Annotated in this window: 52 protein-coding genes, 1 pseudogene and 1 CRISPR repeat array (1 of these 54 only partly in view); of the genes and pseudogenes, 6 read left to right on the forward strand and 47 right to left on the reverse strand. The window is 49.1% G+C overall.

Going from position 1 to position 57,671, the window contains the following annotated elements:
* The 5 genes from BQ2657_RS09540 to BQ2657_RS09560 form a co-directional block, all read left to right on the forward strand.
* Nucleotides 1-605: tripartite tricarboxylate transporter permease (locus BQ2657_RS09540; protein WP_187119194.1), on the forward strand; the 605-nt coding region annotated here is incomplete at its 5' end.
* Between the two features lie 196 nt (nucleotides 606-801).
* On the forward strand, nucleotides 802-1,077 hold the full coding sequence (locus BQ2657_RS09545; protein ID WP_075580392.1) for a TM1266 family iron-only hydrogenase system putative regulator: 276 nt from the start codon (nucleotides 802-804) through the stop codon (nucleotides 1,075-1,077).
* The gene (locus BQ2657_RS09550) at nucleotides 1,067-1,810 is read left to right on the forward strand and encodes an ABC transporter permease (protein ID WP_075580393.1); all 744 of its coding nucleotides are present in this window, start codon (nucleotides 1,067-1,069) and stop codon (nucleotides 1,808-1,810) included. Before BQ2657_RS09545 ends, BQ2657_RS09550 begins: the two co-directional genes overlap by 11 nt.
* Nucleotides 1,798-2,484, forward strand: a complete 687-nt coding sequence (locus BQ2657_RS09555) for an ABC transporter ATP-binding protein (RefSeq protein ID WP_075580394.1) — start codon at nucleotides 1,798-1,800, stop codon at nucleotides 2,482-2,484. The genes BQ2657_RS09550 and BQ2657_RS09555 overlap by 13 nt, the downstream gene beginning before the upstream one ends.
* Before the next feature lie 116 nt (nucleotides 2,485-2,600).
* A complete protein-coding gene (locus BQ2657_RS09560) occupies nucleotides 2,601-3,593 on the forward strand; it encodes an ABC transporter substrate-binding protein (protein WP_232709066.1) in 993 nt (330 codons plus the stop codon).
* A gap of 44 nt (nucleotides 3,594-3,637) precedes the next feature.
* Here the strand turns inward: BQ2657_RS09560 and BQ2657_RS09565 are convergent, their stop codons facing one another.
* The 12 genes from BQ2657_RS09565 to BQ2657_RS09620 all read right to left on the reverse strand — a co-directional run bounded on the left by BQ2657_RS09565 (nucleotide 3,638) and on the right by BQ2657_RS09620 (nucleotide 13,716).
* A complete protein-coding gene (locus BQ2657_RS09565) occupies nucleotides 3,638-4,312 on the reverse strand; it encodes a 3'-5' exonuclease (protein WP_075580395.1) in 675 nt (224 codons plus the stop codon).
* Between the two features lie 17 nt (nucleotides 4,313-4,329).
* Nucleotides 4,330-4,590, reverse strand: a complete 261-nt coding sequence (locus BQ2657_RS09570) for a heavy-metal-associated domain-containing protein (RefSeq protein ID WP_075580396.1) — start codon at nucleotides 4,588-4,590, stop codon at nucleotides 4,330-4,332.
* Nucleotides 4,591-4,689: 99 nt separating this feature from the next.
* On the reverse strand, nucleotides 4,690-5,685 hold the full coding sequence (locus BQ2657_RS09575; RefSeq protein ID WP_075580397.1) for an electron transfer flavoprotein subunit alpha/FixB family protein: 996 nt from the start codon (nucleotides 5,683-5,685) through the stop codon (nucleotides 4,690-4,692).
* Between the two features lie 13 nt (nucleotides 5,686-5,698).
* Entirely contained in the window at nucleotides 5,699-6,481 is a 783-nt protein-coding gene (locus BQ2657_RS09580) for an electron transfer flavoprotein subunit beta/FixA family protein (protein ID WP_075580398.1), read from the reverse strand.
* A gap of 147 nt (nucleotides 6,482-6,628) precedes the next feature.
* Nucleotides 6,629-7,288 (reverse strand): histidine phosphatase family protein, encoded by a 660-nt coding sequence (locus BQ2657_RS09585; protein ID WP_075580399.1) that lies wholly within the window; start codon nucleotides 7,286-7,288, stop codon nucleotides 6,629-6,631.
* Nucleotides 7,289-7,303: 15 nt separating this feature from the next.
* Nucleotides 7,304-8,101 (reverse strand): YlmH family RNA-binding protein, encoded by a 798-nt coding sequence (locus BQ2657_RS09590; protein ID WP_075580400.1) that lies wholly within the window; start codon nucleotides 8,099-8,101, stop codon nucleotides 7,304-7,306.
* Nucleotide 8,102: 1 nt separating this feature from the next.
* Nucleotides 8,103-8,924 (reverse strand): pyrroline-5-carboxylate reductase, encoded by an 822-nt coding sequence (gene proC, locus BQ2657_RS09595; RefSeq protein ID WP_075580401.1) that lies wholly within the window; start codon nucleotides 8,922-8,924, stop codon nucleotides 8,103-8,105.
* Nucleotides 8,912-9,511, reverse strand: coding sequence for a cell division protein SepF (locus tag BQ2657_RS09600; protein WP_075580402.1), 600 nt, complete (start codon nucleotides 9,509-9,511; stop codon nucleotides 8,912-8,914). The genes proC and BQ2657_RS09600 overlap by 13 nt, the downstream gene beginning before the upstream one ends.
* 18 nt (nucleotides 9,512-9,529) lie before the next feature.
* Nucleotides 9,530-10,234 (reverse strand): YggS family pyridoxal phosphate-dependent enzyme, encoded by a 705-nt coding sequence (locus tag BQ2657_RS09605; RefSeq protein WP_075580403.1) that lies wholly within the window; start codon nucleotides 10,232-10,234, stop codon nucleotides 9,530-9,532.
* An 18-nt stretch (nucleotides 10,235-10,252) separates the two neighbouring features.
* The gene (pgeF, locus tag BQ2657_RS09610) at nucleotides 10,253-11,056 is read right to left on the reverse strand and encodes a peptidoglycan editing factor PgeF (protein ID WP_075580404.1); all 804 of its coding nucleotides are present in this window, start codon (nucleotides 11,054-11,056) and stop codon (nucleotides 10,253-10,255) included.
* A 99-nt stretch (nucleotides 11,057-11,155) separates the two neighbouring features.
* Nucleotides 11,156-12,628, reverse strand: a complete 1,473-nt coding sequence (gene pap, locus BQ2657_RS09615) for a polyphosphate:AMP phosphotransferase (protein ID WP_075580405.1) — start codon at nucleotides 12,626-12,628, stop codon at nucleotides 11,156-11,158.
* A 92-nt stretch (nucleotides 12,629-12,720) separates the two neighbouring features.
* Nucleotides 12,721-13,716 (reverse strand): 2-hydroxyacid dehydrogenase, encoded by a 996-nt coding sequence (locus tag BQ2657_RS09620; RefSeq protein WP_075580406.1) that lies wholly within the window; start codon nucleotides 13,714-13,716, stop codon nucleotides 12,721-12,723.
* Between the two features lie 458 nt (nucleotides 13,717-14,174).
* Between BQ2657_RS09620 and BQ2657_RS09625 the strand changes: the two genes are divergently transcribed.
* Nucleotides 14,175-15,344: an IS110 family RNA-guided transposase gene (locus BQ2657_RS09625; RefSeq protein ID WP_075580407.1), complete on the forward strand. Its 1,170-nt coding sequence runs from the start codon at nucleotides 14,175-14,177 to the stop codon at nucleotides 15,342-15,344.
* A 249-nt stretch (nucleotides 15,345-15,593) separates the two neighbouring features.
* On the opposite strand, the gene BQ2657_RS09630 is transcribed toward BQ2657_RS09625, so the two are convergent.
* The 35 genes and pseudogenes from BQ2657_RS09630 to cas5c all read right to left on the reverse strand — a co-directional run.
* A complete protein-coding gene (locus BQ2657_RS09630) occupies nucleotides 15,594-15,974 on the reverse strand; it encodes an autotransporter domain-containing protein (RefSeq protein ID WP_075580408.1) in 381 nt (126 codons plus the stop codon).
* Nucleotides 15,893-18,736, reverse strand: coding sequence for an autotransporter outer membrane beta-barrel domain-containing protein (locus BQ2657_RS13145; protein WP_187119195.1), 2,844 nt, complete (start codon nucleotides 18,734-18,736; stop codon nucleotides 15,893-15,895). The genes BQ2657_RS09630 and BQ2657_RS13145 overlap by 82 nt, the downstream gene beginning before the upstream one ends.
* A 60-nt stretch (nucleotides 18,737-18,796) precedes the next feature.
* Nucleotides 18,797-21,874 carry an autotransporter outer membrane beta-barrel domain-containing protein gene (locus tag BQ2657_RS09645; RefSeq protein WP_222704326.1) on the reverse strand — a complete coding sequence of 1,026 codons (3,078 nt, stop codon included), beginning with the start codon at nucleotides 21,872-21,874 and terminating at the stop codon, nucleotides 18,797-18,799.
* A 562-nt stretch (nucleotides 21,875-22,436) separates the two neighbouring features.
* Nucleotides 22,437-22,811 (reverse strand): desulfoferrodoxin family protein, encoded by a 375-nt coding sequence (locus BQ2657_RS09650; protein ID WP_075580412.1) that lies wholly within the window; start codon nucleotides 22,809-22,811, stop codon nucleotides 22,437-22,439.
* Between the two features lie 494 nt (nucleotides 22,812-23,305).
* A complete protein-coding gene (locus BQ2657_RS09655) occupies nucleotides 23,306-24,358 on the reverse strand; it encodes a helix-turn-helix domain-containing protein (protein ID WP_075580413.1) in 1,053 nt (350 codons plus the stop codon).
* 15 nt (nucleotides 24,359-24,373) lie between these two features.
* Nucleotides 24,374-24,646 (reverse strand): annotated as a pseudogene (locus tag BQ2657_RS09660) (type II toxin-antitoxin system RelE/ParE family toxin); the annotation flags it as partial.
* Nucleotides 24,647-24,782: 136 nt separating this feature from the next.
* Nucleotides 24,783-25,658 (reverse strand): UTP--glucose-1-phosphate uridylyltransferase GalU, encoded by an 876-nt coding sequence (gene galU, locus BQ2657_RS09665; RefSeq protein ID WP_075580415.1) that lies wholly within the window; start codon nucleotides 25,656-25,658, stop codon nucleotides 24,783-24,785.
* A 320-nt stretch (nucleotides 25,659-25,978) separates the two neighbouring features.
* Nucleotides 25,979-26,401, reverse strand: a complete 423-nt coding sequence (locus BQ2657_RS09670; protein WP_075580416.1) for a hypothetical protein — start codon at nucleotides 26,399-26,401, stop codon at nucleotides 25,979-25,981.
* A complete protein-coding gene (locus BQ2657_RS09675) occupies nucleotides 26,398-27,069 on the reverse strand; it encodes an acyltransferase family protein (protein ID WP_075580417.1) in 672 nt (223 codons plus the stop codon). Before BQ2657_RS09675 ends, BQ2657_RS09670 begins: the two co-directional genes overlap by 4 nt.
* Nucleotides 27,059-27,688, reverse strand: coding sequence for a hypothetical protein (locus tag BQ2657_RS09680; RefSeq protein WP_075580418.1), 630 nt, complete (start codon nucleotides 27,686-27,688; stop codon nucleotides 27,059-27,061). Before BQ2657_RS09680 ends, BQ2657_RS09675 begins: the two co-directional genes overlap by 11 nt.
* 138 nt (nucleotides 27,689-27,826) lie before the next feature.
* Entirely contained in the window at nucleotides 27,827-28,093 is a 267-nt protein-coding gene (locus BQ2657_RS13730; protein WP_075580419.1) for an acyltransferase family protein, read from the reverse strand.
* 23 nt (nucleotides 28,094-28,116) lie between these two features.
* Nucleotides 28,117-28,551 carry a hypothetical protein gene (locus BQ2657_RS09690; protein WP_143224870.1) on the reverse strand — a complete coding sequence of 145 codons (435 nt, stop codon included), beginning with the start codon at nucleotides 28,549-28,551 and terminating at the stop codon, nucleotides 28,117-28,119.
* Between the two features lie 146 nt (nucleotides 28,552-28,697).
* Nucleotides 28,698-29,654 carry a Kiwa anti-phage protein KwaB-like domain-containing protein gene (locus BQ2657_RS09695; protein WP_075580421.1) on the reverse strand — a complete coding sequence of 319 codons (957 nt, stop codon included), beginning with the start codon at nucleotides 29,652-29,654 and terminating at the stop codon, nucleotides 28,698-28,700.
* Between the two features lie 353 nt (nucleotides 29,655-30,007).
* Nucleotides 30,008-31,312 carry an ISLre2 family transposase gene (locus BQ2657_RS09700; protein WP_075580422.1) on the reverse strand — a complete coding sequence of 435 codons (1,305 nt, stop codon included), beginning with the start codon at nucleotides 31,310-31,312 and terminating at the stop codon, nucleotides 30,008-30,010.
* 200 nt (nucleotides 31,313-31,512) lie between these two features.
* Nucleotides 31,513-33,015: an oligosaccharide flippase family protein gene (locus BQ2657_RS09705; RefSeq protein ID WP_075580423.1), complete on the reverse strand. Its 1,503-nt coding sequence runs from the start codon at nucleotides 33,013-33,015 to the stop codon at nucleotides 31,513-31,515.
* Nucleotides 33,002-34,588 (reverse strand): O-antigen ligase family protein, encoded by a 1,587-nt coding sequence (locus BQ2657_RS09710; RefSeq protein WP_075580424.1) that lies wholly within the window; start codon nucleotides 34,586-34,588, stop codon nucleotides 33,002-33,004. The genes BQ2657_RS09705 and BQ2657_RS09710 overlap by 14 nt, the downstream gene beginning before the upstream one ends.
* A gap of 136 nt (nucleotides 34,589-34,724) precedes the next feature.
* The gene (locus tag BQ2657_RS09715; RefSeq protein WP_075580425.1) at nucleotides 34,725-35,708 is read right to left on the reverse strand and encodes a glycosyltransferase family 2 protein; all 984 of its coding nucleotides are present in this window, start codon (nucleotides 35,706-35,708) and stop codon (nucleotides 34,725-34,727) included.
* Nucleotides 35,709-35,872: 164 nt separating this feature from the next.
* A complete protein-coding gene (locus tag BQ2657_RS09720; RefSeq protein ID WP_075580426.1) occupies nucleotides 35,873-36,925 on the reverse strand; it encodes a glycosyltransferase family 8 protein in 1,053 nt (350 codons plus the stop codon).
* 23 nt (nucleotides 36,926-36,948) lie between these two features.
* Nucleotides 36,949-37,503: a D-sedoheptulose 7-phosphate isomerase gene (gene gmhA, locus BQ2657_RS09725; RefSeq protein WP_143224871.1), complete on the reverse strand. Its 555-nt coding sequence runs from the start codon at nucleotides 37,501-37,503 to the stop codon at nucleotides 36,949-36,951.
* Nucleotides 37,484-38,551 (reverse strand): glycosyltransferase family 9 protein, encoded by a 1,068-nt coding sequence (locus BQ2657_RS09730; RefSeq protein ID WP_075580428.1) that lies wholly within the window; start codon nucleotides 38,549-38,551, stop codon nucleotides 37,484-37,486. Before BQ2657_RS09730 ends, gmhA begins: the two co-directional genes overlap by 20 nt.
* The gene (locus BQ2657_RS09735) at nucleotides 38,548-39,717 is read right to left on the reverse strand and encodes a glycosyltransferase (RefSeq protein ID WP_075580429.1); all 1,170 of its coding nucleotides are present in this window, start codon (nucleotides 39,715-39,717) and stop codon (nucleotides 38,548-38,550) included. Before BQ2657_RS09735 ends, BQ2657_RS09730 begins: the two co-directional genes overlap by 4 nt.
* A gap of 199 nt (nucleotides 39,718-39,916) precedes the next feature.
* Nucleotides 39,917-41,020, reverse strand: coding sequence for an HAD family hydrolase (locus tag BQ2657_RS09740; protein WP_075580430.1), 1,104 nt, complete (start codon nucleotides 41,018-41,020; stop codon nucleotides 39,917-39,919).
* 421 nt (nucleotides 41,021-41,441) lie between these two features.
* Complete coding sequence (locus tag BQ2657_RS09745; protein WP_075580431.1) at nucleotides 41,442-42,284, reverse strand: nucleotidyl transferase AbiEii/AbiGii toxin family protein; 843 nt, start codon at nucleotides 42,282-42,284, stop codon at nucleotides 41,442-41,444.
* Nucleotides 42,281-42,874 carry a type IV toxin-antitoxin system AbiEi family antitoxin domain-containing protein gene (locus BQ2657_RS09750; RefSeq protein WP_075580432.1) on the reverse strand — a complete coding sequence of 198 codons (594 nt, stop codon included), beginning with the start codon at nucleotides 42,872-42,874 and terminating at the stop codon, nucleotides 42,281-42,283. The genes BQ2657_RS09745 and BQ2657_RS09750 overlap by 4 nt, the downstream gene beginning before the upstream one ends.
* Nucleotides 42,875-42,903: 29 nt before the next feature.
* Nucleotides 42,904-43,125 carry a hypothetical protein gene (locus tag BQ2657_RS09755; protein ID WP_075580433.1) on the reverse strand — a complete coding sequence of 74 codons (222 nt, stop codon included), beginning with the start codon at nucleotides 43,123-43,125 and terminating at the stop codon, nucleotides 42,904-42,906.
* Complete coding sequence (locus tag BQ2657_RS09760) at nucleotides 43,122-43,895, reverse strand: DUF4422 domain-containing protein (RefSeq protein ID WP_075580434.1); 774 nt, start codon at nucleotides 43,893-43,895, stop codon at nucleotides 43,122-43,124. The genes BQ2657_RS09755 and BQ2657_RS09760 overlap by 4 nt, the downstream gene beginning before the upstream one ends.
* Before the next feature lie 292 nt (nucleotides 43,896-44,187).
* Complete coding sequence (locus BQ2657_RS09765) at nucleotides 44,188-44,547, reverse strand: four helix bundle protein (RefSeq protein WP_075580435.1); 360 nt, start codon at nucleotides 44,545-44,547, stop codon at nucleotides 44,188-44,190.
* Nucleotides 44,548-44,725: 178 nt separating this feature from the next.
* Nucleotides 44,726-45,847, reverse strand: coding sequence for a UDP-galactopyranose mutase (gene glf / locus BQ2657_RS09770; protein WP_075580436.1), 1,122 nt, complete (start codon nucleotides 45,845-45,847; stop codon nucleotides 44,726-44,728).
* Between the two features lie 230 nt (nucleotides 45,848-46,077).
* Nucleotides 46,078-47,529, reverse strand: a complete 1,452-nt coding sequence (gene wbaP / locus BQ2657_RS09775) for an undecaprenyl-phosphate galactose phosphotransferase WbaP (RefSeq protein ID WP_075580437.1) — start codon at nucleotides 47,527-47,529, stop codon at nucleotides 46,078-46,080.
* A 641-nt stretch (nucleotides 47,530-48,170) separates the two neighbouring features.
* Nucleotides 48,171-52,373: a CRISPR direct-repeat array (repeat unit 31 nt; unit sequence ATTTCAATCCACGCCCCCTCGCGGGGGCGAC).
* Nucleotides 52,374-52,495: 122 nt separating this feature from the next.
* Nucleotides 52,496-52,786, reverse strand: a complete 291-nt coding sequence (gene cas2, locus BQ2657_RS09780) for a CRISPR-associated endonuclease Cas2 (protein ID WP_012938139.1) — start codon at nucleotides 52,784-52,786, stop codon at nucleotides 52,496-52,498.
* 4 nt (nucleotides 52,787-52,790) lie between these two features.
* Nucleotides 52,791-53,822, reverse strand: coding sequence for a type I-C CRISPR-associated endonuclease Cas1c (gene cas1c / locus BQ2657_RS09785; protein WP_075580438.1), 1,032 nt, complete (start codon nucleotides 53,820-53,822; stop codon nucleotides 52,791-52,793).
* Nucleotides 53,819-54,493: a CRISPR-associated protein Cas4 gene (cas4, locus tag BQ2657_RS09790; protein WP_075580439.1), complete on the reverse strand. Its 675-nt coding sequence runs from the start codon at nucleotides 54,491-54,493 to the stop codon at nucleotides 53,819-53,821. The genes cas1c and cas4 overlap by 4 nt, the downstream gene beginning before the upstream one ends.
* Nucleotides 54,490-55,386 (reverse strand): type I-C CRISPR-associated protein Cas7/Csd2, encoded by an 897-nt coding sequence (cas7c, locus tag BQ2657_RS09795; RefSeq protein WP_075580440.1) that lies wholly within the window; start codon nucleotides 55,384-55,386, stop codon nucleotides 54,490-54,492. The genes cas4 and cas7c overlap by 4 nt, the downstream gene beginning before the upstream one ends.
* Nucleotides 55,386-57,167: a type I-C CRISPR-associated protein Cas8c/Csd1 gene (gene cas8c / locus BQ2657_RS09800; RefSeq protein ID WP_075580441.1), complete on the reverse strand. Its 1,782-nt coding sequence runs from the start codon at nucleotides 57,165-57,167 to the stop codon at nucleotides 55,386-55,388. Before cas8c ends, cas7c begins: the two co-directional genes overlap by 1 nt.
* Nucleotides 57,164-57,671, reverse strand: the 3' portion of a protein-coding gene (gene cas5c, locus BQ2657_RS09805; protein ID WP_075580442.1) for a type I-C CRISPR-associated protein Cas5c. 146 nt of this gene lie beyond the right edge of the window; only the last 508 of its 654 coding nucleotides appear in the window; its start codon lies off the right edge, out of view; the stop codon is at nucleotides 57,164-57,166. The genes cas8c and cas5c overlap by 4 nt, the downstream gene beginning before the upstream one ends.

Below are 57,671 nucleotides of genomic sequence, written 5' to 3' on the forward strand. Positions count from 1 at the left end.
CCCTGACCTTGGGGATCCCTGGGGAAAGCGTCACCGCCGTGCTCATGGGTGGCCTGATCATCCACGGGCTCCAGCCGGGACCGGAACTCTTTACAAAGTATGCTCCCATGACGTATACTTTCTTTGGCGGGTTCGTGGTGATCCAGTTCTTCATGCTGATCATCGGTCTCATCGGCTGCCGGCTGTTTGCCAAGATTGCCAGGGTGTCCGATGCCATCCTGATCCCCAGCATCTTCGTATTGTGCGTGGTGGGCTCTTTTGCCATCAACAACAGTGCCTTTGATGTGAAGGTGATGTTCGTGTTCGGGATTATCGGGTATCTCATGCGGAAATGCAATATGAACACCGCTGCCGTGGTCCTGGCCCTGATCCTGGGACCTCTGGGAGAAAAAGGACTGCGCAGGAGCCTGAGCCTTTCCGGCGGGGATACCAGCATCCTCCTTTCCACCAACATCTGCAAGATCCTGCTGGCCCTGTGCCTCCTGTCTCTGCTTTCTCCTTTTGTGATGAAGTTCTTCAAGAAGGAAAAGAAAGCGGATGAAGCAGTTTTGGCGGAAGAAGACAAAGAAATCGACGAAGCCAGTAAGAAAAACGAAATGAAATAATAAGCGCCTTCTCACATCAAAAGACCCCTTGCGATGGAAGACGGACGGAGATTTGAAGGGGGTGCTGCCGCTGCAGCACCCCCTGTCAATTGTCAATGGAAACGCCGCTGATGCGGCTAACCCACCACCAGCCTTACGGCTGGTCCCCCACCCTTGTCCACGGGACTAAGGCGGATATATGCGAGGAGGTTATTTGATGGAAGAAACACGTGTGGCGATCCTGGGCATCATCGTGGAGGACCCGGATGCTGTGGAAGAACTGAATGCCATCCTCCACGATTTCGGGCCCTATGTGATCGGCCGGATGGGCATCCCCTACCATGCCCGGAACATCCACATCATCAGCGTGGTGGTGGATGCACCCCAGGATATCATCAGCAATCTTTCCGGAAAGATCGGCAAACTAAAAGGGGTCTCTTCCAAGACGGCCTATGCCAAGGTCACCCCGGGCCATGAGAACCATGAAGGGTAAACTGCATTTTTGCCTGCCCTTCCTGGCGGTCTTTCTCCTGTGGGACTATGCCGCTTCCCAGGGCTTCTGGAGCAGCTACATCCTGCCCTCTCCGGCTCGGGTCTGGGGCACCCTGCTCCACATGCTGGAGAACGGGGAACTGTTCCGCCATATCCGGATCAGCCTCCAGCGGATCTTGTGGGGATTTTCCTGGGCCCTTTTGGCCAGCTGCCTGCTCAGCAGCCTGAACCTGCTCTTTCCCCGGCTCCGGAACTGCTACAGCGGCCTGTTGGAAGTGTTCCGCCACGTACCTCCCCTTTCCCTGATTCCCCTGCTGATCCTCTGGTTCGGTATCGGGGAACTGCCCAAGACCATCATCATCGTGCTGGCTTCCTTTTTCCCCATGTATCTCAATATGGATGACGGGTTCCGCCGCTGCGACCGGAAGCTGCTGGAAGTGGGCCAGATGCTGGGTTTTTCCCCTTGGAAATCCTTGTGGAAGATCCGTCTGCCTGCGGCTCTGCCAGGGATCCTCACGGGGCTCCGGATCGGTATGGGCTACAGTCTCCGGGCCATCATCGGAGCGGAAATGATTGCCGCCGACAGCGGACTGGGGTTCCTGATCTTGGACGCCCAGGCCATGAGCCGCAGCGATAAGGTCATCATCGGAATCCTGGCCATCGGTGCCCTGGGGCTGGTGCTGGACGGGATCTTCGCCCTTTTGGAAAGGAAGGTACTCTGTTGGATGCGCTGAAACTGGACCACATCACCAAAACCTACGGCCCCCGAGTGGTGCTCCGGGACCTTTCCCTTACCCTCTCTCCCCAGGAATGTACGGTGATCCTGGGGAAAAGCGGCTGCGGGAAGACCACCCTGCTCCGGCTCCTGGCCGGCCTGGAACAGCCGGATACGGGAACCATCAGCCGTCCCGCCGGACTGAAGCTGGGCATGATGTTCCAGGAAGCCCGGCTCTTTCCCTGGCTCACCTGCCGGGAAAACATCGCCCTGGGCCTCCCCCAAGGCAGCATCCCCCAGGAAGTGGACCACTGGCTCAGCCTGGTGCAGCTGACGGAAGCCGCGGATCAGTACCCAGCCCAGCTGTCCGGCGGGATGCAGCAGCGGGCGTCCCTGGCCCGGACCCTAGCCATGCACAGCGGACTGATCCTGATGGATGAGCCCTTTGCAGCCTTGGACTACTTCACCCGGGCCCAGCTCCAGCAGGAACTCCGGACCATGGTGGAACAGATGTCCATGGGGGTGGTGCTGGTGACCCACAATGTGGATGAAGCCCTGACCCTAGGGGACCGGCTGCTGATCCTAAGGAAAGGGACCATGGTCTGGGAAGAACGGCTTCCCCCAGGGAAACGGGACCTGCTCTCCCCCAGCCTGATTGCCGTCAAAAAGCGGCTGCTGGAGGAATTGGCATAAGGGCTGCTGCCTAGCAGCCCGGTCAACGATTAGCAGTCGACGGCGTTTCCCTTCAAAAAATTTGCCTGCAAAGTTGATCAATCAGCAATTGCCTGCTGACAATCAATTTCTATCACATGAAAGGATCTGTTACCATGTCTTTGAAGAAAAAACTTTCTGTACTCCTGGCCTGCTGCCTGGTGGCGGCAGGGACTCTGGCTGCTGGGTGCGGCAGTGACAAATCTGCCCAGAAGGCAGCTGCCCCCAAAGTGGACAAAGTGAGCATCACCTATGTCCAGGCACCTCTCAACGTCCCCTCCATCGTGGAAAAAGCCAATCAGAGCTTTGAAAAGAAATTCAAAGAAAAGAACATCACGGCTTCTTATTCCACCATCACTTCCGGAGCTGACCAGACCGCAGCCCTGGCCAGCGGGGATATCCAGTTCCTGAACTGCGTAGGCGGCTCTTCCGTGCTCCTGAGTGCAGCCAACGGCAACGACATCAAGATCATCAGCCTCTATTCCCAGGCTCCCAAGGCCTTCAAGCTGTTTTCCAAAGACGGCAGCATCCAAAGTGCCGCTGATCTGAAGGGCAAGACCATTGCCGGACCCAAAGGCACCATCCTCCACGAACTGCTGGCTGCCTACCTCCAGAAGGCCGGTCTTTCCATGAAGGATGTGAAATTCGTTTCCATGGGTCTGCCGGCTGCAGCCTCCGCCCTGGAAAACGGCAGCGCCGACTGTGCCCTCCTGGCCGGGCCCCTGGCTTACAACGTGGAAAAGAAGGGTATGCATGTGGTCACCACCGGGGACGGCCTGGTTTCTGGCTTGACCGTCACCGCCGTCAGCGGCAAGTTCTATAAGGAACACAAAGACCTGGTGGATACCTTCCTGGCCGTCCAGAAAGAAACCTTGGACTTCATGAAGAAGAATCCGGACAAGGCCCTGGAAATGACTGCCAAGGCCACGGAACTGAAACCGGAAGCCGTCAAAGAAATGTATCCGCTCTACGATTTCAGCATGACCATCACCCCGGAAGCCATCGCTTCCTTGAAGAAGACCCAGGATTTCCTGGTCGCCTCGGGCATGATGGAAAAGAAAGTAGATGTGGATGGATTGTTTGTGAAGTAAAAAAGTAGGGGTGTTGCACGTTGCGTGCAACACCCCTACTTTTTTTACCATAAACTCAACTGTTCTTCTTCTCCCTTTCCTTGGACCTTCTTCCGCACCTCTTCCAAAAAGGCCTGGGCGGAGGGATACTGGCGCAGCACATCCTGTTTCAGCTTTTGGAAACAGGCTTCTGTGGTCTCCACATCGCTGAGGGCCCGATGGGCATCTTGGTTCACCACATGGTACCAGGCGGCCAGATTGTTCAGCCGATGATGGGGCCACAGGGGAAACAAGGTCTGGGCCATGGGCAGCAGATCCACCCAATCATTGGCCAGGGGCCGGAACAGCTGTTCCTGGAACTGCTGCTGGAGGAACCCCATGTCAAAGCCTACATTGTAGCCCACCGCAACCCGGCTGCCCAGGAACTTCCCGAAGGCTTCCAGGGCTTGCCGGGGCTGGGGAGCAGCGGCCAGCATCTCATCGGTGATGCCGGTGAGCTGGGTGATGAAAGGAGAAACATAATGGCCGGACAAGGGAGTCCGGGGTTGGATCAGGGTAGAAAAAGTCCTCCCCCGCTTCCCCTGGACCACTTCCAGGGCCCCGATCTCGATGATCTGGTCCCGTTCCGGATCGAGCCCGGTGGTTTCCAGATCCACCACCACATAGGTTTCCGGGAAGGCCAGCTGACTCCTGCCAGTACCCGGCAGGGTACCGGCAAAAGATTTTTCCTGTTTTTTCATATGATATCCTGCTGCTTTCAGCCAAACAAACGGGCAAAGAAGCCTTTCTTCTTTTCGTAAGGTTCCACTTTAAAACTGACTACCTGATAGCCCGTCTGATCGATGACTTTCCGGATTTTTTCCTCTTCGATGGGTTTTTCCGCAATGATGTCCGTTTCCTTTTTGGAACGGGAAGAAGAAACCGAATCTACGGAAAACGCATTCCGGATCGCATCGTTGATATGGGATTCACACATGCCGCAGGCCATGCCTTCGACACCAACAATCATTTTGACCATAGTCCATCCTCCTTGCTGGAATACCCTATACCTCGTATGGGTATTTCCGTGCCCTTTATTATAGAAGAATCCTAGGATTTGTCAAGGAGGAATCCTGTCTCACTCTTTTTTCAACAATTTTTCCAGTTCCGGCATCACATCGAACATATCCCCTACGATGCCGTAATGGGCGAATTGGAAAATGGGTGCCTCAGGGCTCTTGTTCACCGCCACGATGAGCCCGGCCTCCTGGATTCCCAGTTTGTGCTGGATGGCACCGGAAATCCCCAGGGCAATGTAGATTTTGGGAGCGATTTTCTTGCCGGTGACGCCCACCTGCCATTCATAAGGGGCCCAGCCTGCATCCACCAACGGTTTGGAAACTCCGAAGGCCGCTCCGATCCGTTTGGCAAAGGATTGGACTTCCCGCATGCCCTCTTCGTTCTGGACGCCCCGCCCGGCGCCCACCACGATTTCCGCCGTATCCAGATCCAGCACCTCTTTGATCTGCTCCAGGGGCGTGAAATCCAGCACCTTTACAGCCGGTTTTGCTTCTGCCGTTTCCAATGGCACCGGGAAGATTTCCCCTTTTCGGGAAGCATCTTTGGGATTGCCGTGGAAGATCTTGTCGCTGACCGTGCCCAGCTGAGGCCGGGTAGTGGTCTGGATCTTTACGAACAGCTTACCGGTGTAGGCAGGACGGATCCAAGTGAGGGTATCGTCCTCCCCTTCGTACCGCACATCGATGCAGTCCGCCACCAGGCCCGCATCCAGGCGGGCGGACAGCCGGCCGCCCAGATCCCGGCCGTTGGGAGAAGCGCCGATGAAGAGGACGCTGGGAGTATACAGGCTCAGGGCTTTGGCCACGGCTTCCGTATAGGGCCCGGCGTCAAAAGATGCCAAACTGGGTGCCTGGAGCAGGGCCACCCCATCGGCTCCGTAAGCAATGGCTTCTTGGGCAGCCCCTTCCAGATTTTCCCCGGCCAGGATGCCCAGCACCTGGTTGGGACGGGCAGCAGCCAGCTGACGGGCCTTGCCCAAAAGTTCCACACTGAGGGAAGTGAGCCTGCCGTCAGAGGTTTCCAGATAGACTCCGATATTGTTTTTCCATTCCATGATTGCTTCCTCCTTACAGCAGGTTTTTCTTCCGCAGTTCATCCACCAAGTTGGCGGCAGCTTCCGCCGGAGTGGACCCTTGGATCAGGGTGCCCACCGGCTGGGGTTCCGGTGCGAACAGTTCCGTTACCCGGGTGGCAGAACCGGCCTTCCCCGCTTTTTCCGGGGCCAGATCGATGTCCTCCAGACGCCACACAGGGAATACGGCCTTTTTGGCAGCCATTTTTCCCCGGATCCCGGGCGTCCGAGGATTCCCGCATTTTTCCGTGACTGAGATCACCGCTGGGAGGGCAGCCTGGAGGGTCTCTACGCCGCCCCGATTGAGCCGGCGGATGGTGGCCTGCCCCTCCTTTACTTCCAGTTCATCTGCATAAGAAAGCAGGGTCATGCCCAGCCGCTGGGCCAGGGCCGGAGGGATCTGACCAGTGTCCCCATCGGTGGACCGTTTGCCCGCCAGCACCAGATCCAGAGGCCCCAGTTTGGCCAGTGCCGCCGCCAGGATCTGTCCCGTAGCTAAAGTATCGGAGCCGGCCATCCGTTCATCGGAGAGCAGGATGCCCTTGTCCGCTCCCAGGGCGATCCCTTCCCGAAGGATATCGCTGGCCAGGGCAGTGCCCATGGTCAGGAGGGTCACCGTGCCCCCTTCCTGATCTTTCAGGGCCAGGGCTGCCTCCAGAGCATGGAGATCCACTGGGTTCAGCATGGAAGGCGCCCCCACCCGGACCAAGTTATTGTCCCCGGACAATTGGATATCGGAAACGGCCGGTACCTGTTTCACCAATACAGCAATATTCATGATTGCAGCCTCCTTTATGGTAAAATACTGTTTTTTCTGTCTATAAAGATTATACTATGGATTTGAAGTTTTCGCAACTGATAATTATTATTGATTTTTTATCCTGTCATAAGGGAAAGGGCTGTTGCCTGCGCAACAGCCCCTATTTTATTCCCCAAAGGGATACTTGAAGATCCCAATGGGTCCTTTTTTCCATTGATACGATGTGTCGTTGAGGGCGAAGATGGCCCGTTCACCCCATTTGTTGATCCCCAAGATGGTCAGGGACGCTGGGCGGATGTCGAAGGAAATCTTCTTTTCCGCCACTTCTTCGATGGAAAGGCCCAACCAGGCAAACAGGATGTTCTGGATGGTCCCCTTATGGGAGACGACGATCAGGTCCCGGTCTTGTTTTTCCAGTTCCCGGAAGCCCCGGAGAGTCCGTTCATAGAAGGTACGCCGGGTCTCGCCCCCATCATAATTCACATGGTCCAGCTCCCGGCCGGTTTCCGGCGGGTGGTAAAAGGCCAAGGCTTCTTTTTTGTTCAGCCCTGCAGCCTTCCCATTGTTCTTTTCCCGCAGGAAAGGAAAACACTCCACCTGATCCGCCCCCAGGGTCTGGGCGATGATCTCCGCTCCCGTCCGGGCCCGCTGGAGGTCGCTGGAAACGATCCGGGGCAGGCTCCGTCCGGAAAAATCCCAGGCCAGACAGTCCGCCAGCTGCTGGAACTGCCGTTTTCCCCGTACCGTCAGGGCTGAATCCGTCCAGCCTCCCGTCAGTTCTTTTACATGATGATCGGCTTCCCCATGTCGAATCAGCAAAATCATGATGCCGTTCCTTCCTTATATATACCGTTTCAGGGTAATGGCATACCGTCCCTTTTTGGTGGTCCCCCGGACTTCCGCCAGTTCCACTCTCCCCCGGGAACGGAAAGAGATCACATCCCCTTCCTTCACCGTCTGGGAAGGGCTCTTGGCATCTTGCCAGTTCAGCTTCACATTCTGCCCCTTGATCTCATCCGCCATCCGGCTCCGGGACACCCCATAGCCGCTGGCCGCCACCGCATCCAGCCGCAGGGCCGCTACCGTCGCAGAAATCAGCTTGATTTTCTGTTCCTTTTCCTTCAGGTCCGTCAGGGGGATTTCCTTCACTTCCACCGTGGCCGCCCCGATCTTGGTCAGGTTGCTCAAGACGAAATCCACCATGGGGGTATCCACCACCAGCTGGGCCCCTTCGTCGATGAACACGATATCCCCCAGGATCTCCCGTTTGCAGCCCAGGCCCATGAAGGCTCCCAGCACATCCCGATGACCGATGTCATAATACCGCTTGTCCCAGAGCACTTCCAGGGCCGTGATGGAAAAATCCGGCTGGCCATAGAAATCTTCTGCGATGAAAGCTGCCTTCTGCCGTTCCGCATTCTGGAAGCCGCCCCCCATTTCGATCCGAACCTGGGGGAAGTTGGCTGCGACGATCTCCGCCACATTCTGGCCATGAGGGTCTAGGAATCCGGACACCTTGAACCGCCGGCTCTTCCGGGCCCCTTCCGCCAGATCCAGCAGCTGGGCCGCCAGTTCCGCATCTCCGCTGGCCTTGAAATACCGTAATACCGTTTCCCGTTGTTGCGTGGTGTTTGCCATATTATTTCTTCAATGCGGCGCTCCGGTCCAAGACCGCCTGTACCGCATCGTAAAACGCTCCTCTCACTCCATGATTTTCCAGGGCTTTGATCCCCGCGATGGTGGTGCCGCCGGGGCTGGTCACCTGGTCCCGCAATTGGGCCGGATGGAGCCCGGTCTTCAGTCCCATGACGCCGCTGCCGGCCATGGTCTGGGCCGCCAGTTTGATGGCCAGGGCACGGGGCAGTCCCGCCATGACCCCTGCATCCGCCAAGGCATCCATCACCACGAAGAAATAGCCAGGGCCGCAGCCGCTGATGGCCGTAATGGCTTCCATGGCCTTTTCATCCACCCGTACCGTTTCCCCGCAGGATCGGAAGATGGTCTCGGCCAGTTCCAGGGTCTCTTCACTGACCTGGCTGTCCGCCGTCAGCGCCGTCATCCCCATCCCTACAGCCAGGGGAGTATTGGGCATGGAGCGGATCACCGGATGGCCCGGCACCAGAGCATGGAGCATGGCCAAGTCGTAGCTGCCCATGATGGAAAGGATATTGGCCTTTTCCGGCAGGGCGTCCACCAGAGCCTGGTCCACGGCGGTTTTTGCCATCTGGGGCTTTACTGCCAAGATCACCAGATCCGCCTCTTTCACCGCTGCGCTGTTGTCGCCGGTCACAGCGATCCCATAAGTTTCCTGCAGATAGGCCTGCCGTTTGGCCGTAGGCACAGCGGCGGTCACTTGTTCCTTCTTTACCAGGCCGCCTCCCAGCATGCCTTTCAGGATGGCTTCTCCCATCGCCCCGCAGCCGATGAAAACGATCTTATACCCTTCGTTTATCTTTGCCATGGATCATTGCTCCCTTCTGACCCGAAATTGGTGTTTTCCGTATCGATATCCACATTGGGAGGGGCGCACACCAGCAGATTCCGGCCGATTTTCCGCAGAGTCCCATCCAGGGCATAGATGGTCCCGCTGATGAAATCGATGATCCGCTTCCGCACGTCCGCATCCGTATCTTCGAAATTGATCACCACCGGCTGGTTCTTGCACAAGTAGTCCGCCATCTTCTGGGAATCATTGAAATCGATGGGTTCGATGACCACCACGCTCACCGGGCTCCGGTTTACAGGCATGGAAAGCACCTTATCCCCGCTCCGGGTAGAAGTCGGATCCTCCCGCTTTTCCTCGGTGGAACTGGTATAATCCTTATCGAACACCTTATCATAAGGTTTTTCGTAGGTTTTTTCGTACGGTTTGTCATAGGACTTATCATACTGGTCGTAGCTCTTTTCCCGCCAGGTACCGGAACCGCTGCCGAACATAGGGACCACTTTCCCCTCTTCCTGGTTCGCCGTGGTCTCTTCTTCTTCCTGTTTGCCGGGATCCCCGTCGTATACCCCGATGTATTCCAAGATTTTTTTGAGTTTTTTCATACAATCCACCATTTCTGTTTAAAATTTGAGGGAGTAGTCCCGGGCCCCGAAGAGAGCGGAACCCACCCGGACTTCATTGGCCCCTTCTTCCACGGCGATCCAATAATCGTGGGTCATGCCCATGGAAAGGATATCCACTGCATCGCTGTGGAGGGCGTCCCGGAGGAACAGGAAATCCCGATACCCGGCAGCGAACACCGGCCGGGTCTCTTCCACATTGTCCGTCGCCTGGGCGATCACCATCACGCCCCGTACCCGGATATGGGGATACTGGGACAGTTCCGGCACCGCCGCCCGGAAATCTGCCGGTGCAAAGCCGCTTTTCTGCACTTCGCCCGCTTCGTTGATCTGCAGCAGCACATCCTGGACCTTATCCAGTTCCGCTGCGGCTTTTTCCAGATGGCCCAACAGCTTCAGACTGTCCACACTTTCGATCAAGTCGAAATGTTCCACCGCATGTTTGGCCTTATTGGTCTGCAGATGGCCGATGAGATGCCAGTGGCCTCCCTTGGGCAGCACCGCCTGCTTGTGCATGGCCTCTTGGACCCGGTTTTCCCCGATCTCCGTGAGTCCGGCCGCCAGGGTTTCCGTAACGATTTCCGCCGGATGGTTCTTGGTCACCGCCAGGATGGTCACCTGGTCCCCCGTTACTTTCGGTTCTGTCCGTTTATCCAGTGCATCCTTGATCTTGGCTTCGACTTCTGCGATTTTATCCTGTAACATGGGAATTCCCATCTCCTTTTATTTTTTGTAAATGACTCCATAGAGCCGTCCTGTCTTTCCCTTTTCTGCCCGGTAGGAGAAGAACCGGTCCCGATGGCAGCTGGTGCAGCAGTCAGCCCGGAAGATCTGCTCCCGGGGGACCCCCGCTTCCATAAGCTCCAGGGTGTTCAGTTCCCACAGGTCCAACAAGTAATGGCCGATCCCATGGGGTTTCAGGCAGGAAGGATAAGCTGCTGCCCGGTCTGCCACCTCCTGGCTCACTTCATAGCAGCAGGGGCCGATGGAAGGCCCGATGCCTGCCATCACATCCCGGGGGGCCGTCCCGAAGGCTTCCTCCATGACTTCCAGGGCCTGGGGGAGGATCTTCCCCACACTGCCCCGCCAGCCTGCATGGACCGCCCCGATGGCGCCCCTCTTGGGATCCACCAAAAGGATGGGGACACAGTCTGCAAAAGAAATCAACAGGGGCAGCTGGGGACAGTCCGTCACCATCCCATCGGTTTCCGGAATGGCATCCTCCAAAGAATAGATCCCTTTCCCTGCGTCTTTTTCCGTCACCACCGCTACATGGGTCCCATGGACCTGCTGGCAGGCCACGGCCCGTTCCAGGGGAAAGCCCAGGGCTTCCGCCATTTTCTGCCGGTTGGCCAGCACATGGTCCCGGTCATCCCCCACATTGTAGCTTAGGTTGAGCCCTCCCGGGAACAGCGTACTGCAGCCCCCAGTCCGGCAAAGGAACCCATGGACCACATCCCACTGGTCCCAGGCAGGGAAACAGCCCCATTCCACACCCTTTGCCCCTGCAAAGGAAAAATCAGCCATGCTCCCCACCTCATTTCATCTCATTTTCTGCTGGTCAAGCCTTGCCTGAAAACATTCCAGCAACTTTCATTGTACTGTTTTTTTCCTGTTTTGTAAACGTTATAACACGGCTTCCATCCGCCGGATCATGGTCTCCAGGACTTTCAGCCGGGCGTACAGTTTATTGTTGGCTTCCACCACCGTCCAAGGAGCCTCCCGGGTATCCGTCCGGTACAGCATCTCGTTCACCGCATCCACATAAGCATCCCATTTATCCCGGTTCCGCCAGTCTTCCGGGGTGATCTTCCAGGTCTTGTTGGGGTCATTTTCCCGGTCCTGGAACCGTTTCAGCTGTTCTTCCCCATCGATCTGCATCCAGAATTTCTGGACGATGATCCCCTGCTTCACCCACTGGGCTTCCATATCGTTGATCTCTTCATAGGCCCGGCGCCATTCACTGATCTTGGCAAAGCCTTCCACCCGTTCCACCAGTACCCGGCCGTACCAGGTCCGGTCGAAGATGGCGATTTCCCCCGGTTCCGGGAGCCGGGTCCAGAACCGCCACAGATAATGGAACTGTTTCTCCCATTCATTGGGGGCACTCACCGGATTCACCCGATAGCCCAGAGGGTCGAAAGATTCCGACAGCCGCTTAATGGCGCCGCCCTTGCCCCCAGCATCCTGTCCTTCGAAAGCCACCACCGTGCTGATTTTCCGTTTGGCCAGTTCATACTGGAGCTCTCCCAGCCGTTTCTGGTATTTCTTCAGCTTCTTGTCGTATTCTTCTTGTTCCATAGGCTGCCAAGGGGTGTAGCGGCCGAGGATATCGGGGATGGAAAGGTCCTTGGCCGGCCCTTTTTCCGGATCGACTGGCCGCTGCCGGTCCTTCAGGGCTTCTTCCAGGGCCGTGATCAGCACCCGGAAGACGGCCTCGGTGCCCGTCCGCTTGTCTTCCATAGGGACGATGTGCCAGGGTGCCAGATCCGTATTGGTGGCCGCCAGCATGTCTTCGTAGACCTTCCGGTAGGCATTGTAATCGATTCCCTCGATGCCGCCGGGGGCCAGCTTCTCCCACCGGCTGCCCATGGTCTCCTGGCCCTTTTCCATGTTCTCCTTCTGTTTCTTCTTGGAAATATGGGTGAAGATCTTGATCAGGACGCAGCCTCCCTGGACCAGTTCCCGTTCAAAGGCATTGATCTCATCGAATTTCACATCGTACCATTCCGAGGCTTCATCCGGGTCTCCCACCGCATGTTCATTCCGCAGGAAATACCAGGCCCGGTGATGGATGCAGATCTGCCCCGCCGGAGGCAGCTCCTTCCAGAACTGGAGGAAAAATGGGCTCTCCTTTTCTTTCTCCGTAGTCTTGGAAGCAGAAAACACCCGGAAGCCCCGAGGGTCCAGGGCGTGGATCACCTTGTTGATCAGTTCGCTGCGCCAGGAAGCCCGGAACCCTTCGAATAGGATGACCACCGGGATCTTGGCATCCCGGATGGAACGCTGGAGGAAGCCCAGACGGTTCTCTTCCTCCCCCATAAGTTCCGTGTATCTTTCTTTGGAAATCTTCGTTTTCAGATCGATTTTATCCAGCATATGACTGCCTTCTTTCCCACTTGCCTGTGATACCTTATTATAACACGAAAAGGGTGCTGCATCGGCTGCAGCACCCTAGAGAATACGCTCAATTATTTGATTTTGTTCGGGCAATCTTTGTTTTCAGCCAGATCTTTCAGGTTTTCGAAGGAAATCTCTACCATATTCTTGACGGCTTCGTCGGTATTGGAACCCAGATGGGGAGTGATCAGGACTTTGGGGTACAGGGCCACCAGCTTTTCGAACAGCGGGTTTTCCAGTTTCTGGCCTTCCAGATCCTTCCCAAAGATTTCGGCTTCGCCGTCTAGCACGTCGCAGCCGTAGCCATCCAGTTTGCCGCTTTCCACGGCTTCGATGACCGCTTCCGTATCCACCAGCTGGCCCCGGGCGCAGTTGATCAGGATGGCGCCGTCTTTCATCTTCTTCAGGAAATCACGGGTGACCAGGGCACCGTTTTCTTTGATATAGGGAGCATGGATGGTGACGATATCGGATTTAGCCAGGACTTCATCCAGTTCCACCTGGGTGCAGAAGTCTTCGATCCCTTTGATCTGGAACACATCCTGCCCAATGACCGTAGCACCCATGCCGTGAAAAATCTGTGCAGCCACGCGGCCGATCCGGCCCAGGCCCACCACACCCACGGTGCAGTTGCGGACTTCTTTGGAGAACATGACGGAATCCACTTCAAAATTCTTCTTGGCCGTACGGGAAGTGGAATAAGCGGTATGACGCAGCAGCATCATGGCTTGGGTCACAGCCATTTCCGCAATGGCATTGGGGGAATAGCGAGGAACAAAAGCCATGGGGAAGCCCAGTTCCTTGGCATAGGCAACATCGATATGGTCCGTGCCGGCAGTACGGGTGAGGACGTATTTCACGCCCAGTTCTTTATAGATATCCAGATTCTGTTTGTTGGCAAAGCAGTTGCCCCGCAGCAGCACGGCATCGAACCCTTTGGCCATTTCAGCAGATTCTTTCGTATTTAAATAATCGGGAACGAGTTTCAGGTCGTAGCCGAAGTTCTTGTTACAGGCCTCAAAAATGGGCACTTCCACGTCTCGTACACCATAACACAAAACCTTCATAGCAATACCCTCCTATATCATTGAGCACACAATTTGGGCAAGCCGGAGCCCCTCCAGGATTGCCCATTGCCTATATTGTAGCATGGAACCTAAAAAATTCCAATGTTTTTCGTATTTTGTATACAAATTGATGGAATATTTTGAGAAAAATTAAAAAAGGATATCATCTACCCTCTGGGCGGCCGGGAGGGGCGGGCCTGCGGCCCGCCCCTCGTATAATAGAGTTGTACCAGATATTCTCTTTTATAGTGAATTACGGTACGATTAGAATGGAGCTGTGGATTGGTTGCGAACCCCTACCGCTTGACGGTTTTCGTAGAGTCCGACCACAGAATTCATTCAATTTGTTAATGAGTTGGATACCGCTCGACGGTTCATATCTAGCGAGGATACATTATGATGAAGTCTCTGTGGCTTTGATGCACAGCTGCCAATTCAAAAAAAGGAGGTTGATTTTTATGCTTTGTATCGGAATTGACGTTGCAAAGCGGAAACATGACTGCTGTATCATTGACTCGGATGCATTGAAAACAGTTGAATCTTTTACATTTCCCAATTCACGGGAAGGCTTTGACATGCTCCTTTCCAAGATTTCTGAACTGGGCATTCCAAAAGATAAAATAAGAGTAGGATTGGAAGCAACCGGTCACTATTCCTCGAATCTCGCCCATTTCATCTCAGAACATGACCTTCCACTGCTCACTTTCAATCCGCTTCTCACGAATAGATACAAGCAAGGATTCAGCCTGCGTAAGACCAAGACTGATAAAGTCGATGCCTGCGCTATTGCACAGATGATTGTGTCAGGGAAAGGTTCCCAAACCTACTCTTCTTCATTGTACCATAACGAGGAAATGAAATCACTCTCTCGTTACAGATCTCAAACCATGCAGAAGTGTTCCAAGCTAAAGATATCAGTTTCCCGTCTGGTTACGATTTTATTCCCAGAGCTGGAAGGGCTGACATCTTCCATCCATCTTGCTTCAATCTATGCGCTTCTAAAAGCCTATCCTGGCCATGAACAGATTGCTCATTGCAGCATGAAGCGGCTGACGCACCTGTTAAGTGATGCCTCCCAGGGGAGATTTGACAAAAGCAAGGCTTTGGAAATCCACCAGGCAGCATGCCGTTCTATCGGTAAAGTCTCGCTTTCGGCTTCTATGGAACTCGTCCATACCATTACGGATATTGAAGTGTTGAAGCAGCATATCGTTGAAATCGATGAGAAGCTTAAGGAAATGGTGGACCAGGAAGAATCTTCGATTATTGACATACCAGGGATCGGTTATACCCTTTGTGCCAGCATTCTGGGCGAAGTTGGTGATTTCAAGCGTTTTCCGGATGTCGACAAGCTCCTGGCTTACGCAGGGATGTCACCTTCCAAACATGACTCTGGAGACTACCATTCGAAGCATAACAAGATGGAAAAAAGAGGATCCCCCTATCTGCGAAAGACACTGTACCTTGCCGCCCGCCTGGTTGCACAGAACGTACCGAGATTCAAAGAATACCTTGAAAAGAAACTGTCAGAACACAAGCCTTACAAAATCGCTTTGTCCCATGTAGCCAAGAAACTGATCCGATTGATTTACCGGCTGGGTATTAGTGGCTGCCCTTATTTAGCCTGATTTTTTTAAGCCCACAAGAGGGGGCTTGGGTAAGTGCGCCCTTTTGCCAAGATCCATAGCAACTGAAATTTATTTTAAAATTGGCTTGACTTTATATAGTTGGTCTACGCCGCTGCCATCGGACATGCAATCCAATGGTCACAGAAATGGAGTCCTCGGACAATCCCGGTTCTGTGATTTTTTGTTATATCCCTGACCCCGACGTGGTAGGGGCTACCCGGAGGGGAGCCCATCCCGGCCTGGAGTTCATCAGAAATGATACCCTACCACCACATTGCCTCCGATTCCCTTGTGCTGGCCGGCATAGGCTCTGACGCTCAGGTTCACATCCCAAGGGCTGTCTTTGGTGGCTTCCAGCTTCCAGCCGGCTTCCGCCATCATGCTGCTGCCTCCGATGTCCGCCTTCCGGATATCTGCCTTCAGTCCGGCGGCAGAAACGGTCCCATTGCTTTCTCCGTCGAATTCGTAATCCCAAGCCAGGCCGCAGTAGTAGTTGTTCCGGCCGGACCGGTTGTTCAGCCGGGCCCCGATCCGCAGCAGGCTGCTGTTCAGGTCATCCAGCTGGTAATCCGCATCCCCGGCACGGAAATTGTCTCCGCCCACATGGGTGTAGAAATACTTCCCGTACACATCCAGATCCCGGCTGGCCCGTTCGGTGCCGCCCGGCTGGTGCTGGCCACCTGGTCCGTCAGGTCGAAGATATGGCCGAAGCCCACATGGCCGCTCCAGTAATTGCTGTCCGTCTCATACCCATAGGCACCGCCGCTGCGGCTGTGGAGCACGGAATCCGCGTTGTTCTTCAGCTGGCCGAAGTGCAGGGACGCTTCCCCGTAGTTCTTATTCCGGGCTACGTATTTGGCCATGAGTCCGCCGCCGCTGTAGTGGGCATCTCCGCTGCCGGTGTAGCCGGCTCCGTCCACGTCATAATGGCCCTTGCCGTATTCGTAGAAGACCCCATAAGAGAATTCCCCGTCCCGGGCGGCAACATCATTCCCCACCCCGGCCAGGCCGTTCCAGGTATAGGTGGAGCTTTGGCTGCCCGTATCGTATTTGTCCTTGCTGCCTCCGATGCTGGCAAAGGTGAACACTCCGCCTTCCTGGCCGTTAAAGGTATCCAACACCCCTTCCATCCGGTCCCGGCCGGCTGCCAGGGTGCCCAGGGCCGCTTCGTTGGCGATCAGGGCATTGTGGGTCTGTTTGGACGCATCCACTTTGATTTCCGGCTGTTCCTGGGGTTTTTCCACCGTATCCAGCTGGTACACCACATTCCCGTCCTTGTCCAGGGACGCTTCCCCGGTGCCTTCCAGGGCGTTCCCCACATTCCAGGTCCCCTTCTTGGTGGTCAGGTTCCCGGCAGAAAGGGTCTTGTTCCCCTGGGTGTCCAAGAGAGTCATAGCATAGTTCCCAGCCTTGGTGATGGTTTCCAGAGATTTCGCCGTAAAGCCGATGTCTTCCGTATGGACCTTGGTGTCAGCCAGATCGAACTTCTGGCTGTCCCCCAGGGTCAGCACCGTGCCGTCGGTCTTCCAGTCGATGGTCTTGTAGGTAATGGCGTCCAGGGAATGGAGGCCATAATACAGCTTGTTGTCATTGGATAAAGCCAGACCGTCCTTCCCGGTCACGGTGACTCCGCCGTTGGCATAGGTCCGGGTCACCGGCTGCTGGTATTTGTCCTTTCCAGATTCGTACAGTTTGTCCAGGCCTTTCACCGTCGAAGCTCCGGAAGCATCGATGAGCACATCGTCCTGGATCACGCTGTCTTCCGGGCTGCTGGACGGAGTGAAATGGTCCAGATCCAAGGCCACGTTATCCGGCAGGCTCACTGTATCTGTCACCGTCAGGGCCGGCTGGGAGTGGTCTACGTTGTAGAAAGCGATCTTATCGAAATTGTAGATGCCCTGGACCTTGCTCCCATGCCAATCAGCCCCTTTGCCGGTGATGGAAGCATTGCCGTCTTTATCCGTGGTCATCTCTGCCGTATAGCCCACATTCAGGGTGTTGCCGCTGTGTTCCACGGGAGTATCCAGATGCTGGCCCAGGAGTTCATCCAGTTTGGAAGGATCTTCCAGGATTTCCGGTCCGGTGATCCAGCCGTACAAATTGGCCTGGCTCAGATCCATGGTGCCGCTCAGGTTCACCGTATTATCCTGGGCCTTGCCCCCCACCAGCAGAGCACCCCCGGCCACGTGGATGGATTCTCCCGGTTTCTTTAGCAAGTCTATATATAGCTTGTAAGTTTCACTCTCTGCATAAGCTTTGATCAGTGGATCATCCAGCTTGATGGGGACCAGCTTGGTCCCGGCCAGATTCACCACATTGCCAGTCACATCCGCTCCTCCAGCCTCTGCAAAGTTAGCTGCATTATAGGCTCCGGCCCCTGCCAGCAGATAACTGTTGACCGTCCCTTTCAGATCCAGGAAGTTCTGGGCAGCATCCTGAGCTGCCCCCCCTCCGATGACCACGGCCGTCGCTGCCGCCGGATTGTCGATGGAAACCCGATTTCCTCTTGCTTCTACCTTTACTTCTCCATCAGGATAGACAAAGCCACCGGCAATCCCCATGGAAGAAACGGAAGCCTCTCCTGTTAAAGAAACTGTATTGTTGTTGGCTTTAATCGCTGAATAAGCTCCCGTAAGATAAGAAGCATTGTTTACGTGACTGCCTTCTATGGAAAGAATATTCCCTGTAGCCACACGTTCGGAAGCTCCTCCAACTATACCTTCAATGCCCTCAAGAGATTTGCTGGTATTGATGGTAACCCTATTATCGTTCGCCCCTGCAGTATAGTAACCATCACCACCGATAATTGCGCTTCCATTTTCAATAGTACTAGCATGTATTTCCGCATCTCCTCCTATCAGTACCGTGTTGTTGTTGGCTTCCACATCACTATCGCCTCCAATCATATATCCAACTTCAAGGGTACCGCTTGTAATGGAGATTTCATTCCCATTGGCACTTCCAGACGAAGCAGATCCTCCATACAGATAAGTGATTTTACTGTTTCCACTGCTCTTAAATTCCACCTGGTTGTTATCAGCATTGCCGTGGAAGCTTATGCCTCCATAAAACCTTGCATCGGATTCACTGACAACCGCCCCATCGCCGGATATTTCCAGCTTGTCGCCGGAAACCCCGTTGTTGCCCGATCCGCCATAAATTCCCAGGCTATCATAGAAATTGTTTTTCTTTAAAGTCGTGGTCCCCCCCGTTATCGCTAACGTGGATCCCGACTCCCCTCCTCCGGAAAAACTGGTACCTACTATATCGCCGTCGATAGTCGTAGTTTTCGTATCCGGGTCATAATACACCGCCGCCCCGGCTGGCACCGTCCCTGCCAGGATAGCTGCCAGGATGGTCAGTGTCAACGTCTTTCCACATGTTCTTTTCATAGCCGTTTCCTCCTGTATCTTCAATTCCTGCATCTTGCCGTCATTGTATCGTTTTTTCCATCAGAACCGGCAGTTCACGCCGGCTTCCAGGGTCCAGGTCCGATCCACATGGGGCCCGAAGGACCGATCGAAGCTGGCATAGGCGTAAGAGTTCTTCCCTACCCGAGTGGTGAAGCCCAGGCCGGCATTGTACCAGCTGCCGTCGTTGTGACCGGTGACATCCATGCGCCCGGTCCGGTCCCAAGCACTCACATCCTGGTTCCCCAGGAATTCATGGAAGAAGTCCCCGGTGATATAGAAGTTGGTCCGGTCGCTGACATCTTTCCCCAGCCGGAATCCCAGCCGGCTGATCAGGCTGTCCGTACCGGCCAGATCCACCTGGGTCCCCTGGCTGGTCCGGTAATCCGTACTTCCCAAGTAGGTGTACTGGAGCTGGGCTTGAGGTTCGATGAACCAGTTGGAAGCCAACGGCTTCTTCCGGCCGTATTCGAAGCTCAGGGACCAGTAATCATTGTGGTAGTCCCCCTTCACCGGGCCGCCCATTTCCGGATACAGGGTGTATTCATTCTGCAGCCGGCCGTATTTGGCTACAATGTCCGTATAATGGCCCTTGTCCCCCAGGCGGGTATCGTAGAACCACAATCCGTACCGCTTGCTGTCGCTGCGTCCGGTGACTTCTTTGTAATCTGCAGAGCCATCCATATAGTCCAGGGCAGCCCCTTGGATGTGCCGTCCGAATTTCGTCCGGTCATTCCGCCAGTCGAAGCCCAGTTCCGTCATGGTGTTGTTGGCTTCGTAGAGGGAATCCCGGCCCACCCGGTCGTGACGGATCCGGGCCCACATGCCGTCCCCGTCTCCGCTGTAGCGGGCTTCGCCCAGCCGTTTTTCCAGGTTGTCCGTATAGACTCCGTAAATGGCGTTCATATAGTTCAGCTGCATGGATTTCTTGATGATTTTGGCATTGTTGGAAGGCGTGACCACCGCTTCATCCACGAACCAGTTGGTCCCTTCTTTCACCGGGTTTTCAATGGTTTCGGTCTTCAGGTATTCCGGCAGGAGATTCCCTGCATCATCGGTGGTCTGCTTCCCAGCCATGGCATCCGTCATGATCTTTTCCTGATCCGGGACTTCCTTGGTAAACCCTTTACCGGAAAAAGTCGCCGTTACATAGTCGTTGCCGGGCTTGTAGGTGCCCATACCATTTTTGCCCCCGTTGAATTTTTCATTGGCAGCGGTATCCTCCGGATTGAACTTCTCGTTCTTCACTTTTAAGGTAACGTTGTTGATGCCCTGATCCTTGGCCAGGCTCACATCGAATTTGGCGGCCGGATCCCGTTTGTAATCATCCCCGCCGGTGGTGGCAAAGCGGATGCCCTTCAGTTCTTCCACTTTGGTATCCGGCTGGAGATAGGCCTGGATGTGCTGGACCCCGGACTGGCTCAAATCCCTTACATAGAGCATGTCGGATTTATCCGCATCTTTGGATAAGTCCATGAGGAAGGTGCCTCCCTCCCCAGTGAGCTTGCCGATGGAAACGGATACCCCGTGTCCCTTCCGGGTATCCACCAGCCCCCCATGGTTGAAGTCCAGCGAGGTAATGAAGCTCTTGCCCCGGGTCTGCCATTTGCTGCCGGGGTCCATGGTCAGGTTGATGGTACCGGCATTCAAGCGGGAGACGCCGTACCTGGCATAAGCCTCGTCTGCCTGATTTTTCCAACCGTACAGATGGCCCAGCGCGGATTTATTCAAATCAGAAGACACATCCACCTGGCGGGGAGTCAGCTGCCCGGCAGCGTCAAAGTCCGCATAATCATCAGCCTGGCCTTCAAAATAGCTGCCGTCCTGGAGATGGAGATTCACGGTGCCTCCATCTTTGGCATAGACATCCCCATACAGTTTCAGATGGCCAGCCAGGTTGATGCTCCCATATTGACGGTCTTTGATGGTTTGAATGGTTGTCTCCAACCCTTTTAGATAAGCTTCTACATATTCTTTTTGACCCTCGTTTATGTCAGGATCATCCAATTGACTTTTATAATATTGATAGTATGCTTCATCAATATGCAGCTGATTCCCTGCGTCTGCGATCACATTGCCATTGATGGTATAATTCCCATCGGGATCATTGAAATTAATCTTTCCCAACATGGGTCCTGCAATGGCGAACTGGTGCAGGTCTGCCGCCTGGTAATCTGGGACAGAGGCGGTATAGGACCCAGCATACTCATTCTCTTTCCCCGTCATGTTGATATCTGCATTCTCTACATTGACAATACCCACGCCCCCATAGAGACCTACGGACAGATCCCCGCCATGGATATCCGAGATTTCCAGATCATGGAAATCCGTGTGGCTGTCATCCATGTCAAATCCAGAAACTCCATACAGGACAGCCCCCACAGCCGACCCTTTGGTGGAAGAAATGTTCCGGATCTGGGTTTTCCCGGTGACCACAAAGGGGAGATCTTTGCTCTGTTCAGGATTGTCAAGGTTTATCATTCCCAGGACGTTTCCCAGGCCAAAAGCAAGTGTCCCATCCGGGCTGTCCGTGGTATTGGCAACGTTCTCAACGGTCACATTGGTCTTGCCGCCCTCTGTATAGGGAGTCAGGTTGACAGCCTGAAGCATAGCCCCATAGAGCGAAAGCGCCGTATCGGTGGTTACGCCATCCACATGGAGCCAATCCGCTTTCAGATTATTTTGGACCATTTGGTGAGTGGCATAATCTTCCACCGGTTCCGAGAATAGGCCATAGAAAGAACGTGCCTGGCTGTCTTTACTGGAAGTAAGCCCGCTGATGGAAATAGTCGGGGCAGCCAAGGTGGAGCTTTGTAAATTGACGCCCTCGGTTGAAGCCAAGGAAGATTTAACGGTAAGGTTGGAAATCTGGATGCCCTTTTCCCCTTCCAGAGAAGACTTAACGATCATTACGGGATCATTGGCTGCTGGGATACTGCTGCCATCCAGGGAAACCCGATCCGCTGTGATATGGCTCTTTTCCATGTAGAGTTCTTCTCCCAGCGTCCAGTCTCCTTTGGTCAGCGTCTTATCCTGGATATGCTCCGCCCACACCGGCACACTTCCCCCCAGTGCCAGAGTCAGGGCCAAGGCCAGAGTCAGCTGTTTCTTGCTTTTCATCCTCATCAAAACCTTTCTTTTTTATTTTTCTCCAAAACAAAAAGAAGCCGGCAGATGGCTTCCTTACAGCAAATCTTATACACTTATGTATTGAATCCAAGCTGGATAAGTGGCTGCATTTTTGTCTTGTATCCTTTCTTCGCGGACTATTATATACTTATTTTTATCACAATGCAACGTGAAACATATAATTTGCATGATGTTTAAATGCATAGTCAATTTGTATAAATTCATCTTGAGTGGACATTCCGTAAAAAAATTACGTATTCGTTACACCAAATAGTGTCTATATCCAATATAATCAAAATATATTGCCTAATTGTTACATTTGTATATTCTATGATAAGCATAAAATTTTTTCATAATTTTTTCTTAGCTTGTGCAGCAGTCCCGCCCAGTCGGCCCGGCTTCCAGATCTTGAACGTAAAAAAAGCTGTGGCAAGCTGCCGGCAAACAACGCACAGCAGCTTCCACAGCCTTTTCTTTTTTCTTTCAAGCAAAACCAGCTAGGCTGGCTTCCATCGGCCGCTGCCCATTGACAGCTGACCGTTGACCGCCTTTCTTACTTCTTCCACAGCCCGTGGAGGTTGCAGTAGGCATAGGCGGATTCCACTTCATCCCCATCCACCAGGGCGAACACAGCCTTGGGAGCATCTCCCGGCTTCAGTTCCTTTCTCTGGTTCCCCTCTTTGGTGTGCAGGGAGATCCATTCAATGTAATGTTCCGGCTGCATAGGATGGAGCACGGAACCAACGGTCACCGTTACGATATTGCCAGAAACTTCAATCACCGGCACATGTTTTTCCTGGGCAGCATCCGTGGTGTTGGGCACCAGTTCATCCATCTTCTGCCCGCAGCACATCACCGGCACGCCGGTTTCCTTGACAACAGCAATGATCTTACCACAATGAGCACATTTGTAGAATTTTTGTTCCATGAATAAGCCTCCTCGCAGAAAAAAACACTTGTTGGTCAACCTTCTGTTCAACATTCTTTTCAGACAACTCCATCATATCATAAAAAAGAAGAATAAGGAAGAGGAGGAAGGATCCCGAACACTTCCGGCATGATCACATACCGCCCCAAAGCCACAAACCGGCTGGGCGCCATCATTCTCCCCAATGGCCCGCTTAATCGATCAAGCTCCCTATTTGCTCTTATACTGATTATAAGTCCGAAAAGAAATCATTCCGTCTGCAGCCTGCCAACTACAATTCCAATTCCTTGCCGATGCGCGAATTCTTTTATTTTCTTAATAGAAAAGAGGCGCTCACTATAAAACTGGCCAATTGCCGCTTACGGAGGCCGGGATGGGCTCCCCTGCGGGTAGCCCCTACTCCGTCTCCGTCGAACAGATGATAACAACGATGTTCACCGCCTGGTCATCGTCCTGCAGAGTGCGGCCCGTGTGGGCCGCACTCTCCTATCCAATTAAACTCCGTATTTACTCTTATACTGATTATACATGTGAAAAGGTATCATTCCGTCATGCTGCAACCTGCCAATTACAATTCCTGCTCCAATTCCCTGTTCCTCAGCAAATTTCTTTATTTTTTCAATAGAAAATAATCTTTCGTTATAAAACTTTCTAATTGACTCCCTCGGAATTAGTAAATCAGCGGCCATGGCATTGGCACTGGCTTCATCCTCTTCAGAAATACCTTTTTCCTGATAAATATGGCCCAACAAAATATGGGCAATTTCATGAAAAAGACTGAACCAGAAACGATCTGCATCTTTGCCCCGCAAACCAATCCCCAGGACGACTTTATGGTTTTCTCCCTCAAAAGTGATTCCATGAAGGAAGGAGCCGCTTACTTCTGGCAAAAAAAACAATGCCACACCACAGCCTCCAAACACATGAATAAGTTGTTCTTTAAAATCCAGACTTATCTTAGCTGTGAGTCTGCGAATTTCTGTTATAACCTTTTCCATTTTTTCTTTGCAGAAAGCAGCCACGTCCATGTCCCGTGCTTGTCGTTTGGCCAACTGAGCCAAAGATAAAAGAATATAATGGCTTTTCTCCGTATCACCCATTTTTCGGCAGGCAATAGGTATTAGAGCCTGGTTCTCTAAAACCTGTAAACGACTTACTTCAAAGAAGCGGCAAAGGTCAATGACTTCCTGCTCTTTTTTACGGGAAGGTTCATGCCCCAGCCACCTGCAGATATCCTTATAAGGATATCTCTTTGCAACACTTTCTTCCTGCTCCAGCTCTGTGTCTCTTCTGACCTTTACCAGTTTCTCCTGATAAATAGCTTCCAGTCTATTCCAGAAAGAAGCAGGAATCCCCAGGACCAATTCCAGCCGTTCAGCCACGTCCGGAGTTAAATGCACGTCTCCATTGATTAGCTTGCTGATATGCTTTTCCGACATCCCCATCCGGATAGCAAACTCTTTTTGAGTCATTCCCCGATCCACAAGCTGTTCCTTGATTGTAGCTCCTGGTGGCGTTGCAATATAATGTCTGCTTTCCTCCAACATGATTTCCGCCCCCTTTCAGTGGTAATCCATAATTTCCAAGACCATCACTATTTGAATCCCTGTTCCTAATTCTCTAAAAATCAATCGATATGGCTGCTGCAAATCCATGGCATATTCACCCTGCCGTTTTCCCTCCAACCGATGACATCGTCCAATCCGTCCTGATATCAGTTTCTGTACCGACTCTGCTGCCTTCAGCTGATCGATTCTAAAATGGATTTGCCGCGCCATTTCCTTGCCATAAGAAGCCCGAGCTGTCTCCGCATCTGTGCATATTTTCTGCAGTTCCTTGTTTTTATACCGGACATCAAACGCCTCACTTCATTTACCTCTAAGGTTAATTTTAACTCTATCATATTTTACCGTAATAAGCAAGAGGGGAAGCCATTTTCGATGGCTTCCCCTCTAACCGTCTAGATTCTCTTTACTCTTTTCCCAGCTTCTTCAAATACTCCCGGAACGCCGGGCCCAGGTCATCTCTCCGTAAGGCGAATTCCACCACCGCCTTCAGATATCCCAGCTTGTCCCCGGTATCATACCGCTTCCCCTGGAAATTGTAGGCATATACATTGCCCTGGTGAGCCATCACCCGCAGAGCATCGGTCAGCTGGATCTCCCCGCCTTTTCCCGGCCGGGTCTCTTCCAGGATCTCGAACACTTCCGGCGTGATCACATACCGCCCCAAAGCCGCAAACCGGCTGGGCGCCTCGCTGAGCTTGGGCTTTTCCACCATATCCTTCACCTGGAGTAAGTTTTGATCCCCAGTAGGCTTCCCGTCGATGATCCCGTAGGCCGATACCTTTTCCGGAGCCACCACCTGGCAGCCGATCACCGTTCCCCCAGTCTTATCATACTGGTCCATCAGCTGCTTCAGAGCCGGTTCCTCCGTTCCCGTATAGACCACATCATCCCCCAGGATTACCCCGAAAGGCTCCCCATCGATGAAATCCTTGGCACAGAGGATGGCATCCCCCAGCCCCCGCTGGTACGCCTGGCGGGTATAGTGGATCTTCACATCCGAGATCTTCCGGATCTGCTTCAGCTGCTCCAGCTTCCCTTGTTTCAGCAGATGCTGCTCCAGTTCCGGAGAAGAATCGAAATGATCCTCGATGGCCCGTTTGGCATGGCCGGAAATGATCAAGATCTCCTCGATCCCGCTGTCAAGGATTTCTTCCACAATATACTGGATGGTGGGCTTGTCCACCAGAGGCAGCATTTCTTTAGGCATGGCCTTGGTCTCCGGCAGGAACCGGGTCCCAAACCCAGCAGCCGGGATCACAGCCTTACGTACTTTTTGCATGAGGGTACTCCTTTTTGGCAAATTTTATGTGATGTCATTTGCTTTGTTTATTGTAGCATATTTTGAGAACAAAAAGATACTTTTCATCTTATAACGTCCAATCAGATCACAGCGTCAGCTATAGTCAAGATTTCCATCTTTATAGGGGCCATCCACCGGATAGCCCACTCCTGTCTCCAAGCCTCGGACCTGTTTTTCCTCAACCAGGGGACCAGCTGTCTGGTTCCAGTGACTACCTCTTTCGCTCTTTTCTCTTCACTCTACACTATTCATCACGCTGGTAATGACGTTTTTAACCAAGTTCTATTGCTTTTTGCCTTTCATTTCATGAGAAACAAATATTTTTTAACGATTCTATTCCGTGCCATAATTTTAGCTAGACATCCAATGAAGAAAACCGACAGCAATATGAACACTAAATAAAAAAACACATCCGCTTGCCAGGACAGAAACTGCGTGATTGGGTGTTTTAGAATGAATTTTTCAACCCCTTTGACAATTGCCCCGCAAACATATACATGCATCATATAAATAGCAAACGATATTTCGCTGATTTTTTCTATCAAAGAATAGCCTACAGGGTGCTTTTGTAAAAATGTTTCAGTCCTTGTTAACAGCTCAAAAACAGAAATAGAGAGCACCACTACCAAGACAAAATCATAATGCTGTACACTGTGCTTTGTCATTTCGATGAAGTACATTACACCAAATGGCACTCCCACACCCAGCAAACCAAGCTTCATGCTACTGATTTTTTTAATCCGCTTTGAGAAATATAGTACCCTGCTAAAAGGTAAATCATCCATACACTTTCGCCCCAGACCGATGCTCCAAAGATGTTCATACGGAGGACTGAATGGATTTCTAGCTTTTTCCCAAATAGTAAAAGAATCGGTGCAACTGAAGGAATCAACGTTCCACTGAAAAGCAGTGCAACAGCAATAATTTTACGATAAGCAGATACATGGATTTGGTGAAATGCTATGGAAAGAATTGGCATACCCAAATATAATGCAATCGTCATTGGCAGATACCACAATGCAGACAAGGTATCTCCCATAAATAATGCCGCTTTCACAACAGCTGACCATTTTTGTGGTGGATCAAATACATAAGTATAGCGCAACAAATTCCATATAATATTCCAGAACTGAAAAGCGATTAATAAAGGAAAAAAATTTCTGTATATATATCTTTTTAAGTAATCGGTATCCGAAAAATTTCTTTTGAACATCAGATACCCTGTTAACATGACAAAAAGCGGAACTCCTATTGTTCCAGCAACTTTCCATACAGAAAAGATAGGGAAATAGATAGTATTAGAAAAGAAGTATGATTTCGTATGTACAATAATGACCAAAATCATTGCCAAAGTACGGATTAAATCTATCGAACACTGTCTATTTTTCATCTCTACACCATCTTACTTTTATCTTTCTTATCACTTTTTTGAAGATCATTTCTTTTAGCAAATAGACTATCAAGAAAATTCCCAGAACCATCAATATCCGATAAACACAGGCAATTTTCCAATGGGCATCATAGATTCTATTCGGAAGTAAATATCTGTCCAGATAGTGAATTCCATAAATAATCATCGTATTCCGACCAATGAAGCTCAAAAATCTACAGACAGCAGCATTCCCTTCCAGAGCCCGACTTACAGCCGCCACAGCAAAAGTTCCTGCAACTGCCTCTACTACTCCCACCCAGAGCAGAGGATATCTGCGGGCAGCCAATTCGATATACCATTGATTCTGGATACAGAAGCTCCAAAATACAGAACCTGCTGCAAAAATAAACCAGCAATATTTCTCCAGAAAGTCTTGATGTTTTTTCCACAGCATTCCCAGATAGAGGAAAAATACGCAAACCAAAGTCACATCAAAATTTAGAGGCAGCCACTTCTGTGTCATACCAAGATACATTCCGATAAACACCAATGAAGCATACAGATATCCTCTATATTCTCCATGGAACAGCAATCCTATACCATTAATAATCTGAAAGCCACAAAACATAGACACCATGAACCAGAGCATCCCTAGACCCGGATGTCCTTTAAAGGTAACCCCAGAACTCCAGAAAAGTGCAGTTATGTTCCTTTTTATTATCTATATTGTGAAAATTTCCTTTCCCTGAAACATCGGCAACAATAAATTCAGGCACTATAAAAGAAACAAGGGTAACAATAAATGACGTACATTTTTCCAAAATCTTTCTCTGGCTTCGTCCCAATTCTGGGCAATCTTGAAATGATAGCCGGACAAAATAAAGAACAACGGCATATGGAAGGAGAAAATCATATTCCGTTCCAGTATATCAAAAGGCGCAGTATGACCAATGATGACGAAAAAAATGGTAATCCCTTTGGCAATATCAATCCATTGAATTCTTTGTAAAGTTATTGATTTTTCTAGCGATATATTTTTCATTTTTTATATTGATAGCCTATCCTCTAGGAATTTCTTTTGTCATTAGAAAGATAAATATGAATATAATATTGGTTGTTAATAGATTTTAAATCTATATCTGTCCCAATAAAATTAGGTAAGTATTGTTTCGATATGACAAGAGTTTGGATTTTTTTATTTTCGTAATTTAAAAGCGTCGTATTAAAAACTCGATATCCTTTAATTTCAAAATATATATTAATCCAAAAAATATTATGCCGAATACTAAGAATCCCAATACTAATAAAGAAAATTAAAAATAAAACCACTTGTGACCATATTGTAAAATCGAATGATATCATAGGTAATGCTGTTGATAATATAAATTCAACAGAGATATCCTTTTTCTCTTCAGCACGATCAATCTGATACGTTCTTAGTTGTGATTTTGTAGTACTCTTAATGAATCCACTAATAATTTTCCATGAAATAATAGTCAATAAAAGAATACATCCTAATGATATCCATTCAGTTGTTGTTGTAAGATTTTTATCAATGAAGATGCTTTTCAAGTCTATAAATATAACGCTTATCCAGACTATAAAATACGACAGAAAATAGATGCTTACCTTAAATAAAAAATTCATTATTTATTGTCCCATTTTTTAGCACTTGAAACTTCCATTGCATTTTCAGTAAAAGGATCTAGCATTCCTTTTCTACATAGTAGCTTAATTAGCTTTGTACAATCATCATCGTTTTCAACCAAAAATTTATCATCTGATAATTTTATGTTAAATCTTTGTGCAATTTTTTTCCGTTTTTCCAAATTCTTGAGATTTTCAAGAGTTTCCTCATCAAATGACAAAAACCGTCTAGGATTATGGCCTTTCCTAGCACTTTCATGAAATAAATTAATATCCTTTATAATATTTGTCTCTTTAATTTTTTTGATACAATTCTCACAAGTTTTATGAAAGGACCTTTCTAAGCTAAAAAATTTTTCTCCATTTAAGTTTAAAAAATAAAGTATATTATCATAAATTAAAATATCAAAGCTTATTGGTAAACTTACTACTTTATTTTTAATTGGTTCAAAGGTTGTTTCTTTGCCAATTTGGATATTCCTAGTATTAATTTTATACTTATGTTTAAGTATAGTATATGGTTTTCTATAAGTTAACAATTTAACTAAATGACATTCATTATCATTATTCTGATTTATCAATTCACCTTGAACTATTAAAGCATCTCCATTAAATATAATATCTTCATTTTCATGATCCGAAGATACAGTAGCATTTATTAGTTTCTCATATTCTTCTTGTATTAATGGACTTTTAATATCAAGAAAATAAATTGCATCTTCATTTTTATCACCTAAATAAGGTTCAACAGAAAGATACTCTTTTTTCCTATAGTTCTCCTTAATATCATTTAAATAATCTGTAATATGTTCAGTACTATCTAACATGATTTGTTCAGAAGCATAGTCTTTCCCCCTTCGTTTTGAACTATTAACTTTTATTGCTAAAATTAAAACATTCTCCAATTGTGATAATCTTGATATTAAATTTTCAATTTGTTTAACATCAAATACCATAGTTTACTCCATCAAATTGAACAAGTAATGTGATTACATCATTAGTTATTATATCACATAGTCTAGTTTTAAACCTCCTATAGATTATAAATGTATGTGTCAACAAGTTCTCGGTGAAACCTTCATTGCCGTATAGTTATTCAGAAATAGGGTCAAAAATTTTTTATCGTTGCTTCGAGGTCGACGACGTAGGGATTCGTCCCAGGCAAACCCGTCCCGGCCTCCCAAAGGGGAAAAGTCCTCCTATACCCGTACTGACTTGCACCTCACCCTTCCGCTGGGAGGGCAGACCCGTTCGTCCCTGGCGGGAGGCTCACAGCCTATCGCCTTGCCCTGACGGTCAAAGGCTGCGGCTACGGACCAGGAAGCCAAATGATCTCGCCCGCGTGCTCCACCCGTGGAACGACCACTGTCGATGTTATCCCGCCGACTCCTCCTGGGCCTGCCCTCCCAGCTCCCGGGGTATTGACGTATACTCGTACAAAAACCATTGCCAGGCCGCCTCTATAGCTCCAGCGCCGTCCCTGTTTCTTCATCCGATAGGTATACGTCCGATGGTTGCTTTCACAAGTCCCCAGCCCTTTCCGACAGTCTTCCAGTCCCTCCCTCAGCGGCAAAGGAGTCAGGCATTCCCAGTTACGTTCCAAATAAGCCCACAGTTTCCTGACGTTCTCTTCCTCTTCGGCAGTGCTGGCTTCTCCTTCCAGCATGTCCAGGCAGCAGTGGACACCCTCCAGGTCGTGTTGCCAGACCTTGTGATGGAGACAGTCAACCATACCTCGCTTCCTGACCCACCCAAGCCGCTGACGGATTTTCTCGTTTACATGGTACCGGTCCCGGAAATGCTCGTGACGCTGGCTGCCTTCTGCCAGTTTATCGAACACATCCTTCGTATACCCACTGCCCCCGTCACTGTTGCTCAAGACGGTGCATCGAGACAGGTCGTAATGGTTATCCAGATAGGCCTCCAAAAGTTCCAGGACATGCTTCCGGTCGAAACCGGCAAAAACGTGAAACCCTGTCAGGATCCGCCTCTTGCCAATCTGCTTCACTCCAGTCGCCACCTGGAACCGGTGTACCTCCACGCTGCCCTTTGCCTGCCCTTTCATCAGGACACCATCTCCCTCGATGAACAGGTATTTTGGTTTATTCAATGGTTCATCACCGCAGAAGGCCGGGTTGGCTTGGGATTCCTCGTACTGGGCGTACTTGTCTCCCACCGTCCTGACTATCCTGCCTACTGTCTGATGGCTGATATCCAGCGGAGTCAGGGTATTCACTGCCTCAGCTGCAGCCCGATAGACGCTGCCGGCTGCCACTTTGGTTACTGAGTACAGGAGCAACGGAGAATACCGTTGATAAGGTGACAGACCCAGGATATTATCCAAAGGATAGAATGGCTTTCCGCCTTCGCGCCGGACCAGACGGCGGGAAAATGTGACCGTCCCGAACATGCAAAGCACAGTACGCTGGTCGATCCGCAGTACTTCCTGTTTTCCCGCATACTGCCTGGCCATCTCAGCATCGTAAATCTCCAGAGCCCGGGCGAAGGCCTGGGACTGGAGCTCGATTCCCCGCCGCCAGACCTCCTTCTCCAGTGCCAACCCGTTGGAACACCCCTTTATTAAGTTGATGGATTCTGATACAATGAAATCCATGGAAGACCTTCTCTCCTATCTGTAGTGGTGTGGTAACTAATACTATAGGATGAAGGTCTTCCTTTTTGCAAGTTAATAAGGGATTATTCATTTCACCGAGAACTATTTTACACTAAGATTATAAATTGATTGAATAGTTGGCTAATATACTGATAGTTTATCAAGCAAGAAACTACTAGCTTAATAGATTCTAGGGGGAATTACCCCAGTCTTCTCCCCATCCCTCGTATTTTCTCCTTCTCCTCCGGGCTCATGGCTGTAAAATACACCATCACCCCATAAAGTACCGTATACCCCAGAATTTTAAGAAGAAAGAGAAGTTTTCCGGTACCGGGAATTACATGATCCACACCATACCCCACAACTAGACACAACCCCACACTCAGACTGACCCGTCCAATCTGTTTCCAGAATTGAGGAATATCCAGGCCGATGTATTTCTTATAGAAATAATTCATCACCACACCATTCCCCATAAGCATGGAAAATCCGGTGGCAACGGCACACCCGATGCCGCCGTACTTCATCCCCAGAGGGATTGCCAGTACAAGGTTCAACACACCAGTAAGGAAATAGATCTTTGCTCTGAAGTCATACCGGTTCATAGCCTGGAGGATGGCCAGGCCGATGTTCTGGATCAGGTCGATGGTAAAAGGCAAGATGATCAAAATGGTGATCCAATAAGAATCTTCAAATCCGCTTCCAGCCCACAACTGGATAAACTGCCGGCCGAAAATAATGAAGCCGGTGGCTACCAACGCCAGAAGATAATACTGCCACCGACCGATCTGGATAAACAAAGCCGATAGTTCTTCCATGGGCTTTCTCTGTGCTACCATCTCCGTAATATGGGGCAGATAGACCCCGGAAATGGCTGTGGACAGAGCCATGTAGTTCATGTAAATCAGGGAAGCAATGGAATAAACCGCCACAGCCCCTGTCCCCTGGACAATCCCTAGGATAATCTGGTTGGTCTTCCAGAATACCTGATCAATCAATGTTACCACAAAAACACTTAACGCCAACTTCTTGAAATCACGGAACAGCTCCTGGTTCCAGTAATGGAACTGAATGGTAATGTGCAGCCGAGCAAAGCTGTAATAAATCCGTGCCAGGATCAGCCCCACATTCAGCACCGTCTGGGCCACCGCTACTGCCATAGCCGTAGGATACTTCTGGAGAATCAAAATCACCAGCGCCGGCTGCAGAATCAGCTGTACCGTTTCCAGGCCTTTCAGGAACAGAAACTTTTCATGGGCATTGATCACCGACCGGAACACCATGGTGGAAAGGCTCACTGCAATGTTGAACAGCAACAAAAGGAACATATGCCGGGCTTCCAGCAGTTCCCCTGCAGTCATACTGGCCCCGAAGATGCTGTCCAGGTTCCAGTAGCAGATACCTCCAACCAAAAGAGAAAGTCCCGTGGCCCCTCCATACCCATACAGAGAAATGGCCAGGATGTTCTCCATCCCCACCCTGTCCTTCAAAGTCTTGTATTTGGTATAAAACCGGGTAACCGCAGCCGTCAGACCAAAATCCATGATGCTGAAATAAGCAATCAGGGACCCGATCAGTTGATACAAGCCGTATTCCGATTTTCCAATATAGTGCAGGAGAATAGGGACGTAGAGGAAGCCTACAATGGCATGGAAAGCGATATTCAGATAGCTGAGTAAGATTCCTATTTTACGTTCGTTCATGATTTTCCTTTTTATATGGGGATAAAATCAATGCATAGCCAAGTCCCATGAGAATCCAGTAAGAACAAGTAATATTCAACGTATCTCCCAATCCAGAAGCCATAATCCCTGCCAAAGAAATAAAGAAAAAGATACATCGTTCTTTCTCTTGTTGTTCCTTCGCTAATTTAATTCGTTTTAACAGCATCATTATCAAATAAAAAGAAGGGAATAAATAAACTGCTAGGCCAAGAATCCCAGTTTCTGCAAACCGTGAAGAATATTCACCTAATGCTGGAAACCCTGATTTCATGATTCCCTTTTCTTTTTGGTTTTTCATCCAATATTGTACTTCAGAGTTTGCTTTCCCTTCTTCTGATAAATAATCGGGTATATATGCATTCCTTAAAGACTTTCCAACGCCCAATAGCGGATATGCTTTTCCTATGGCAATATTCGCTTCAAGGATAGAGAACCGAGCCCCATTGCTTCTCTTACTTCTTGCTGCTAAAGAGCCCAAATTATCTTCCAAGTATGAAACCATCTCCAAGTTACCTTTATTGCTATATCCCATGGATTTGCCTTTAGGACTTCCAGGCATAAAACTTAACGAAAGCGTTGCAATAATAAAAGTTATAATAGAACATATAACAATAAGGATTGTCTGCTTAAAAAACGTTTTTTTTCTATTCCATATGGAAAACAGAATCAAAAGAATCTGCTCGCCTACTAAAAGAACATTTGCCGTTCTTGCCTTTGTTAAAAAGAGCCCATATGTAAATATAAAGATAAGAAAGATAAATCCAATTTTGCTTTTTGCATTTTTACTTTGTATTAATTTATACCATAGAAATGGCATAGCAAATGCTGAATAAATACCATAATAAGAAGGCTCTGCAAAAAGTGATCTCAACTGTCCCTTCCATAAGAGTGGAGGCCACCATGTTCCATTGGACTTTATATCGTGAACAATTGGGTTTAATATGAGTAAGACATTCTCTGCAATATCGCTTCCACATAAATAAAAAAAATCAATTATACCATAGCCGCAGACAAGTACTGTAGCCGCAAAAACTGCTTTCGTTAAAATTGAATACCCTTCCTGTCCTTTATTTTTATACCAAGAAAAAATCAGATAAGGTAATGTAAAATACCAAAATATCTCTAGAATTAAACCTTTAATAGGACGGACAATCATCCAAATCTTTAATAATGATTTAGCTTCTATTATTATCCCAAGTTTATTTAAGTAATTGTGCAACATTGGTAATTTTTCGACCTGATTTACCGGTCCAGATAGAATAGCTTCATAGTAAGGATAAACTGCTAATCCATGTAAAAAAGAAACTATTAGTATTGTCATATAAACAAAAATATAGAGAAAAAGCACTTTTTCTTCCATATGAATTAGAATTTTTTTCCCTTTATATAACGTATAGACGGAATAAAGTACCCCTACTAAAATAGGGTAAAAACTCAAGTCCTTTCCCAAGAAAGCACCAATAAAATTGGCTTGCAACAGATGTGGTACATTGGGAAAAATAACAAAAAAAACTATAACAAAGAACAATTTATTTCGTAATACTATGGGCATGGTATCCTCTTTCTTTTAATTCACTTATCATTTTTCTCCAAGTCTATCAAAGCACAATTAAAAATACATGTTTACTTTTTATAAATTTACTCTATGTTTTTATCAAGGAATTGTAATATTACTCTACTTGTAACAGTTATTTATTTTTAATGAATAATTTTAACGTATGATATCCTTGCCGGAGATTTTTTACAATTGATTGAGGAAAGAAACAGATAGTCAATTTTAATTTTAAAAACAAACAAAGCTGATTTTCTCTATAAAAACACCATATCTTTTGTCGAATCTTATTTTGTAATTTTTTTGTAATTTTTTTATTTCGATAATCATTACTATGAATTCCTAAAAAGTAATCCTTCAGTAATCTGGGGACGTACTCATTACAAAGCAACAATTGTCTCGTTCTCTTATCTGTTGTAGACATAACCTGCTCGAGTACTTTTAAGTCATCGACTTTTTTATAAATTGGATAGCTGTGCACAGCACTATCTATTCTCTTATAATAGTGATACTTCGGCAAGTATTGATAAATATAAATTCCTTCATTTACCTGTGTAAATTGAAAACGAAACAGCAAATCTTCCCCAAAAACAATATTAGAATCGAACTTTACCTTTTTACACGCATTTGCTTCATAAAATGAAGCAACAGGTTCCCATCCAAAATGGATTCCCTTCACCATTTCAAAAAATGCATCTGATGCATAGAAGTGCAAAAAAGGCGATGGTGAAAATTTACAAAATATATGCCCCTCTCCATCGTCTTTTACATAATTATTTATTAAAAGTATTGGATGTTCTTTTTTTAAAACCCATACTGCTTTTTCAAAGTAATCCTCATCCAACCAATCATCACCATCTACAAAACAGATATATTCACCTGAGGCCTGTTCAATTCCCAAATTTCTAGCACTGCTGACGCCTCCATTTTCTTTATGAAATACCCGAATACGTTTATCTCTGAGCGCTAAGGCATCACAAATCCGATTACTTCCATCCGTGCTTCCATCATCCACAAGTAGAATTTCTATTTTTTTGTATGTCTGCGATCTAATAGATTCCACACATCTCCGTAGGTAGTATTCTACATTATATACTGGAACAATCACACTTATCAGCATATTAATACCCTTTCACTGCTTAATCCCACGTACATAGACTAAATAATATATCATAAGTTTAACATTTTCCCTTCCCTCACACTAAAGGCATATGAAACTAATTTCTTCATAATTTTATGCATAATCTAATATTAAATCTTACCTTAAATTGCAAGTAGTGCGTCTTAAATTTTAAAAGGATAAATATAGTTCAACTTGACACGTTCTCTTAAAAGCCACAAACTTCTTTGAACTTTTTTATAAATTTCACCGCTAAAAATCAAAGAAAAGAGGCATAATATCTTAATAATTTTATTACTAGGCTCTGTTCTACCCATAAGTGCATGTTTTAAATCGTATTTCATATGAAAGTTATAACTAATTGTAGACATTGCAGTGTTCATATCATCAATCGTATTAACATACGCGGTTTGTGCCATTACCGCATAATAATATCTTATAACTTGGGTATTCGCACAGTTCCAAGGTTTTAAATATCCAGAAAAGTGTAATATGCCTTTTTTATCCAATTCATTTGGATGAATATCGGAAGCAATTAGGTCAATCTGATAGTTATACATATTATCCATCAAGACTATTTTACCTTTAAATAATATGTTTAATATATCTTGATCAGCAAAAGGAAGAAATGGCATCACATTTAAAATTTCTAATCCCTTATCTACTAAATTCATTTCCTTGCGGATAAGAACACAGTTAAATACCATGACTCCAGCATTAAAATATATGTCTTTGTTAACTCCTAATTTTTTATATAATTTAGTATTAATGTAATCTCTTCTAGTCTTATATACGTCTAAAACAACACCCGCATAGCTATCATTCAAATCATATTGTAACATTCTCGAAATATCACATTGGATAAGAGTATCTGCATCTAAATAAATTACACGATCTATATTTTCACATACTTCAGGAATAAACAGCCGGAATAAAGTCCCTATAGTTATATTTTTAATAGAATCAAGAGTCTGAAAATATGTTGGAAGTTCTATTCTATGATATATTATTTTAGCCCCGTAGCATTCCACTGTTTGATTAATTTTATCAATATTTTCATCAGAAATTGAATCATCACAAAGAATATGGATAATAATAGTTTCTTGTGTATGGAGCAAAATTGAAGCTATTGCTGTTGCAACATATTTACTATACTGACCAGATTCGTCACTTAACCCAAATGCAACATGAATAGCTCTATTTTGACTGTTGTTCATAGCCTTTAGCCTTTCTTAAATATTCAATACATCTCATCGACAGCATTACAAATAATATGTCCTACCAAGATATGACATTCCTGAATTCTGGCAGTGACAGTGGAAGGAATTTTCAATGTCACATCTGCCATTCGTTCAGATTGACTGGATTTATTTCCAGTAAATGCTATTGTCTTCATGTCCTTTGCCTTTGCTTCTTCAAAAGCAGCAATTACGTTTTTACTATTCCCAGAAGTAGAAATCCCAATTAATACATCGCCTGGATTACCTAAAGCCTCAACCTGTCTGCTGAACACTTTATCAAAGCCATAATCATTTCCCACAGCAGTAAGAATAGACGTATCTGTTGTCAAAGCTATTGCCGGCAAACTTTTCCGTTCCTTAAGAAAACGGCCTACAAATTCTGCAGCAATGTGTTGACTATCAGCTGCACTTCCGCCATTACCACACAACATAATCTTATGTCCGGAACTAATGGCCTCTTTGCAAACCATGGCGATCTCTTCAATACAAGGAATACATTGATCAAGAAGAGCTTTTACAACTTGCTGATGTTCGTTAATCTGTTCGGTTATCATATTTTTCTCTCCGTCCATCTTTTAACTTTTTTAGAATTTCATTATACACCATTTGCGCCGGAATCTCATTTAGACATTTGCGGTCCGGACAAGTATAATATATGTCATGGTCAAAACAAAATTGACAATCCAACTTTGGATTGCACAAAACAAATGTGGCTTTCTTCGAGAATGCTCCATGAGTTTTTGGATTTGTAGGTCCAAAAATAGAGACTGTCGGCACTTCTAAAGCATCGGCAATATGTTGCATTCCCGTGTCAACACCAACCGCCAGTTGGCAAAGACTCAACAAATAGATTGACTCTCCAATATTCGTTTGATTTACAAAATTAAATATATTATTGCGTCCTAGCAAATCTACATAGTCCCCTATCAGACTTTCTTCGAGCTTACCTCCTAATAAAAATATGTCATATTCCTGATTTCTGGATAAAAGATCTACTAACGTATGCATATATTCTTTTTTCCAGTTCCTGGTAAACACATAATTACCCTTATAATAATTTTTATCAGCCCCGCCAATACTAACAGCGATTTTTATATGCTTTGATTTTTTGAGATCCTGGAATTTTACCCCATCTTCCGTCTTTGGATACAATAGAGGCTGCTGATTTTTAAGGTTAGGACAAAAATTGCTAACAATGTTTAGATTACGATGCACGAAATGAAGACTATCATCTAAGTCAAGGAAATTCAAGCCATCATATTGCTCACCAAAGCATCGCTTAACCCCCAAAAGTTTAAAAAGACCCATGCCCTTTTTTGGGGGAGTCATTGTAGCCAAGACACCAATATCAAAGTGTTTGAAAAACAACTTAACTAAGGTTTCCACTGTATACCCTATACTTCGGTTTTTCAAGCTGAAATAAAAATAATCGTCAATAGAAATATGACTATGTTCAAATATTTCCTGATTTGCCCGCCCATTCACAAGCAATGCAATATAAGCATCCGGATAATTTTCCCGAATGGCAGAAAGAGCTGGAAGCATACAAACACAGTCTCCGAGACCGTGTTTCATTTCGACCAATATCTTTAATCTTTTCACTTTTTCTCCAGTTTTGTAGTATAATCCAATTTCTTGTTTATCACTTTGTTTGTATAATATTTTTCTATACTCTTAATCTCAGTAAAAATATCATAACCATTTTGCGCTAACAAATCAGATTGCTTTTCTCTTTTATAAAATACAGATGATAGCATTAATTCATAAGTCCATTTTTCCCTTTTCAATGGTAAAAATTTTACTGACCCTGAAACATTTAATTCTCTAGGGACCGAATTTGATACAATACATGGCAATCCCGAAGCCTGCGCTTCAATCCCTACGATTCCTAATCCTTCAAATCGAGAAGGCAGTACAAAACAGTCCATTGCCTGCAGCAACTCTGGAACATCTTTACGAACGCCCAGAAAACAAACTGAGTCTTCCAGATGAAATTGCTTTACCATTTTCCTTGCTTCCGTATAATATTCGTCTCCATTCATATGGCCGCCAATAAGAAGTAGACAGGAATCCGGTTGCTTTTTATGGACTTCCGCAAATACCTGGATTAAAAAACTGTGATTCTTTTGATAGGAAAAACGCCCTATATGACCAATGCAAAATGTTTTCTCGCCAATCCTCAACTCTTTTCTAACTGCATTACGGATTACAGGATTAAAACGATATTTCTCCAAATTGATAGCATTTTTTGCCAGATGATATTTTCCTCCATGAAGAACAGAAGCAGGATACATCCATTCTCCAGCAAGCTGGGAACAGGCAAGGAAATCCGTCCCCAAAACCGGCATCAGCATCTTGCCAACATAATGGATGCATTTTTTCATGCCTCTGACCAGTTTTCTTTTATCATCGATTTCTGTACTGTGGGAATGCACAATAATCCGTTTAAAGCCAGCCCATTTAGCAGCCAGCAAAGGAAGAAAATTGGCATAAGAAATGTTAAAATGAACGGCTCCATATTCAGACTGTTTACAGATCTGCTTCAAAGCCTTCATGTATGCAAAAAAATGAGAAGGTTTGGGCACAACATAGAATCGTGCACCCATCTTCTCGAATTCTTTCTGAAAATCCAGCTGTGTTTCATAAGTGAGAAAATCAAACTGTACCTTGGATTTATCAATATATCGGTAGTTCTGGCAAATATATCCAGTCAGCCCACCTTTGTCGTTACTGACCGTAGCCTGTAATATACGAATTGGAGATGCCATAAAATTTATACTCACCTACTGAAAATGGAAATCACTTGGTTATGTAAGTCTATAAGTATTATTGTAGAATAAGCCAGGAGAAAAGGCAACCAAAAAAGAAAAATCACAATAAATGAACTGTAACAGAAGCCCTTGTATCAGTTTCTTCAAAGAAAATCCTTATTGCACTTGGATTATACAATCTCCACGTATGAATTGTTCAGTCGTCATCAATACCATTTCTCACTTTTCTATAAAACGCAGCAATATCTTTATCTTCCAATATATAGGAGACTTGATGGTTTGCTTCCCCAATACGGATAATCCTTTTTTTCTCATCTGGTGACCAATTTTGAATTCGATTCATTTTCTCAATAATTTTATGAGTTTGGGCAAATGAACCGCTTTCCTCCAGCATATTAAGCAAATTTATCTTATATTGCTGTTCGTCTGGCTGGCTGGCAAATTCCTGATTCATCTCAGCTTCACATTGGTAATGGATTGTTTCAAGGATTTCATTTTCCTTCGTCCTTTTGATGATATTCTGGACCAATTGTTCCAAAGGTTGATTTTTGCTATAATCTGCTGGCGCAAAATAACGTATTCTGTTTTCTCTCAGCATTTTATAGACTTTGCTTTTATCCTTTGTATCGCTATTGTACACACCAATGGAATAGCCTCCATAGGAATTGACCAGCTTCATGCAGGGAATATCTGTATCGCTGTCCCCGATGTAGATGATATTCCTAAAAGGAATCTTGATTTTATCTGGAGGATAAAAATCGTTGACTGCTGCGTCATTCACGTCAAGGACACCCTTTTCGATTCTAAAAAGAAACTGTGTCTTATTGGTATAGTTAACCACTTGTGCCGGCCAGACCGCTATCCCATCCTGATCATAATAAAAAGAACTAGCATAAATCTTTTTAAATTGGTCAGCGATTTTGCTTCCTTCAATCATTTCTTTCAATCCGGATGAGATAATATAATGTTCAACTTCGACCTCTTGTTCAATACCAAAAGTATTAATTCGGTCAAACCAGGAATCAACTCCAGGAAAGAGGCTCAACTTTGAGCCATATTCCATGATTTTCTCTTTATTGAATACCATCGCTCCGCGGGATTTCTTGGTCATCATGTACATATAAGCTAAATTCTGATCCATATCATTATCCGCAGCCAGGCCATTTGATTCTTGCCAAAAATCTTTTACATCGTAACCGAGTGATTGGATGAATCCCTGTGCCTGCATATCATCAGGAGACAGCGTTTTATCGAAGTCATAGCAGATGGCAATTACGGGCTTTTTATAACCTTCATCCATATCAATCACCCCTTTACGATTTCTTCCATTATAGCAGAGTTAACATAAATCTACAAAAAATATACGGAGAAACTATTATACAGAATATGAGCCCCTGGTTTTGCATTTTTTCCTCCGTATCGCATTAGATTGGCTGATTCCCGCCGTCCTGCTCTTCCCTCTGCACTGAAATTATTCCCTCTGGGCGGCCGGCCGGAAAGGGCTCTCCTTCGGCGATTCCCTACGCCGTCGCTGTCGGGTGGACGAGAACAAAGGATGGCAATGAATCAGCAATCCCCAGGACTGCGTTTCCAATCAAAAGCATCTGCCCGGGTAGATGATATCCGACTGCGTGAGACATTGAGCGTGAGACGCTTGAGGCCGTGCAGCAATCGATCCCTACGGATTCGCAATGGATTGACCGATATCTGCCTGTACTAATTTAGTCGCATATACTCCTATACAAGCTTTTAACTGTTTCCATCACTTCTTCCCATGGTAAACATCCTATATAGGAATTTTTCTCAAGATATAGTTCCCACTGTTCCTTCATATCTTTATTTGCGCTGATTCTTTTCAGAATCTCTTCTCCCTTATCTTTGTCCACAAGGGACTTTCGTTTCATAGCCGTTGCCTGATAGGCTTCCTCTAATATTTTCTTATGAATTTGATTCCCATAGGTCGTTGATAGTTGGCAGATATCATAAAAATCTCTCATTCGAGTATTCGCAATGTCTCTGGCAAGAATCGTTTCCAACTTTTCTGCTAATACGCTTTCCAGATTGTAACTCATGATATTGATGTTTCTTTTTTCAAACATCAACGGATATTGATAAGAAACAGCAGCCGGAGTTATGATGTCTCCCGTTGAGATATCGATTTTTACTGACTGTCGGAGCTTATCCATATAGGCATTCAACATAAAACGCAACCCAGGATATTCGTGTTCTTCCATAATCTCTCTGGCACTTTGCAAAGAAAATTCAACTTGATCCGGCAACCTTATTCCGGCGATTTCTTCTATCATTTCTTTGGCCTTTTGTAGTGTCAGAGGATAATTTCTAATAGTAGCATCAATGTCCATTGTCGCTCGCATATTTAGCCCAATCATAGAAGCAACTAACATTCCACCTTTTAAGATAAATTTATCTTGATAAGGTGAAACAGAACATCTTTCTAAAAACCGTTCCATCATATAGTTGCGAATCAGTGTTTGTGCCTTCCAACTATCTCCCTTGGACAAGTTTCTAATTTTATCTTTTAGTTGACCAGAAGATTGGATCATAGCAAAACCTCCGTATAATGCCGGATTTTCTGTTCCATATTTAGTTTCGATGCATACTTCATCAATTGATGAATGTTTTTTGAAGGACTATGAAAATATTCTTTCAACGCTGTTTGGAAGTCTTGGATATCAAAGTCATTTTTATGCTGGATCAGATCACAGATGGAACGATCCATATCATAAACATTCACGTAATGACAAAAAGGCGTTTCCATAGAAATCATACCCAAAGATAGCAGTTGGGGATCCGTATAGTAGGTTTTAATCTTTTTTTTATGTAAAGATAAAGTATTATATCCTTTTTTAACGGTAACGGTAATTATGCTGGGTTCCCGGTCTAAAAGCCCATGAAAATAAAGTGCAGTAGCCCCAGAAAAGACAGTTTCCTGATATTGACTCTGCAATACAAACCAGATATCATCCCAAGCCTCTTCTGTCTTATAGATGCCGGAAGCAATCTTCTGCATAGATTTTTTTTTAATGAATGATGCGATAGTTGGCCGAGAAATACCCAGTGAAACTGCTTCCCGCACAAGCAGATACCCACTGGTTTCTTCTGTTAATTGATAAAGGATATTTTGCTTGTCCACAGTTTTTCCTTTCTATACGCGCTTATATTTTAAAATTTATGAGCATGAATGTTAAATATATTATAATATATTTTTGAACCGGTTTCCACCATCCCTGCTTTGCACTGAATTTCTTCCCTTAAGGTGGCCGGGAAGGGCGAGCCTGCAGTTTTTTTATGTTCAAGAGCATCTACCCCCGGCAGATGGTATCCTTTGGCATGAGACGTGAGACGTTGGGCGTGAGACTTGAAAAGTGGCTTGCCACTTTTCAACGCCCTTTTCTCCCCAAAAACTTCCGTGCCAGGAACTCCCGGATTTTCTTAGGCCAGTCCACCCGTTCCAGGAAGATTACCGGAACTTCCACTTCTTTCAGGTGCTGTTTTTCCAGCCATACGTTGAAGAGGCGTTCGGAGAGGAAGCCATAGATCCGTGCTTCGTAAGGACTGTAGCTGCTGATATCGATGCGGCTTTCCAGCGTAAAAAGGATGTCGAACAGCCAGCTGCAGTATTGATCGAACAGAGTCTTTTTCATGGCGAACATGTTCAGGATGTGGAGCTTCCGCCGATTCATGACGGTGGTGAAGGCCTGGCTGTATTCTGGGTATTTTTCGGCGATGATTTTTTCCACTTCATCCAGATCTTTTTTGTAATGGGCGTGTTCGTACTGGCTTCGGACTGTTTCGATGTAGTAGTTCCGCTTCACGGGCAGAATCACATCGTACTGGCCAAGGAGTCTGTCGTAGTCGGCCTGGGTGAAGATGGCTTTCTTTTTGTCTTCCAGGTTATTGGACCGGACCCGGTGGCCAAAATACCGCCGATAATGGCACAGGCCGATGCAGTCACAGTCCAGATTCTTCCAGGCCCAATACAGCCCGGTGAGTTCACAGTAGTTGGGATTTTTGGAAGAGATGTTATCTCCCGTATTGTCCCCTGCAAACCCCAGCGAAGCCTTCCCCTCCGCCCCAACCTGGAGAGGGAAGTAAACAGGGTCCGATGGGATCCAGTAGGGTTTGTGGATGGCGATGAGGATTTTGGTGTCCATGACGGCTATTGTCCTTTCATTTTAATTTTTATTTAAAGTCGACAGTTACACACGCATCTTTTGTCGGTGCAAGCGCCTCACGCTTAATGTCTCACGTCTCACGCCGATGGAGGCAAACCACATTTGCCGGTTTGCTCCTGAATCAATAAAGAATGAATTTTTTATTGCTCCCTCTAGTGAAGCTCCCGGCATCTACAATTTTTTATTTAACCAAATGCTTTAAAAGCATTTGGCCTCCTTCGGCATGAGACGTTTAGCATGAGACGTGAGGCTAAAATGCGTTTCTCGCATTTTACTTTGCTTTAATTGACATAATCAGTTTAGTCAGTCTCCTGTTAACTTCATCACAGAGTTCACAGGCTTTTTCAAAGTTCTCCTGATTAATGTAGTTTCGTTTTTTACAAATCAGAAGTTGGGTATCTAGTTCGCAGACGGATCCTCTGGCAATTAACAAAAAGTGAATAAAATCTTTATCACTTCCCCTAGCCCTACCTTCTGCGATATTGCTGGGTATAGAAACTGCTGCTCGCTGCATTTGGCTTACCAGATTAAATATTTCTTTTTGAGGAAATTTATCCGTTATATCATAAATCAAATCAACAAGCCGAATGGAACGCTGCCATACAATAAGTTTTTGGTGCGTATAGTACATGTCTAATCTGCATCCTTTCTATGAATATTGCCTATATATTTTTCAATCAAATGCCTAAAGCATTTGATTTCCATCAGCGTGAGACGTTAAGCGTAAGACGTGAGACTGAAAAAGCAGCTAGATGCTTTTTCACTGCTGTCTCCTAGTGACTGCCCCGGGCGTGAGACTGAAGAGCGGTTTACAGCTTTTCCCTATCCGCCACTTCCAAGGCACGGGCGATCACCGCATCCATATCATAATACTTGTATTCTCCCAAACGGCCTCCAAAGATGACGTTGTTTTCCTGATCGGCCAGGGCTTTGTATTCTTGATACCGGGCGCTGTTTTTGGCATCGTTCACCGGGTAGTAGGGTTCGTCCCCTACTTTCCATTCAGAGCTGTATTCCCGGCTGATGACGGTCTTGGGCAGGTCATCGCCTGCATCATCTTTGCCGAACTGGAACCATTTGTGTTCGATGATCCGGGTCCAAGGTGTCTCCCGGTCAGTGTAGTTCATGGCAGCCACGCCTTGGTAATTGGGTTTGTCCAGGAGTTCCGTTTCAAACCGGACGCTGCGGTATTCCAGGGGCCCCAATTTGTAGCCAAAATAGGCATCGATGGGCCCGGTATAGACGACTTTCTCGGCCAGGGCATCTAGTTCTGCCTGATTGGCCAGATAATCTGTGTTCAGCCGCACTTCGATGCCGTCCAGCAGATTGGCCACCAGCTTGGTATAGCCTCCCACAGGGATTCCCTGATACAGGGCGTTGAAGTAGTTATTGTCGAAAGTAAGGCGCACGGGAAGGCGTTTGATGATAAAAGCTGGCAGCTCGGTGCAGGGGCGCCCCCACTGTTTTTCCGTATATCCCTTGATGAGTTTTTCATAGATATCCGTCCCCACTAGGGAAATGGCCTGTTCTTCCAAATTCCGGGGATTGGAGATACAGGCCGCTTTTTTCTGTTCTTCGATTTTGGCTGCCGCTTCTTCCGGTGTCACTACCCCCCACATTTTGTTGAAAGTGTACATATTGAAGGGCAGGGAAAACAGTTCTCCATGGTAATTGGCCACCGGGGAATTGGTGAAACGGTTGAAGGCAGTGAACTGGTTCACATAGTCCCATACAGTCTGGTTGTTGGTATGGAAGATGTGGGCGCCGTACTGGTGCACATGGATGCCTTCTACCGTTTTGGTATAAATGTTCCCGGCGATGTGATCCCGTTTATCGATGACCAGGACTTTTTTTCCAGCAGCTTTGGCTTTTTGGGCAAAAACGGCACCGTACAGACCGGCACCAACGATCAAGTAATTGTATTGAGTCATGGTTTTAAGCTCCTTTTCGATTGCCGGCTGCGCCGGTCTTGGTAACGCCTCTCGTCTCACGCTTAATGTCTCTCGCCTTAAGACCGATCCTTCGGGCCTTTCAGATGTCAGACGTCAGCTTGTTGGCTATAAGCAAATCGGTCCTTCATCTAAACCCGTACAAAACTGGCATCTGACGTCTCAAGGCCCCGTTAAGGGGCTGTGTCTGACTTCTTCCTAACCGCCGCCCCTCAGTACGCCCCTTTATGCTGGAGGACCACTCCGATGGTCCTCCATAGCAGCATGATATCCAGCCAGACGCCCCAGTTGCGGACGTACCAGGAATCCATCTGGACCCGTTCGTCGTAGGTGGTGTCGCTGCGGCCATTCACCTGCCACATGCCGGTGATGCCAGGATGGACCATGTAGAAATCTTTGATATACGGGCCGTATTTGGGGATTTCGGCGGTGACAATGGGCCGAGGCCCCACTAGGCTCATCTGGCCGATGAGCACATTGAACAGCTGGGGCAGTTCGTCCAGGCTGGTCTTCCGCAGCACCCGCCCCACTCGGGTCACCCGGGGATCATCTTTCAGCTTGAATTCTGCTTCCCACTCTTTCTGGGCTTCCGGATTTTCCGCCAGATATTCTTTCAGCTTCTTGTCCGCATCCACGCACATGGTCCGGAACTTCAGACAGGGAAATAGTTTTCCATCCTTGCCGATCCGCTGATGGGCAAAAATGATGGGCCCCCGGGAATCTAGTTTAATTAGGAGTGCCAGCAGCAGAAAGATAGGGCTCAAGACGATGACACCGATAGTGGTCAGCACCAGGTCGAACACCCGCTTGATGAACCGGTTGTAAGGCCGAGCCAGGTTGTTCTTCAGGCTCATGAACATCAGCCGTTCGTTGAACAGGGATTCCACTTCGATGCCGTTCACCGGCAGACCGATCAGATCGGGTACAAAGGCCAGGTTCCGCACATGGGGCTGGATGGTATGGATCAGCCGGTTCAATTTTTCCGGGGAAAGGCCGGGGGCTGCGATGCAGACATCTTGGACCTGGGTCTTTTCGATCACGTCCACTGCCTGGGCAAAGGTCCCCAGATAGGGCAGATTCCCCACGTTTTCTTCCTGAGGCCCGGCATCATCCACATAGCCTATGATATTGAAGTTCAAGCCCACATCGTCCCGGATACCCTGGAGCACAAGATTGGCTGTTTTTCCAGCTCCCACCAGAAGGACGGGTACACTCCCCACCCCGGCCCAGTTCAGGATATGGGCGATGATATACCGGGAAAGGGTCACCAAGACAAGGGCAAAGATCCATAACAGGCCCACAAAGAGCCGGGAAGTGCTGGCGGAAATGTGGGACAGATAGACAAAGACCACTATGGCGCCGATGGCATAGGTACAGCCCCGGCAGATGCATTCCATGAGCTTCCAATAGCCCATGTGTTTCGTATAGATACCTCCCTGCCGGAAAAACAACAGAAAAAGCAGAGGGAATGCCACCCACAGGTTGAGCCAGGGCATGTGGAAATGGGCATTCCCGGTTAGAGCTCCCCGCAGATGGTACGCAAAGAATTCCGCAAGCAGGATCATCAGCCAGTCCGTAATGGTATAGATGGTGGGCAGAAAATAGTTCAGATGATGATGGATAAAGGAATCGGGATGGTTTTCCGAAAAGGCAGTATGAGACATAAATGCGCTCCTTTTACACAGCAAATTGCGTATTTTATATATAATTTTTATTTTACCATATAAATAGAGGAAGATGAAGAAAAAAGGGGGAATTGGTAGGTGTCAACAAGTTCTCGGTGAAATCTTCATCACGGTATAGTTATTCAGAAATGGGGTCAAAAATTTTTCATCGCTGCTTCGAGGTCGACGGCGTGGGGGTTCGCCGCTGGCAAACCCGTCCCGGCCTCCCAGATGGGAAAAGTCCTCCTATACCCGTATTGACCTGACCCCCGCACCTCCTGGCTCCCGGGGTATCGACGTATATCCGCAAAGTGTACCAGCATAGCCAGAGGCCAATTCCGCCCTGCAGGGGTGTAAGCAGAGAGCATCCACTTCAAGCGGATAGCGAGGTCGCTTATACCGTAGCTAAGGACCGAGCTTGCCCGGTGGTGGAGGTATGAGTTCCTAAAAGGACCAAATATCTTGACGAAGGTACGGGAACTATCCACCTGAGATACAGCAATGGATACTGCAATCATCATATTCCTACTTCTGCCGAACACTCCATCGTTTTCGGCCGGTCCTGCAAAATATCGGCTGACGCCGATGCCCCCATGCGGGGGCGACACCAAGCAGGCCGTCCAGGCCCAGATGGGCCTGATATTTCAATCCACGTCCCCATGTGGGGGCGACCAAATCGGCGTTGTACGGTTGTCCAGGGTGGCAATATTTCAATCCACGCCCCCTCACGGGGGCGACAGTCAACCCCAGCAGGTGGTGTATCGCCCCCTATTATTTCAATCCACGCCCCCATGCGGGGGCGACCCCATGCTGGGATATGCAGCAGCGGGCGCGCCCCTGATTTCAATCCACGCCCCCATACGGGGGCGACCCCGGATGGTCGGACGGCTATCGCCGTGAGGATGATTTCAATCCACGCCCCCTCACGGGGGCGACCAGTGGCATTTTTTGACCGGCAGCAAGTGGCCATCATTTCAATCCACGCCCCCTCACGGGGGCGACGTGCGGACATGAGCAAAGGATTTGTAATCAGGATATTTCAATCCACGCCCCTTCACGGGGGCGACTCGGCAGTATAAGGCACCTCGTCTCTGATCCGGAATTTCAATCCACGCCCCCATGCGGGGGCGACGGTCATGCAATCCATCTTCTTAACCGGAATACCGGAATTTCAATCCACGCCCCCATGCGGGGGCGACGATTTTTTACGCTGCTGAATTTCATGAGGACATGATTTCAATCCACGCCCCCATGCGGGGGCGACTGCGATGTGGCGGGTTTTTGCCATATTTGCAATATTTCAATCCACGCCCCCATGCGGGGGCGACGGTGAGGAAGCCCTGGACACCTGGCTAGGGATTACAATTTCAATCCACGCCCCCATGCGGGGGCGACTGCCGTTTGGGGCTGGTGGAAAAATGGTTTGGCTTATTTCAATCCACGCCCCCATGCGGGGGCGACGGCGGTCTTTTTGGCTCTGCCGGATCTACGGCAGCAATTTCAATCCACGCCCCCATGCGGGGGCGACCTGTGCTCTTTGATGGCTGCAACGTCTTTTGCCGATTTCAATCCACGCCCCCATGCGGGGGCGACGCGGTCTTTTTGGCTCTGCCGGATCTACGGCAGCAATTTCAATCCACGCCCCCATGCGGGGGCGACGCGGTCTTTTTGGCTCTGCCGGATCTACGGCAGCAATTTCAATCCACGCCCCCATGCGGGGGCGACAAGTCGTGTCTACGGCTCCCCACTCCCGGGCTGTAATTTCAATCCACGCCCCCATGCGGGGGCGACGTGGCCTCCGGGATCTACAGCCCCAACGAGGCCAATTTCAATCCACGCCCCCATGCGGGGGCGACCATCGGCAAAATGCCCATCTACCTCATGGACCAATTTCAATCCACGCCCCCATGCGGGGGCGACGGCAGGACCGCTGATGTCCGGAGATTTGTAGTTATTTCAATCCACGCCCCCATGCGGGGGCGACCTATCCACGGTGTTCAGCTTCTTGCGAGGGGCAATTTCAATCCACGCCCCCATGCGGGGGCGACGTCACTGCCTGTATTGTCGCAATAGTAGATTCTCATTTCAATCCACGCCCCCATGCGGGGGCGACGATTGCTAGTACGCAAATGATAATTGTTATCAACAATTTCAATCCACGCCCCCTCGCGGGGGCGACCAGGTTCCCATGATTTGATTATTTTCGTTCCGGATTTCAATCCACGCCCCCTCGCGGGGGCGACGGACCTCCCCCGCCGGGTCCCGGCCCTGGTCCACATTTCAATCCACGCCCCCTCGCGGGGGCGACCTCGGCCCATCTGAGCAGCTTTCGCCAGTCATATTTCAATCCACGCCCCCTCGCGGGGGCGACTTGCCGTGCAGTAGATCTTCCCCTCACGGTAGCCTATTTCAATCCACGCCCCCTCGCGGGGGCGACCAGATTGTTTTAACACGGGCAGGCCCAAACAGCGATTTCAATCCACGCCCCCTCGCGGGGGCGACTTGCTTATGAGCAGATTCCATCTTGTCCAAAGGATTTCAATCCACGCCCCCTCGCGGGGGCGACCTGACTGGTATTTTAGGATGTTGGACGAGCTACATTTCAATCCACGCCCCCTCGCGGGGGCGACCAGGAGAGCGCTCCCCATGGTCACAGCCAAGGAAATTTCAATCCACGCCCCCTCGCGGGGGCGACGTTGGAGTAACATTGTGTTGCTGCTACCAGGCAGATTTCAATCCACGCCCCCTCGCGGGGGCGACCCCCTCCGCTCCGGAAGGCGCTCCCATCAAGAGTATTTCAATCCACGCCCCCTCGCGGGGGCGACCGAATCTGGCTTTGACTGGCCGGACAACATCCGATTTCAATCCACGCCCCCTCGCGGGGGCGACAATCTCCGAAGTAACCACCGGGGCATAAGGAGTAATTTCAATCCACGCCCCCTCGCGGGGGCGACCCAAGGTGTGCTCAATGCGACTACAAAACCGGCAATTTCAATCCACGCCCCCTCGCGGGGGCGACTTTGCCAGCGGCGGCCTGGTGAGCGGCTCCGGCGATTTCAATCCACGCCCCCTCGCGGGGGCGACTTTTTATTTACCTCTTTTCTTTTTTTGTAACTGATTTCAATCCACGCCCCCTCGCGGGGGCGACTCCCTCAATAAATTTTTCCGTGTCAGCATATCCAATTTCAATCCACGCCCCCTCGCGGGGGCGACTATTGACGTTTTGGACGTATACAGTTACATTGAATTTCAATCCACGCCCCCTCGCGGGGGCGACCGTACGAATCATTGTCATACAGTTCTTCATAATACATTTCAATCCACGCCCCCTCGCGGGGGCGACCCTTCATCATCTTCCGGATCCCGATGCTCCTCGGCATTTCAATCCACGCCCCCTCGCGGGGGCGACCTTCCTTTTGGGACCTATAGAGTATTCGCCGGAAATTTCAATCCACGCCCCCTCGCGGGGGCGACTTCAGGGGGAGGCGAGTATTACAGTGGATGTAGGCATTTCAATCCACGCCCCCTCGCGGGGGCGACCTAGGATTTAAGACTTCGGCTCCTTATTGTAAAATTATTTCAATCCACGCCCCCTCGCGGGGGCGACCAATCTCATTCTGTGCATATTCAATGACCTGCATAATTTCAATCCACGCCCCCTCGCGGGGGCGACCGGGATTCCTGGCTACCAGCACCAACACGGGGGCGATTTCAATCCACGCCCCCTCGCGGGGGCGACCCGCCTCGGCCAGTAGTGACGCGTGGGTGTGCCGATTTCAATCCACGCCCCCTCGCGGGGGCGACCGTCAGTCCCAAATTACAGAGCTGATGGTGTAAATTTCAATCCACGCCCCCTCGCGGGGGCGACTGCACTTGACAAAATGCTAAGTATAGTATATGATATTTCAATCCACGCCCCCTCGCGGGGGCGACGGTTAAGACTCCAACTGCAATCAATACTTTTATATTTCAATCCACGCCCCCTCGCGGGGGCGACATTGATCTTGCGCTTTTTGCTTACGAACAAATTCATTTCAATCCACGCCCCCTCGCGGGGGCGACTATTGCGCTTCCAGGTATGATTCAGTGTTTCGCTATTTCAATCCACGCCCCCTCGCGGGGGCGACCTACCGCATAGGGCGTCAGGATCAAGAAAACTATATTTCAATCCACGCCCCCTCGCGGGGGCGACTGAAGAATGGATGGCAAGATGTAAGGCAGAGGGATTTCAATCCACGCCCCCTCGCGGGGGCGACTATCACTTGCTGTGCTTTTTCCAGGTTAAGTTCTCATTTCAATCCACGCCCCCTCGCGGGGGCGACCTGCAGCATCTTATTGGTCACGATATTATCATCATTTCAATCCACGCCCCCTCGCGGGGGCGACCTTGGCATCCTGGAGGTTGGTAGAGTCCGGAGTATTTCAATCCACGCCCCCTCGCGGGGGCGACGGGCATGGTTTCCAGCTGGCGGAACACCCGGGGTAATTTCAATCCACGCCCCCTCGCGGGGGCGACAATACAAAAACAATATTAAGCAAAAACAAACCAAAATTTCAATCCACGCCCCCTCGCGGGGGCGACGGATTGAAATGTGGACCAGGGCCGGGACCCGGCGATTTCAATCCACGCCCCCTCGCGGGGGCGACGGATCCGGTTGTCGCTTTTGTCATCGGGCAGGGAATTTCAATCCACGCCCCCTCGCGGGGGCGACCAGTACGGCACGGCCCTTGAAACCGACCGGGCTAATTTCAATCCACGCCCCCTCGCGGGGGCGACTTATCTTTTTCAGGAAGAGATCCAAGATCATCGGGTATTTCAATCCACGCCCCCTCGCGGGGGCGACTGTCAGACGAGGCAGTCAGATTCCATCTGACGTTCCCGTCTTTTTTTCGCGAAGGTCAGTTTTCAGATTTCCTAAGCCCCGTTATCCGGTGCTTTTTCTTTCTGTTTGCTTCCCCTTCGCGCTTACAGCACCATGGGGGCTTCAGGGTCGTAAGTCCTTTTGGCTCCCAGGTGCTGGATTTTGTTCTGATAGGTGTTGCCCAGGTTGTAGAACCGCAGGCTGTCGTGGTCTTTGTCGATGAGGGCTTCCAGTTCTCCTTTCAACAGGACGAACTGGGCCTGGTCCAACAGGCATTCGAATACGGAATTCTGCACCCGCTGTCCGTGGGCCACACAGCATTTGGCCACTTTCCGCAGCCGGGCTCTCCCGGCCGGGGTTTCGGTGTTTACATCGTAGGTTACCAAGATCAACATTGCTTCACTTCCCCAAAAATGCCGGATACCCATCCAGATCCTCTCTCAGCCATTTGGCCAGGAGCAGGGCCTGGACGTAGGGGAAAAGTCCCCAGGGTATCTTTTCTTTCAAAAAGGGATGTTCCAGTTTTTCCTGCTTCCGTTCCTGCCACCGGGTGAGGAAGATCTTCCTTCCCTCTTCGTTCATCAGAACGGCACCGGTTTCCGTCTTTTTGAAGTGTTTCCCAGTAAGGCTCCGGGTGTTGACCAGGGAAAGGACGAACCGATCGGCAGCCAGAGAACGGAACTCTTCCATCAGGTCCAGGGCCAGGGATTTTCTCCCGGGCCGGTCCCGGTGGAGGAATCCCACGCTGGCATCCAGTCCCACTGCTTCCAGGGCATGGGCGCAGTCAGCAGCCAGCAGGGTGTAGGCAAAGGACAGCAGCGCGTTCATGGGGTCCAGGGGCGGCCTCTTGTTCCGTTCCCGGAAGAAAAAGGTCTTTTTATCCCCCAGGATCAGCTGGTCGAACAGGGAGAAATACACATGGGCGGCATTCCCTTCTATCCCCCGCAGCTGGTCTCCGTCCCTGGCCTGCTGCAGATCACGGAGTGCCCCTTTCAAAGTCTGGATGGCTTCCCTGAACTGTTCCTCCTTCACCGACAGAGGATGGTCCCGGAGGAACCGCATCAAGGTGACCCGTGCATTCCAGATTTTCCCTGTCAGGAACCACCGGCCAAGCTGGAGACTTTCCTCCTCCCTGTCGCTTTTCCGATACTGGGCCTTCCGCAGCAGCACATTTCCCAGCCCGGTTCCGCTGATCCGGGCCAGGAATTTTCCCTGGGGTGTCAGAAAAGTAAAGCCGATGTTCTGTTCCGCACAGGCCCCCAGAAGAGCCGGTGACGCCCCTTTGTATCCGAAATAAAAGATGCTCTCCAGGTTCAACAGGGGAATCCTCTGGACCACATTTCCATCCTTCCATGCCGTCAGATTCTGGTTCTCCAGGGACAGATAGAGGTCTTCCGACAGGATGAACAGGGTATTCAGCAGTCGTCTCATAGCCCCTCCTCCTGGAACCGTCCGGCATAATAATCGGCCACCAGCCCATCCTTCTGCAGTTTGGGCAGACACAGGTCCTTCAAAGAACAGCTGGTGCAGGTCTGGCTGGGCTTCACCCGGGGAATGTAGCGCCGCTCATAATACTGGTGCATCTCGGCAAACATATCCCGGACCCGCTGCCGCAGTTCTTCCGTCATGGGGATTTCCCGCCGGTGCCGCAGAGCATGGTAGTACAGACAGCCCCGGGGGATGGCACAGCCCAGCATTTCTTCCAGACAGATCACCTGGGCAGCCAGCTGGAGGATGTCACAGTCATCGGATTTATCCTTTCCCCGCTTGTACTCCACCGGCAGCACCTTCCACAACCCCCGGTGCCCTGCCAGATGAGCCCCTTCTTCTCCGGCATCTGCCTGGGTGAATTCCACCACATCGCAGATTCCCGAAGCCCCCAGGGTGGGAGAACTGATCCGCAGACCCCGCACCGTCATCACCCCGGCCCGTTTTTCCACGAACCGATCGTTGTGGGCATTCTGGTGGATCAGCTGCCCCTCTGCCGTCAGGCGGTTCTCCTCCCACTGCTGGTCAATGTGGATCAGGGCCCACTGGCGCCGGCAAAAGACGAAATGCTGGATTCCTGAGATCATCAGGTAATCCTCTTCCCGCCAGGTCATACCATTCTCTGGCAGGTGACCCCTTCCGGCAGGTTTTCCGTATCCACAGTCACCTGGTAATCATGGTAGGACCGAGGCGCCTTCCGGGGATCCTTTTTCTCCACCTGCACCCGTTCAAACAGTTTGTAGGACGGCGCATTGCCCAGTTCTGATTCATGTTTGAACACAATCAGTTCCCGCACAGCCATATTCCCCCGGGCGGCAGAATGGTCATTTTCGAACATGTTGATGATGGCCTTCCACAACAGCTGCAGGTCTTCGTCGGAAAAGCCCGTGGATTTCCGAGCCAGGTTGGCGGACACATACCCTTCCACCCGGTACAGACCGTAGGGAACGATGTACTTCCGGCCCATTTCCGTGTTCCGGCCTTCTTCCTGCCGTTTGGCAGTGGTAATGGCCACCCGAGTGATGGTGATTTCCTGAGGCATAATGGGGTCGATGCTGTGGGCGAATCCCAATTGGACCGGTCCCCGGACCTGTCCGCAGCTGAGAGCCCCTTTCACGAAGGTGGTCATCACAGCCCCGAAAGTACGGATATCATAGAAATTGCTGCACATAAAGTCCCGGATCTTCCGGTCCGCATCGGGATCTTTCTTTTTGTCGATTTTCTTCACATCATCCACACCCAGATACTCCAGCGCCTTCTTGTCGTTGGCTTCCAGGGGGACCGTTTCCCGGACATAGATCTGATACCCGGGCTGGTCTTCCTTGGCAGCTTCCACATAATTGCGGATCTTCCGTTTCAGGCACACATCCGTCACCAGGCCCAGGCCGGTTTCCGGGTCCACCCGGGGCATGTTCCCTGCATCTGGATCCCCGTTGGGGTTGCCGTTTTCCACATCAAAAAGCACCACGAAATCGTACCGGTTGCGAATTGCCTTGTTTTCTTCCATTATGCCTGTTCCTCCTTCTTGGTATAGCGAGCCTGGGTTTCCTGATAATAGCCCAGGATGAACATTCCCTGTTCGTCCAAAGTCAGCCGGCCGGGAATGGGGTTCCCTTCATCGGGCATGGTAATCTTTTCCATCAGGCTGCCCAGCTTCTTCTGGGTATTCACCGCCAGTCCCTTGTTGGTCCGGCCCAATTTATTCAGATGGGCATTGGCCAGTTTCAGCAGCACCGGGAATACCGCCCCCGGCGTGGCGCAAGCCGCATTGAAATACCGGTCTTTGATGGTTGCACTGACTTCGCTGGAATCTTGCTGCAGTCCCTCCAGCACCGCAAACAGCCGGCCCAGCACATAAGGAACTGCCTTGCAGTTTTCATTGACGTTCATGGTAATTTCTCCACCCCACTTTTCCTGATGATTCTTCAACAGATAGGCCTTCACAAAGGCCGCTCTGGGATAACTGATTTTTGCATCCCCGGATTCTGCCTTGATCCGCAGCAGGAACTGCCGATACATGGCTTCCGGATAAGGGGCATCCTGGAGGATGCTCCGGAGCAGGCTCCCGGCCAAAAGGGGCAGTGCCTGCTTTTTGGTGGCATTGGGATTCACCGATTCCTTCAAGAGACGCCATAAAGGCAGATAATCACCTCGTTCTTTTTCCCAGGAGGGACGGACAATCTCCAACCGTTTCTGGTGATTCTGCAGATGCTGCAAGGTGACCCCGAAGGTATTCTGCCAGAAGAAACGGACGGACAGCCGGGCCGCATTGGGTGCCAGCCCCAGCACATAGAACGGTTCATCCGGTGAAAGGGTGATGCCATCCACATCAGCAGCCACGCCCTGGAGGATTTTTTCCAGCACGGCTTTTACGGTTTGTTCTCTGTTTTCCCCGGTTCCTGACGGGTTTAGGAAGTTCATGTACACCTGCTGATACAGCGGTTCGGCCGATTGGGCCCAGAACACCACCGTGGTATCTCCGCAGAAAATGCTGTTTCCGTCCCGGAGCAGCTGATTCAGGGCCGTGGTATAAGCAAAGGCCGCATATTCACTGACTGGGGCATTCAGCCCCTGTTCTCCGTCATGACCAAAGGATTCTACGGATTTGGCATTAAAAGAGACTAGTGCTGCTCCCATAGACTGGGCATCCCGTACTCCTTTGATGTTGGGATGGGTCAGGGCGATTTCCGCCACCTTTCCAGTCACCAGGCACTGGCCTTTTTCGCTGTTCTCTCCCCCGCCTTCTTTCTTGTAATCCATCCAGCGCCGACGGATTTCCGGATCCTGCTGGGCTTCCTGGCCGTTGACGGCAAACACCAGTCCCGAAGCCCCCACAATCGCATCCCGGTTCTGCTGGAATACCGGATTTTCCTCCGCCTTATCCGGCTGCCAGCTGTCAAAGAACTTCAGGACTCCCTGAGCAACCGGAGAATCACACCCATCCAGCAGCTGGTGGTGAAAAGTCCGGGCCGCCTCAAAACACTGGATGGACCGTTTGGGTTTCCCTTTACTGTCCACACCGAAAAAATAGGATGAGCCGTCATAGAGAAAATTGGGCCGCACTCCGCTGGACCGTTTGAACACTTCCGGCACCTGGAGCAGGGGATCCGTCAGGACGGTTTTCTTCCCCCGCTGGACTTCATTCCGCAGGGACAGGATGCCCAACAGCTTCCCTTCCTCGTCCAGCTGGATTTCCGCCGATACCTTGGCCGCGCTCCAGCCTGGTTCCTCCACCTTTCCCTGTTTCAGCAGGGTTTCATAATACTTCACCAGTGCCTGCAGGATCATTGGTGCACCTCGCAGTTCCGGAGATCAAGGACTCCATTGACCAGTTTCGCCCGGAAAAACCGGGGCATGATGTTTTGCAGATTCCGATAATCCATGTCGTAGAGCATCAGTCCCAGATCCTGGGTAAGGGGATAGGGCTGGATTTCCTCGTCATCCTCCACCAACCGGAAAGAAGCCGGAAATTCCCGGGTTCCGAAATAAGGCTGATGGTAGCACTGCCCCTTCCGGGCCCGGCGGGTGAGCATTTCCCGGAATTTCCCCGGATTATCCGAAGAATTGGCCTTTTCTGTCATTTCAAAATGAAGGGTGATGCAGTAATGGACATTTTTCAGCACCGTGGAAGCCCGCTGCATAATATCCTCATGGGTTGCCTGGGCCAGCAGCTTGCCACCCCGGGCACCGGCCAGGACCGTAGTCCCGGAAATTTTGCTTTTCAGTTCATTCCGCCGGATATTGGTGAACTGGATGGGGCTCAGCACATCGATTTCATCGATCACATACCGC

The sequence above is a fragment of the Acidaminococcus massiliensis genome (genome assembly GCF_900095825.1).
GTDB lineage: Bacteria > Bacillota > Negativicutes > Acidaminococcales > Acidaminococcaceae > Acidaminococcus > Acidaminococcus massiliensis.

Excerpts from the sequence above, each read along its gene's own strand:
- BQ2657_RS09670 (WP_075580416.1), bottom strand. The coding sequence starts at position 26,401 with ATGAAGCTTGGTTTGCTGGGTGTGGGAGTGCCATTTGGTGTAATGTAC.
- BQ2657_RS09675 (WP_075580417.1), bottom strand. The coding sequence starts at position 27,069 with ATGAAAAATAGACAGTGTTCGATAGATTTAATCCGTACTTTGGCAATG.
- BQ2657_RS09655 (WP_075580413.1), bottom strand. The coding sequence starts at position 24,358 with ATGTTGGAGGAAAGCAGACATTATATTGCAACGCCACCAGGAGCTACA.
- BQ2657_RS09765 (WP_075580435.1), bottom strand. The coding sequence starts at position 44,547 with ATGTACTATACGCACCAAAAACTTATTGTATGGCAGCGTTCCATTCGG.
- gmhA (WP_143224871.1), bottom strand. The coding sequence starts at position 37,503 with ATGATAACCGAACAGATTAACGAACATCAGCAAGTTGTAAAAGCTCTT.
- glf (WP_075580436.1), bottom strand. The coding sequence starts at position 45,847 with ATGACTCAATACAATTACTTGATCGTTGGTGCCGGTCTGTACGGTGCC.
- galU (WP_075580415.1), bottom strand. The coding sequence starts at position 25,658 with ATGCAAAAAGTACGTAAGGCTGTGATCCCGGCTGCTGGGTTTGGGACC.
- BQ2657_RS09575 (WP_075580397.1), bottom strand. The coding sequence starts at position 5,685 with ATGGAATGGAAAAACAATATCGGAGTCTATCTGGAAACCTCTGACGGC.
- BQ2657_RS09710 (WP_075580424.1), bottom strand. The coding sequence starts at position 34,588 with ATGCCCATAGTATTACGAAATAAATTGTTCTTTGTTATAGTTTTTTTT.
- proC (WP_075580401.1), bottom strand. The coding sequence starts at position 8,924 with ATGGCAAAGATAAACGAAGGGTATAAGATCGTTTTCATCGGCTGCGGG.
- BQ2657_RS09565 (WP_075580395.1), bottom strand. The coding sequence starts at position 4,312 with ATGAAAAAACAGGAAAAATCTTTTGCCGGTACCCTGCCGGGTACTGGC.
- cas4 (WP_075580439.1), bottom strand. The coding sequence starts at position 54,493 with ATGACCTGGCGGGAAGAGGATTACCTGATGATCTCAGGAATCCAGCAT.
- BQ2657_RS09585 (WP_075580399.1), bottom strand. The coding sequence starts at position 7,288 with ATGATTTTGCTGATTCGACATGGGGAAGCCGATCATCATGTAAAAGAA.
- BQ2657_RS09760 (WP_075580434.1), bottom strand. The coding sequence starts at position 43,895 with ATGGACACCAAAATCCTCATCGCCATCCACAAACCCTACTGGATCCCA.
- pgeF (WP_075580404.1), bottom strand. The coding sequence starts at position 11,056 with ATGGCTGATTTTTCCTTTGCAGGGGCAAAGGGTGTGGAATGGGGCTGT.
- BQ2657_RS09620 (WP_075580406.1), bottom strand. The coding sequence starts at position 13,716 with ATGAAGGTTTTGTGTTATGGTGTACGAGACGTGGAAGTGCCCATTTTT.
- BQ2657_RS09605 (WP_075580403.1), bottom strand. The coding sequence starts at position 10,234 with ATGTTACAGGATAAAATCGCAGAAGTCGAAGCCAAGATCAAGGATGCA.
- BQ2657_RS09650 (WP_075580412.1), bottom strand. The coding sequence starts at position 22,811 with ATGGAACAAAAATTCTACAAATGTGCTCATTGTGGTAAGATCATTGCT.
- cas1c (WP_075580438.1), bottom strand. The coding sequence starts at position 53,822 with ATGAGACGACTGCTGAATACCCTGTTCATCCTGTCGGAAGACCTCTAT.
- cas2 (WP_012938139.1), bottom strand. The coding sequence starts at position 52,786 with ATGTTGATCTTGGTAACCTACGATGTAAACACCGAAACCCCGGCCGGG.
- BQ2657_RS09745 (WP_075580431.1), bottom strand. The coding sequence starts at position 42,284 with ATGATCCAATCTTCTGGTCAACTAAAAGATAAAATTAGAAACTTGTCC.
- BQ2657_RS09740 (WP_075580430.1), bottom strand. The coding sequence starts at position 41,020 with ATGGATGAAGGTTATAAAAAGCCCGTAATTGCCATCTGCTATGACTTC.
- pap (WP_075580405.1), bottom strand. The coding sequence starts at position 12,628 with ATGCTGGATAAAATCGATCTGAAAACGAAGATTTCCAAAGAAAGATAC.
- BQ2657_RS13730 (WP_075580419.1), bottom strand. The coding sequence starts at position 28,093 with ATGAAAAATATATCGCTAGAAAAATCAATAACTTTACAAAGAATTCAA.
- BQ2657_RS09545 (WP_075580392.1), top strand. The coding sequence starts at position 802 with ATGGAAGAAACACGTGTGGCGATCCTGGGCATCATCGTGGAGGACCCG.
- BQ2657_RS09590 (WP_075580400.1), bottom strand. The coding sequence starts at position 8,101 with ATGGCAAACACCACGCAACAACGGGAAACGGTATTACGGTATTTCAAG.
- BQ2657_RS09600 (WP_075580402.1), bottom strand. The coding sequence starts at position 9,511 with ATGAAAAAACTCAAAAAAATCTTGGAATACATCGGGGTATACGACGGG.
- BQ2657_RS09700 (WP_075580422.1), bottom strand. The coding sequence starts at position 31,312 with ATGGATTTCATTGTATCAGAATCCATCAACTTAATAAAGGGGTGTTCC.
- cas7c (WP_075580440.1), bottom strand. The coding sequence starts at position 55,386 with ATGGAAGAAAACAAGGCAATTCGCAACCGGTACGATTTCGTGGTGCTT.
- BQ2657_RS09680 (WP_075580418.1), bottom strand. The coding sequence starts at position 27,688 with ATGGTGTCTATGTTTTGTGGCTTTCAGATTATTAATGGTATAGGATTG.
- BQ2657_RS09625 (WP_075580407.1), top strand. The coding sequence starts at position 14,175 with ATGCTTTGTATCGGAATTGACGTTGCAAAGCGGAAACATGACTGCTGT.
- BQ2657_RS09715 (WP_075580425.1), bottom strand. The coding sequence starts at position 35,708 with ATGCTGATAAGTGTGATTGTTCCAGTATATAATGTAGAATACTACCTA.
- BQ2657_RS09735 (WP_075580429.1), bottom strand. The coding sequence starts at position 39,717 with ATGGCATCTCCAATTCGTATATTACAGGCTACGGTCAGTAACGACAAA.
- BQ2657_RS09720 (WP_075580426.1), bottom strand. The coding sequence starts at position 36,925 with ATGAACAACAGTCAAAATAGAGCTATTCATGTTGCATTTGGGTTAAGT.
- BQ2657_RS09645 (WP_222704326.1), bottom strand. The coding sequence starts at position 21,874 with ATGAAAAGCAAGAAACAGCTGACTCTGGCCTTGGCCCTGACTCTGGCA.
- BQ2657_RS13145 (WP_187119195.1), bottom strand. The coding sequence starts at position 18,736 with ATGAAAAGAACATGTGGAAAGACGTTGACACTGACCATCCTGGCAGCT.
- BQ2657_RS09705 (WP_075580423.1), bottom strand. The coding sequence starts at position 33,015 with ATGAACGAACGTAAAATAGGAATCTTACTCAGCTATCTGAATATCGCT.
- BQ2657_RS09580 (WP_075580398.1), bottom strand. The coding sequence starts at position 6,481 with ATGAATATTGCTGTATTGGTGAAACAGGTACCGGCCGTTTCCGATATC.
- BQ2657_RS09560 (WP_232709066.1), top strand. The coding sequence starts at position 2,601 with ATGAAAGGATCTGTTACCATGTCTTTGAAGAAAAAACTTTCTGTACTC.
- cas8c (WP_075580441.1), bottom strand. The coding sequence starts at position 57,167 with ATGATCCTGCAGGCACTGGTGAAGTATTATGAAACCCTGCTGAAACAG.
- BQ2657_RS09570 (WP_075580396.1), bottom strand. The coding sequence starts at position 4,590 with ATGGTCAAAATGATTGTTGGTGTCGAAGGCATGGCCTGCGGCATGTGT.
- BQ2657_RS09550 (WP_075580393.1), top strand. The coding sequence starts at position 1,067 with ATGAAGGGTAAACTGCATTTTTGCCTGCCCTTCCTGGCGGTCTTTCTC.
- wbaP (WP_075580437.1), bottom strand. The coding sequence starts at position 47,529 with ATGTCTCATACTGCCTTTTCGGAAAACCATCCCGATTCCTTTATCCAT.
- BQ2657_RS09695 (WP_075580421.1), bottom strand. The coding sequence starts at position 29,654 with ATGGTATTTGATGTTAAACAAATTGAAAATTTAATATCAAGATTATCA.